Here is a 56,272-nt window from a genome sequence, read left to right on the forward strand (position 1 = left end):
ATTTGCGCGCCTTCTCGCCGGTGCCGGGCACCTCGACGCCGTTGCTCGCGCCGTACACCTTGTCGGCCGCGTTGATCTCGATGTTGTAGTCGCTCTGCGCGTCGGCCTTGTCGTTGAAAAACGACATCTCGACGGTGAGCTTGTTGGTCCCGGAGCTGCTCGACTTGGCCGAGTAGTTGGCCGTGCAGGTCGTCTTGGTCGAGCTGCCGTAGGAGTTTTTCTCCGGGTTGGGGTTGGGACTGGTGTCGCCCGCCAGCGAGCCGCCGATCGCGGCGGCGAAGGTGGTCAGGTCCAGCGCCGAGCAGCCGTCGGCCGGCGCGGTGTGGTTGCTGCCGGCCGGTCCGGCGCCGCCGCCACCGGTGTTGCCGCCGCCGCTGGCCGTCGGGCCGGTGGTCGGCGTGGTGGTCGGCCGGAGCAGGAAGTATCCGCCGATGGCGCCGGCGCACAGCAGCACCACCAGCACGCCGGCGACGATCGCGACGATCAGGCCGACGTTGCTCTTCTTCGGCGGCGGGGGAGGCGGGGCGCCAAAGCCCGGCTGGCCGTACGGCGGCGCCGATCCAGGCGGCGCGGACGCCGGGTATCCGGGTGGAGCCGAGGCCGGATAGCCGGGCTGGCCCGGCTGGCCGTAGCCCTGCTGGCCCTGCTGGCCATAGCCGGGCTGGCCGTAGTTGGTCGGCTGGCCGTACGGCTGGCCGGTGGTCGGATAGCCGGTCTGGTCGCCGGTCGCCTCCGGGCCACCGGGATGGCCGCCACCGGGCACGTCGAAGTCGTCGAGCCGGTATTCGGTGGGGCCTGGCTCGGCGCCGTAGTCGTCCTTACGGTACGGGTCCGCGCCACCCCCGCTAGGCGTCGACATCCGATCCCCTTCTCCACCGCCGGCCCGGCCGTCCGCCGAGACCGAGACAGTACATCGCCACTGCACTCCCTGCCTGTCGTGCCGGCCTCGTACTGGCATCGTTCACAGCCGGGGCCGGCGCGACCCCCTCACCCATGGTGACGACAGCTCTTGTCGCGGCGTCGCCGTAGAAACGTCGGTCCCTATCCTGGCAGAACGTGTCTCGTCCAGGCGTTGCGGGCAGGCCTGCGGACAGCCGGCGAGGCGACGTGACGGTCAGTGATCGCCGGCTGGCCGGACGTGCTGGTAAGGGGTGTACTGGAGCGGGTCGGCCGCAGGCCCGGCGGGTACGCTGGCACATCATGAGCGTCACGCGCGAATCCACCGTCCAGTCGGTGTTTCCGGCACTGGAGCCGCTGCTCAGCCGGGTGCAGAAGCCGATCCAGTATGTCGGCGGCGAGCAGGGTGCGACCAGCAAGCCGTGGGAAGCGGCGGCGGTGCGCTGGGCCCTGATGTATCCGGACGCGTACGAGGTCGGCCTGCCCAACCAGGGGATCCAGATCCTCTACGAGATCCTCAACGAGCAGCCGGACGTGCTGGCCGAGCGGACGTACTCGGTGTGGCCCGATCTGGAAGCGCTGATGCGCGAGCACGGCGTGCCGCAGTTCACCGTCGACACGCATCGGCCGGTCGGCGCCTTCGACGTGCTCGGTGTGTCCTTCGCCACCGAGCTCGGCTACACCAACCTGCTGACCGCGCTGGACCTGGCCGGCATCCCGCTGCACGCGGCCGACCGGGGGATCGACGACCCGGTCGTGCTGGCCGGTGGCCACGCCGCCTTCAACCCGGAGCCGATCGCCGACTTCGTCGACGCCGCCGTGCTCGGCGACGGCGAGGAGGCGGTGCTGGAGATCTCCGCGATCGTCCGTGTCTGGAAGGCCGAGGGCCGGCCCGGTGGCCGCGACGAGCTGCTGATGCGGATGGCGCGTACGGAGAACATCTACGTGCCGCGGTTCTATGACGTCGACTACGCCGACAACGGCGAGATCTATCGGGTCGCGCCCAACCGCGCCGGTGTGCCGCACCGGATCTACAAGCGCACCACGATGGACCTGGACAAGTGGCCGTATCCGAAGACGCCGCTCGTACCGCTGGCCGAAACGGTGCACGAGCGCGCCAGCGTGGAGATCTTCCGCGGCTGCACGCGCGGCTGCCGGTTCTGCCAGGCCGGCATGATCACCCGGCCGGTGCGCGAGCGGTCCATCACCGGCATTGGCGACATGGTGCAGCAGAGCCTCTCGGCCAGTGGTTTCGAGGAGGTCGGCCTGCTGTCGCTGTCGTCGGCCGACCACTCCGAGATCGGCGACATCGTCACCGGCCTGGCCGACCGCTACGAGGGCACCACGACCTCGCTGTCGCTGCCGTCGACGCGTGTGGACGCCTTCAACGTGACGCTGGCCAACGAACTTTCCCGTAACGGCAGGCGTTCCGGACTGACCTTCGCGCCGGAGGGCGGCAGCGAGAGGCTCCGCCAGGTGATCAACAAGATGGTCTCCAAGGACGACCTGATCCGCACGGTCACCACCGCGTACGAGAACGGCTGGCGGCAGGTGAAGCTCTATTTCATGTGCGGCCTGCCGACCGAAACACTCGACGACGTGCTGGAAATCGCCGAGATGGCGCACGACGTCATCCGCGCCGGCCGCAAGGCCACCGGCCGGACGGACATCCGCTGCACCGTGTCGATCGGCGGTTTCGTACCGAAGCCGCACACGCCGTTCCAGTGGGCCGGCCAGACCTCGCCCGAGGTGGTGGACGAGCGGCTTTTGGCTCTGCGTAAGGCGATCAACGCCGACCGGTCGCTCGGCAAGGCGATCGGCTATCGCTATCACGACGGACAGCCGAGCCTGATCGAAGGCCTGCTGTCCCGCGGCGACCGGCGGATCGGCCGGGTCATCGAGAAGGTCTGGCGCGACGGCGGCCGCTTCGACGGCTGGAACGAGCATTTTTCGTACGAGCGCTGGGTTTGCGCCGCCGACTCGGAGCTGCCGCCGCTCGGTGTCGACCTGGCCTGGTTCACCACCCGCGAGCGCGGCGAGCACGAGGTGTTGCCCTGGGACCACCTCGACTCCGGCCTGGACCGCAGCTGGCTGTGGGAGGACTGGCAGGACGCGCTGAAGGAGTACGAGGTCGAGGACTGCCGCTGGACGCCCTGCTATGACTGCGGCGTCTGCCCGGCCATGGGGACCGACATCCAGATCGGCCCCACCGGCCAGAAACTCCTGCCGCTGTCCGTCGTCAACCGCTAGGTGGCTGGCTTGAGCGCCGGCCAGGGCCGACGTGCAAGTCAACCCGCTTGAGTCACGACAGCATTGCTCGCCCCGCCAGTCGCACTCGTCACAGCGACTGGCGCTCATGTGGGGGTGAAAGCCGTTTTCTTGCGTCTAGCGCTAGTAGATCGGCTTTCGCCCCATCCACAAACATCGCAGGCCGGACATTCAGCGCTCCATGTGCTTGTGGTCTCACAGAGTGGTCCTTCTCGCCACCTACCAGGACGCCGTCGAACGCCGTGGGCTCCTTCGGCGGCCACCAGGCAAACCGGACCACGCGCGGCAGCCGACCCAGCTACAAACAGACCTGCGCCCTTCCAGTTGCCGCCGGCATCCCCTGGATAGATCGTCTCGGGCACGACCGGGACCCGATTGTTGCGGCGCGGTTTTTGTCGTACCGGGCGAGGACTCTGGTTTGGGGGCGGCGCATTTCGCCTCGTGACAATCGGATTCCGATTGTCACGGCATGGTTTGTCGAAGGCGGCTGAGATCCTGGTTCGGGGGCGGCAGAACGGGTTGTCCCAATCGGGTCCCGATTGTCCCCGGCCGGATTTTGGGCCCCCGAATATCAAGCCTTCCGTGCGCCACCGACATTTCGGCGATGGCGCAGGGCCAGCGTGATCAGTGCGGGCAGGCCGGCGATGGTCCACGGGATGACGGCGCCGAGGGTCGGTGCGACGACCAGCGCGCCGAGCGGACAGAAGCCGGCGGTCGAGCCCTTGCAGACCAGCCAGCCGTACGGCGCGACCGACGCGTACACAAACACCGGCACGACGATGACCAGCAACAACCCGGTCAGGGCCGCGCCGCCGACGGCCCACCGACCGTCGCTGGCCAGCGGGCGCCAGCTCCACGCCAGCAGCGCCAGGCAGCCGACGACACCGGTGAGGCCGACGAGCGCGCCGGCCACGCCGAGATTTGGCTGCGTACCGACCAGGAAGCCGAGAAACGCGACGCCACCGGCGACTACGCCGGTCACGAGCAACCCGGCGATCGCCAGCGGCAGTGGTCTGATATGGGTGCTCATGCGTCCATTGTCGGCCAGCTGGTCAGGGTTGTCCTGAGCTGAACTGCTCAGCCCGCCGGCTATCCTGACGCCGTTGACCACCGTTCGTGAGGAGGCGACCCTGCCCCGTACGCCTGACGGCCCGCCGCCGCCACCGGTCGTGCAGAAGCTGCGCATCCGGTATGCCAAGCGCGGCCGGCTCCGGTTCACCTCGCACCGCGACATCGCGCGCGCCTTCGAGCGCGCGCTGCGCCGTGCGTCCGTACCCATCGGCTACTCCGCCGGCTTCAGCCCGCACCCGAAGGTGTCCTGGCTGGGGGCCGCACCGACCGGCATGGCCAGCGAGGCCGAGTACGTCGAGATCGGCCTGACCACCGAGGTCGACCCCGCCGAGCTTGCCGACCGGCTCGACACCGCGCTGCCGGCCGGCATCGACGTGTGCGCCGCGGCCGTCGCCGGCGGCCGGCCACTGGCCGAGCAGATCGACGCGTCCCGCTGGCGGATCGAGCTGCTGGACCTGTCCGTCGATGCCGGCCGCGACCTGGTCGGACAGTTCATGGCCGCCGCCGAGGTGCCGGTGAGCAAACTCACCAAGTCCGGCCGCAAGACGGTGGACGTACGCGGCGCGGTCGCCCGTTGTGAGCTGTCCGCCGACGGCTCCGGCGCGCCTGGACCGGTCCGCGACACGGAGTATGCGATACTGGACGTCGTCGTACGGCATGTGACGCCGGCCGTACGGCCCGATGACATTCTCACCGGTATGTGCGCAGTAGCCGGCCTGTCGCCGCCGTCGTCCGTACGGATGACCCGGCTGGCGCAGGGTGTGCTGACCCCGGACGGGGACCTGATCGAGCCGCTCGCGCACGACCGGGCCGGGTGATGTCGTCGGGGTGTTGCGGACACGGGGTTCCCTGGTGGGGACGCGCAGCACCGCCCTACGAGACTTGCGCGGCCCATCCGTGGGCCGTCTAACTGAAAGTAGAAGTTGACACGCCTCTGAGCGGCCGCGTCACACGCGCCCGGAGGCGGGACGGAGATATGCCTGCATGCCAACGAGGAAACGCAGCGGCTCATCTGGCGATGAAGCCGCGGCCACGCCTGCCGAGACCGAGGAAGCGGTAGCCAAGCCGGTCAAGAAGACGGCACGACCGCGTAAGACCGCGAAACCGAAGGCCGCCGTCGAGGCGCCACCGGTCGAGCTCGAGCCGGTCGAGCCGGCGCCGCCGGCCAAGAAGGTGACCCGCAAGCGCGCCGCAAAGAAGGCGGCGGTCGCCGCCGTCGAGGCCGACGTGCTGATCGAGCCGGAGGTCGCTCCGGAGGTCAGTGAGGCGCCGGCGCCGCGCAAGCGGACGCGCCGGGCCGCGACCCGCGCCGCCGCGCCGCCGGCCGAGCCGGAGCTGACGCTCGTACCGGACGAGGAGACAGCGCCGGCGCCGCAGCCGGAGCCCGAGCCGGCGGAGAAGCCGGCCGCGAAGAACGGCCGGTCGAGCCGCCGTGCGCCGGCGCCGATGGCCCTGTTCATGGCGCCCGAGCTGCCGGAGCCGGTCCCGGCGGTGACCGTCGAGGTCGTCGTCGACGCCGCCAAGGGGGCCGCCAAGGGGGCCGCCAAGGCTCCGGAAGCGGCCGAGGAGCCGGCCGAGGACGATGACACCGGGGAGACCGACGAGTCCGCCGAGGCGGAGAGCGGCGCGGAGAGCCGGCGTCGCCGCCGTGGTCGTCGTGGCCGTGGCCGTGGCCGCGGCGCCAGCGACGACGCGAGCGAGTCCACCGAGACGGGGGACCAGCAGCCGGCCGCCGAGCAGTCGGGACAGTCCGAGCCATCTGAGCAGCCCGAACAGGCCGCCGAGGCCGAGTCCGAGGAGTCCGACGACTCGGATGACTCCGACGACGCGGCAGCCGGCACGACCCGTCGCCGGCGGCGTCGTCGCCGGCGCGGCAACGAGACCGGCGACGGCGACCAGGACGACGACGTCGCCACCGAGGTGCACGTACGTGAGCCGCGCCACGAGACCGCCGAGAGCGACGACGGCGTCCGCGGCGTCAAGGGCTCGACCCGGCTGGAGGCCAAGCGCCAGCGCCGCCGTGACGGCCGTGACCAGGGCCGTCGTCGGCCGCCGGTGCTCACCGAGGCGGAGTTCCTGGCGCGCCGGGAGGCCGTCGAGCGCACCATGGTCGTGCGGCAGCGCGGCGAGCGTACGCAGATCGCCGTGCTTGAGGACAACGTGCTCGTCGAGCATTACGTGACCAAGGCGTCGTCGACGTCGTACGCGGGCAACGTCTATCTCGGCCGCGTGCAGAACGTGCTGCCGAGCATGGAGGCCGCCTTCGTCGACATCGGCAAGGGCCGTAACGCGGTGCTCTACGCCGGCGAGGTCAACTGGGACCTGGCCGGCATGGACGGCAAGCCGCGCAAGATCGAGCAGGCGCTCAAGTCCGGCGACTCGGTGCTGGTGCAGGTCACCAAGGACCCGGTCGGCCACAAAGGCGCGCGGCTGACCTCGCAGGTGAGCCTGCCGGGCCGGTTCCTGGTGTACGTGCCGGAAAACGACATGACCGGGATCAGCCGCAAGCTGCCGGACAACGAGCGCAAGCGGCTCAAGTCGATCCTGAAGAAGGTGGTGCCGGAAAACGCCGGCGTCATCGTGCGTACGGCCGCCGAAGGTGCCAGCGAGGAGGAGCTGCGCCGCGACGTGGCCCGCCTGGAGGCGCAGTGGCAGGCCATCCAGAAGGCGCAGCAGAGCGCGTCCGCGCCGGCGCTGCTCTACGCCGAGCCCGACCTGGTCATCCGGGTCATCCGGGACATCTTCAACGAGGACTTCGCGTCGCTGGTCGTCTCCTCCGACGGTTCCAAGGACGACGCCTGGGAGACGGTACGCGAGTACGTCGGCCACGTGTCGCCCGACCTGGTCGAACGGCTGTCGCACCACGTCGCGGAGACCGACGTGTTCACCGCCCACCGGGTCGACGAGCAGCTGGCCAAGGCGCTGGACCGCAAGGTCTGGCTGCCCTCCGGCGGCTCGCTGGTCATCGACCGCACCGAGGCGATGACGGTGATCGACGTGAACACCGGCCGGTTCACCGGCCAGGGCGGCAACCTGGAGGAGACCGTCACCAGGAACAACCTGGAGGCGGCCGAGGAGATCGTCCGGCAGCTGCGGCTGCGCGACATCGGCGGCATCATCGTCATCGACTTCATCGACATGGTGCTGGAGAGCAACCGTGAGCTGGTGCTGCGCCGGCTGACCGAGTGCCTCGGCCGCGACCGTACGAAGCACCAGGTCGCCGAGGTCACCTCGCTCGGACTCGTACAGATGACCCGCAAGCGGGTCGGTCAGGGCCTGCTGGAGGCCTTCAGCGAGACCTGTGAGGTGTGTCATGGCCGCGGCCTGATCATCCACACCGAGCCGGTCGACAAGGACAACAAGCAGCAGGTGTCCAGCGCGGAAGGCAGTGGCCGGCGCAAGCGCAACCGCGGCAAGGACTCCGCCGAGAGCGCGCCCAAGCCGCGTCCGCCGGTCGAGGACGCCGACGACGTGGTCACCGCCGAGGACGCCTCGCCGATCGACGACGTGAGCGACAACAGCCTGGTCGTGGAGCCGGTCGAGCCTGTGTCCGCCTCGCCGGCCGCCGAGCCCGCTGTCGCTGAGGCCGAGCCCGAGCCTCCGGCCGCCGAGGTCGAGGAGCCGACGGTGTCGGTGGCGCAGCCGACACGCGCGCGGCGCACTCGCCGCGCCGCCTCCCGCCCAGCCGGTCCGCCGCCCCAGGTCGCCGTCGGCAGCTGACCCCCCTCTCCACCGCAGCCGCCTGGTCAGAGGACGCAATCGGATTCCGATTGCGTCCTCTGTTGGCTCTTGACCTGCGGGTTTCCCGGCTGGGGTGACATTCGGACCCGCGATCCGGCGCCCGAATGTCACCCTGTCGCCCAGGGTCGCCGGAAAACCGGTCAAGAAAGTTGCGATCGGACCTAAGGCCTTCATCCCCGGTCCGGCATATCCGCAGGTCAGTGCGCCACAGACGATGCAATCGGATTCCGATTGCGTCGTCGGTCGAGCGGCCGTTTGCCGTACGCGGAAAACAGGTTACGGTGTGAGTTAGTGACGGCGGGGTGCCTCGTCTGGCGAGGCTGAGATCAGACCCGTCGAACCTGATCTAGCTAACACTAGCGAAGGGACCGTCGCGGCCATGATTCCGCATGTGTTGACCATCGCCGGCACCGATCCGACCGGCGGCGCCGGCATCCAGGCAGATCTCAAGACGTTCTCGGCGCTCGGCGGCTATGGCATGACCGTCGTGACGGCGGTCGTCGCGCAGAACACGCGAGGCGTGCGGTCGATCCACCCGGTCCCGGCGGATTTCGTCGGCGAGCAGCTCGACGCGGTGTTCCAGGACGTACGCGTCGACGCGGTGAAGACCGGAATGCTCGGCGACGCCGGCCTGATTCGGACGGTCGCCGCGAAAATCGCCGTCTACAAGCCGAAATACCTGATCGTCGACCCGGTCATGGTCGCCAAGAGCGGCCACCGGCTGCTGCCGGAGGACGCCGTACGCGCACTCCGCGACGACCTGCTGCCGCTGGCCGACCTGATCACGCCCAATCTGCCGGAGGCGGCGGATCTGTTGGAGGACAAGGAAACCGACGATCTCGCCGGCATGCACGAACAGGCCGGCCGGCTGCGCGCGTACGGTCCGGTGGTGCTGCTCAAAGGCGGTCATCTGGCCGGCAGCGACAGCGTCGACATCCTGCTCGACCGCGAACCGGTGGAGTTTTCCGCGCCACGCGTGGAAACGCGCAACACGCACGGCACCGGCTGCACGCTGTCCTCGGCGATAACGACGTTGCGGCCGATGCGGGACGACTGGTTTTCGGCCGTACGAGAGGCAAAAGACTATCTGACCGCCGCGCTGACCGCCGCCGACGATCTGGACATCGGCACCGGACACGGTCCGCCACACCATTTTCACGCGATCTGGAAGGAAAGCTGATGTTCTGCGAGCAGGTGTGGAGCCGGATCCAGCCGCTGCTCAAGGAAACGCTCAACCATCCGTTCAACCGGGAGTTGTCCGCCGGCACGCTCGACCAGGACGTTTTTCGTTTCTATCTCGTCCAGGACGCGCGTTATCTGGCCGATTTCGCCAAGGCCCTGGCGCATGCCGCGGCGATCGCGCCGGCGCCGGACGACGCCGCTTTTCTGGCCGGCAGCTCGGCAAATGTCATCGTCGTCGAGCGCGGCCTGCACGAGCGTTATTTCGCGCGATACGGACTGACCGGCCTCGATGACATCCCGACCTCGCCGAGCGCCACCGCCTACAACAACCACCTGCTGGCGGCCGTCGCGCGCGGCGGCTTCGGTCCGCTGATGGCGACCGTGTTGCCGTGCTTCTGGATCTACGAGTACGTCGGCAACGCGATCCACACCGAGCAGACCGGCGCGGCCAACCCGTATGCGGACTGGATCGAGACGTACGCCGACCCCGGCTTCGCCGAGTCGGTGGCCAGGGCCAAGGACATCACCGACCGCGCGGCCGCCACCGCGAGCCCGGCCGAGCGACGGCGGATGGTCGACGCGTTCGTACGATCCTCGGAGTACGAGTGGCTGTTCTGGGACTCCGCCTACCGGCGAGAACGCTGGCCGACGGTGAGTTTGACCGCATAACCGGCGACGACGTACCCTCGATGGTCGGCGCGCCTCGGGCGCGCCGTATCATGTAACGAGTCAATCAGCACGCCACCCCAACGCCGTGAGCAGCTAGGAGCACGATCTCGAGATGTACGCCATCGTCAAGACCGGCGGCAAGCAGTACAAGGTCGCCGAAGGGGACGTGATCGAGGTCGAGAAGCTCGAGGCAGCTCCTGGCGACGCGGTCACGCTGCCGGCGGTGCTGGTGGTCGACGGCGAGGGTGACTCGGTCACCGTGACGCACGACTCCGCCGCGCTCGCCGGTTACACGGTCAGCGGCGAGGTGGTCAGCCACGGCCGCGGCCCGAAGATCAAGATCCACAAGTTCAAGAACAAGACCGGCTACCACAAGCGCCAGGGTCACCGTCAGAACCTGACCCAGGTCAAGGTCACCGGCATCGCGAGCGGGAAGTAGGAGCTAGCAGATATGGCGCACAAGAAAGGCGCATCGTCCTCGCGGAACGGTCGCGACTCCAACGCACAGCGGCTCGGCGTGAAGCGGTTCGGCGGCCAGGTGGTGAAGGCCGGCGAGATCCTGGTCCGCCAGCGCGGCACCCACTTCCACCCCGGTGAGCTGGTCGGCCGGGGCGGCGACGACACCCTGTTCGCGCTGGCCGCCGGCCACGTGCAGTTCGGCAGCAAGCGCGGTCGCAAGACCGTCAACATCGTGCCGTCGGCCTGAGGCCAGGCCACCCCAGCAACTTTCCGCGAGGCGGGCCGGAGCTTTGTCCGGCCCGCCTCGCGTGCGTGTAGAAGGAGGACGACGTGGCCGGCGGTCATTTCGTGGACCGTGTCGTGCTGCACGTCGCGGCGGGCAACGGGGGGCACGGGTGCGCTTCGGTGCACCGCGAGAAGTTCAAGCCGCTCGGCGGCCCGGACGGCGGCAACGGTGGCCGCGGCGGTGACGTCGTGCTCGTGGTGGACTCCGGCGTCCACACGCTGCTCGACTTCCGGTTCCGTCCGCACGCGTCGGCCGGCAACGGGAAACCAGGTCAGGGCAGCAACAAGGACGGCGCCGACGGCACCGACCTGCTGCTCAAGGTGCCCAGCGGCACGGTCGTACTCGACGCCGACGGCCAGCTGTTGGCGGATCTGGTCGGCGAGGGTACGCGGTTCGTCGCGGCCGCCGGCGGCCGCGGCGGCCTCGGCAACGCGGCGCTGGCCTCGACCCGCCGCAAGGCACCCGGCTTCGCGCTGCTCGGCGAGCCGGGGGAGATGCACGACCTCACGCTGGAGCTCAAGAGCGTGGCCGACGTCGGCCTGGTCGGGTTTCCGTCGGCCGGCAAGTCGTCGCTGATCGCGGCGCTTTCCGCGGCCCGGCCGAAGATCGCCGACTATCCGTTCACCACGCTGGTGCCCAACCTCGGCGTCGTGACCGCCGGCGAAGAGGTCTTCACCATCGCCGACGTGCCCGGCCTGATCCCCGGCGCGGCCGAAGGCAAGGGCCTCGGCATGCAGTTTCTCCGCCACATCGAGCGCTGCTCGGTGCTCGTACACGTCGTCGACCTCGCCACCGAGGAGCCCGGCCGCGATCCGCTGACCGACATCGACGCGCTGGAGGACGAGCTGTCCGCGTACGGCGGCCTGGCCGACCGGCCGCGGATGGTGGTGCTCAACAAGATCGACATCCCGCACGGCCGCGAGCTCGCCGACATCGTCGAGGACGATCTGGCCGAGCGCGGCTGGCCGGTGCACCGGGTCAGCGCGGTGAGCCGTGAGGGCCTGCGCGAGCTGTCGTTCGCGCTGGCCAGGGTGGTGGCCGACGACCGTGCCTCGCGGCCGGCGCCGGAGCCGGCGCGGCTGGTGATCAGGCCCATGGCGGTCGACGAGAGCGGCTTCACGGTGACCGCCGACAAGGAGGTCGAGGGCGGTTTCGTCGTACGCGGCGCGCGGCCCGAGCGGTGGATCCGGCAGACCGACTTTTCCAACGACGAGGCGGTCGGTTATCTGGCCGACCGGCTGGCCCGGCTCGGTGTCGAGGAGGCCTTGGCCAAGGCCGGAGCGGTGCCTGGTGCCGCGGTGACCATCGGCGAGGTGACCTTCGACTGGGAGCCGGTCGGCACCGAGCTGGTGCTCGGCCGGCGGGGCCAGGACAACCGGCTCGACCGGCCGGCGCGGGTCAGCGCGGCCGAGCGGCTGGCGGCCCGCAAGATCCGGCGCATGCACACCGACGATGACTTTTTCGAGGATGACGAGTGATCCACGGCATCCGGCCCGCCGTCGCGCACGCCGAGCGGATGGTGGTGAAGGTCGGTTCGTCGTCGCTGACCGACAAACCGACAGGACTCTCGCAGCAACGACTCGATGCTCTCGTGGAGGCGGTCGCCGCGCGGCGGCTGGCCGGCCGCCAGGTCGTACTCGTTTCCTCCGGTGCGATCGCAGCCGGCCTCGCGCCGCTGCGGCTGCGCCGGCGGCCGCGTGACCTGGCCACTCAGCAGGCGGCGGCGAGCGTCGGCCAGTCGCTGCTGGTGCACGCGTACGCGCTGTCCTTCGGCCGCTATGGACTGACCGTCGGCCAGGTGCTGCTGACCGCCGAAGACCTGATCCGGCGCTCGCACTACCGAAACGCTCAGCGAAACCTGGACAGGCTGCTCGACCTCGGCGTGGTGCCGGTGGTCAACGAGAACGACGCGGTCGCCACCGCCGAGATTCGCTTCGGTGACAACGATCGGCTGGCCGCGCTGGTCGCGCACGTGCTGCACGCCGACGCGCTCGTCCTCCTGTCCGATGTGGACGGTCTGTACGACGGCGACCCGCGCCGGCCCGGCGCGCAGCTCGTGCCGCAGGTCTCCGGCGCCGACGACTTGGACGGCGTCAAGGCCGGAAAGACCGGCAGCGGCGTCGGAACCGGTGGCATGGCAAGCAAAGTCGACGCCGCGACGGTGGCGACCTCGGCCGGCGTACACGTCGTGCTGGCGTCCGCCGCGCAGGCTCCGGCGGCGATGGCCGGTGCGCCGGTGGGTACGTGGTTCACGCCGACCGGCCGGCGGCTGCCGACGCGGTTGCTGTGGCTGAAACACGCGTCCACGCCGCACGGTCGGCTGACGATCGACGCCGGTGCCGTACGAGCCGTGGTGGAGCGGCGGATGTCACTGCTGTCGGTCGGCGTGACCGGTGTGGACGGTGAGTTCGAGGCCGGCGATCCGGTGGACGTGTGCGACCCGGCCGGCCAGCCGGTCGCGCGCGGCCTGGTCGGCTATGCCGCCGACGAGCTGCCGCCGCTGCTCGGCCGGCCCAGCCACGAGCTGGCCGACCGCTATCGCCGCGAGGTCGTCCATCGCGACGACCTCGTCCTGCTCTGACCGGTTTATCCCCGCCGTCGCGGTGCATAACCGTGGCGTGAGCGGGTAAAGCCACAGGATGGCGTATCGCGATTACGAACCCACCCGGCCCTATCCTCCGGCGGAGAGCGAGGAGGTCGTCGAGGAGGGTTACACCAGAATCCGCGTCGTACGGGTCATCTGCACGATTATCAGTGCTGTCTGTGCGATTTTCGCGATCGTACTGCTGATTCACATCTTCCTGGTGATCGGCTCGGCCAACCCGGACAACGGTTTCGCGCAGCTCATCGGCGCATGGGCTTCGGGCATCACCCTGGGCCTGAGCAATCTTTTCACCGCTGGCGGCGAAAAAGTCCAGACCTTCCTGAACGAGGGCCTGGCGGCGCTGCTGTGGCTGGCGATCGGTGGCGGCCTGACCGCGATCATCGGCCGGATCTTCCTGCCGGGTCCGGCGCGGCGGATCCGTTATCGGCGTACGGTCCGGTGACGGCTGGATCGGTACGGCGCGGCCTGGACGCGTGCGACCGGTCCGGTTGAGGCACTGTTGAACCATGAGGACGAACTCGCCACGTACGCAGTGTCCGGTCTGCGCCGGCATCGGCCGGCCAGGCGTGGTCGGGACCGAGCGGATCAGCTTCGGTCCGCGCAAGCTGCTCGGCCTGCCGGCGCCGACGGTGTCGCCGCTGGTCGACTCGGTCGGCAACATGCCCTACGCCGGCACCGGCCTGCGGATCCGCCGCGCCGAGCCGACCGTCGCCAGCTTCTGTCCTGAGCACGCCGAGCGCGCGCGTACGCTCGCCGCCGACGGCCTCACCCTCGCCGAGACCGTCCGCCGCCTCACCCACCACCCATGATTTCGCGGCAAAAACGCGGTCAGGAGGCGTTGGCGTCGAGTTTGGCGAGCTTGAGCCGGGTCTCCTCGGTGGCCGGTGCGTAGGTGACCATCCGCGTGCCGAGCCGCTGGTCGAGCCACAGCTGCGTGTAGTTGAGCTCCAGCAACCCGTGCTCGGCGTGCAGCAGCTGCTTGGACCGGCTGCTCGACCAGGCCACGTCGTGCCGTTCCCACAGCTCGACGAACTCCGGTGAGGCCTGCCGCAGCCGGGTGACCAGGCATTTCCAGGTCGGCTCTGCGATGTGGTCGGTCATCGCGGCGCGATACTGGCCGACCATCTGCTGGACGCTCTCCTCCCAGTTGACCATCGTCGCGCGCCACGCCGGGTGGGTGAACGCCAACCACAGCGTGTTGCGCTCCTCGAACGGCATCGCGTCCAGGTCGCAGACCCAGGTCGCGTAGACGCGGTTGTACGCGAGCAGGTCATAGCGCGCGTTCACGATCGACGCGGGGAAGGGCCGCAGCTGCTCCAGCACCAGCTCCATCTCCGGCGGGATGGCGCCGCACGACTTGGCGAAGTCCGGTGGCGTGGCGCCGGCCAGCCGGAACAGGTGCGCGCGCTCGTGCCGGTCGAAGCGCAGCGTACGGCTGACCGCTTCCAGCACCTGCTCGGAAGCGTGGATGTCGCGTCCCTGTTCCAGCCAGGTGTACCAGGTCACCCCGACACCGGCGAGCTGCGCGACCTCCTCGCGGCGCAGTCCCGGCGTACGACGGCGGCCGGACGGCGGCAGGCCGACCTGCTCCGGCGAGATGCGCTCGCGCCGGCTGCGCAGAAACTCGGCCAGCTCGCGGCGGCGGAGCTGTTCGGCGGGATCGGTCACGAATACCAGGATGGCGCGTCGCCGATGCTGTTGCCAGGTAGCGCTTATACCTGGATAAGCAGGCTCTCGGTACCTGGCTCGGAATCGATGCACAGTCGCCTCATGACCGTACGACCAATCGATGTCCGCGCTGTGCAGGTGACGCGGAAGGCGGCCGCGCCGGAGCTCACCGGCGTGGGTCTGCTGACTCTCTACATGGGTGCGTTTCTGTCCATCGGCGACTTCTTCATCGTCAACGTCGCGCTGCCGACGATCGGTGCCGACCTGCATGCTTCCGCGGCGCTGCTGGAGCTTGTGGTGGCCGGCTATGGCATCGCGTACGCGCTGCTGCTGGTGCTCGGTGGCCGGCTCGGCGACGCCTTTGGCCGCCGCCGGCTGTTCATCGCCGGCATCGTCGCCTTCACCGTCACCTCACTGGCCTGCGGCTTGGCCCCGGACGCCGCGACACTGGTGGTGGCGCGGGTGCTGCAGGGCGCGTCGGCGGCGATGATGGTGCCGCAGGTGCTGTCCACGATCCAGGCGGCGACGAGCGTACGCACGCGTGGCCGCGCCATCGCGATGTATGGCGCTGTCGGCGGTGTCGGCAGCCTGGCCGGTCAGCTGGCCGGTGGCCTGCTGGTCGCGGCCAACCTGGCCGGCACCGGCTGGCGGCCGATCTTCCTGGTCAACGTGCCGATCGGTGTCATCGCGCTGGTGCTGGCGCTGCGTACGGTCCCGCCGACGCGGTCGCACGATCCGGCGCGGGTCGACGTGCCGGGGACGGTGTTGCTCGGTCTGGCGGTGCTGCTGCTGATGGTGCCGCTGACGACCGGTCGTACGTTTGGTTGGCCGGTGTGGAGCATCGCGATGCTGGTCGCGTTTCCGGTTGCCGCCGTCGCTTTCGTGCTGTTGGAACGACGGCAGGAGCGCTCCGGCCGGCTGCCGCTGGTGCCGCCGTCGCTGATGCGGGTCGCCAGCATGCGCCGCGGCCTGCTCGTGTCCGTGCCATTCTTCGTCGGCTTCGGCGGTTTCATGTTCTGCTTCGCGGTGACGCTGCAGACGGACCTGCACATGACCGCGTTGCAGGCCGGCCTGACGCTGGCGCCGCTCGGCATCGCGTACCTGTTCACGTCGCTGTCCTCGGCCTGGCTGGTCGACCGCTTCGGCCGCGTGGTGCTGTCGATCGGCGGTGCCGGCATGGCCGTCGGTTTCACCGTGCTGGCGGTGTCCGCGTACGCCGACTGGTCGCACCTGACACCGCTGGCGCTCGCGCCGGGGATGGTGATCATCGGCGCGAGCCAGGGCGTGGTGATGAGTCCGATCTTCCGCGTCGTGTTGTCCGACGTACCGGCCGACCGCGCCGGCGCCGGCAGCGGCGTACTCATCACGACGCAGCAGACCGCGCTGGCCGTCGGCGTGGGGATCATCGGCGGCGTTTTCCTCGCGCTGTCGGCGATCGACGCCGGGCGAACGGCGTTTGCCGTGGTCCTCGGCGTGGACGTCGCTGTCGGCCTGGTGGTCGCGGTCGGCAGCCACTGGCTCCCCAACCCCTCCAGCCGACCCGCCCGAGTCCTCGCCGAGTCCTAGGGTCTGATGTCCGCATGGCCACCATGCGTGCGTCAGACGCACGCATGGTGGCCATGCGGACAGTCGTGCGGAAGGCTGCTGACCGAGCTGGACGATAAAGTTGACGGATGAGCGGGATCGCTGAGCAGGTCAGGGACGTTGCGGCACGCGCGAAGGTGGCGGCCGCCGATCTGGCGCCGATGACGCGCGCGAGCAAGGACGCGGTCCTGCACGCGATGGCCGACGCGTTGGTCGAGCGCGCCGAGGAGATCCTGGCCGCCAACGCCGTCGACCTCGAAAACGGCGAGGCCAACGGACTGTCCACCTCGCTGCTGGATCGGCTGCGGCTCGACCAGCAGCGGATCGAGCAGATGGCGACCGGCCTGCGCGATGTCGCCGCTCTGCCCGACCCGGTCGGCGAGGTGATCCGCGGCTACACGCTGCCCAACGGTCTGGAGGTCCGGCAGGTACGCGTGCCGATGGGAGTCATCGGCATCGTGTACGAGGCACGGCCGAACGTGACGGTCGACGCCGCCGGTCTCTGCCTGAAAAGCGGCAACGCGGTGTTGCTGCGCGGGTCGGCGTCCGCGTACCGGTCCAACACCGTGCTGGTCGAGGTTTTGGCCGCGGCGGCCGAAAAAGCCGGCGCGCCTGCCGGCAGCATCCAGCTGGTGCCGGGCGTCGACCGCGAGTCGGTGACGCACCTGCTGCACGCCCGCGGTCTGGTCGACCTGGTGATCCCGCGCGGCGGCGCCAGCCTGATCGCGCACGTGGTCGAGACCGCGACCGTGCCGGTGATCGAGACCGGGGTCGGCAATTGTCACGTGTACGTGGACGCGGCCGCCGATCTCGACATGGCCGAGCGGATCGTCATGAACGCCAAGGTGCAGCGGCCGAGCGTCTGCAACGCGGCGGAGACGCTGCTGGTCCACCGCGACGTGGCCGAGGTTTTCCTGCCGCGCGTGGTGAAAGCACTGGCGGAGGCGGGCGTACGCATTCACGGGGACGCGCGCGTCGCGTCCATTGTGGACAGTGAGGTCATCCCGGCGACCGACGACGACTGGGCCAGGGAATACATCGACCTCGACCTGGCCGTCGGCGTGGTGGACACGGTCGACGACGCCATCGCGCACATCCGGAAATGGACCTCCGGCCACACCGAGGCGATCGTGTCCGGCAGCGCGACCGCGATCCGCCGGTTCGTGTCGCGGATGGACAGCGCGGCGGTGATGGTCAACGCCTCGACCCGGTTCACCGACGGCGGCGAGCTCGGCTTCGGCGCGGAAATCGGCATTTCCACCCAGAAACTGCACGCGCGCGGTCCGATGGGGCTGCCGGAGATGACCAGCACCACGTTCGTGATCACCGGGGACGGTCAGACGCGCTGACCGGTGTGCTGCATCATCGTGGGGTGCGAACTTTCCTGCGTACGTACTGGACGCGCGGCGAGCCCGGTCGTGAGCTGCCGGCGCGTACGACCGTGCGGATCTACCAGCTGTGGCTGCTGGCCTTCCTGCTGAAGTCGCTCGGCGCCGCCTGGGACATTTCCTGGCATTTCCAGTCGTTGCGGGACAGTGCCTTCATCCCGCCGCACGACCTGAACCTGCTCGGTGACGCGCTGGCCATCGCGCTGATCGTTTTCCACACCTACACCGGCTATGGCATCGACAAGGCGTCGCTGCGGCTGACCCAGACCGGCATGATCACGTTTCTGGTGGCGGCGCCGCTGGACGAGATCAACCACCGGATCAACGGCCTGGACATCACCACCTGGAGCCCGTCGCATTTCCTGCTGTTTCTCGGCACCGGCATCTGCATGGCCGGCGTCACCCGTGGTGCGATGGTCAACCTGGCGGCTGGCCGGTTTCGCGTTTTCGCCTTGCTGGCGATGTTTTTCTTCATCTTCGAAGACGCGATGTTTCCCAACGGCCAGCAGGAGTATGGCATTTTCGAGATCATGGCCTGGGACGCCGGCCGGATCGAGGCCAAGTCCGACCTGCTTGCCTTTCTCGCCAACGAAATCCACCGCGCGCCGGATCGCGCCGCGATCCTCCAGTTCGCGCTGCCGATCCCGGACTGGTTCTATCCGCTGTGGGGGATGGTCTCGGCAGCGCTGATCCTGATCGTGGCGCGGCGGGTGATCGGCCTGCGCTGGGCCGCCACCTCGATCGTCGGGATTTATCTGGCGTACAAAAGCATTCTCTGGGTCGTGCTGGTCGCGACCGGCTTCACCAAGTCGGCGGTGCCGTTCTGGCTGATCGTGATCGGCCTGGCGATCGACGCCGCATACCGATGGCCGCTGCCGTGGCTGGTGCGCGTCGTCGGCGGGTCGGCCCTTGCGATCGGCCTCGGTCATGCCGCGATGCTCGTACAGGACTCGGTCGGCGTGCTGCCGCCGGTCGGACACTTCATCGCACCGGTGAGTTTCGTTGTGCTCGCGGTGTTGTGGGGACTCGGTGAGCGCTGGTGGCCGCCGTACCAACGGCGGCTGATGGACCGACTCGGCCGCAGGTCGACATCCGGCGCGACGGGGGTCGCCGATGTCGAAAGCAGGCATCCGCTGGCCGATAGTGGAGGAGCCGCCGGTTGACGACTCACCGTGGATGCGAAGCCGCGGCAACGCGCGGCGCATACCGAAAAGGTGAGACATGTTCGACGTGATCGTGGTCGGCGCCGGTCCGACCGGACTCTTCCTGGCCAGCGAGCTGCGGTTGTACGGCCTGTCCGTCGTCGTGCTGGAGGCACTGGCGCAACGCAGCCCGTTCGCGCGTGCCGGCGGCATCCAGCCGCGTACGGCCGAAATCCTCGACCAGCGGGGTGTTCTGGAACCGTTGCTGGCGACCGGTGACTATCCAGCGTACGGCGGTGGCCATTTCGCTGGCCTGTCGGTGGACTTCCGGTCGTGGGGCAGCCGGCAGCCGGCGCGGATCATCGTGCAGGACCGCATCGAGGAGTTTTTGGAGCGGCGGCTCGCAAACGTCGTACGACGCGAGCACCGGCTGGTCTCCGTGGTGCCGGCTGACGACCACGTGACCGCGGTCGTCGACAGTCCACAAGGGACAGTCGAGCTGCGAGGTCGCTATCTGGTCGCTGCCGACGGCGCGCACAGCGCCGTACGCAAGACGCTCGGCATCGAGTTTCCCGGCCGTGACAGCAGCGCGACCGCGGTGGCCGCGGACGTACGGATGACCGGTCCGGCGCTCAGCGCGCGGCGCCATGCCGAGGTCAGCCGGGCGAGCGACGGCCGCTGGGGGATGATTTTCGAGCTGCGAGAGGGAGAAGTCCGGCTGGCGCTCGGCGGCGGAGGCCACGACCGGCAGGAGCCGGTGACCGCGGCGGAGGTGCGGGATGCGGTCGCGGCGATTTTCGGCGACGGCAACGACGTGCACGAGGTGATCCGTGCGGTGCGGATCGGCGACGCGGCTCGCCAGGTCGAGAACTATCGGCACGGCCGCGTTTTCCTGGCCGGCGACGCCGCGCACGTCCATCTGCCGATGGGCGGACAGGGCCTCAACCTCGGCGTCCAGGACGCGGCCAACCTCGGCTGGAAGCTGGCGCGTGGCGACGATGAGCTGCTGGACACCTACTCGACCGAGCGGCATCCGGTCGCCGCGCGCGTGCTGCAGAACACGCAGGCGCAGAGCCTGCTGGTGGACTTCGCCGGCACCGGCACGCCGGACCTCACCGCGATGCGCGCGATCTTCCAGTCGATGCTGGACATTCCGGAGACCATGCACTTCTTCGCCGGCATGCTGTCGGGGCTGGACCTGCGCTACGAGATGCCGGACCAGCCGGAGCATCCGCTGCTGGGCCGCCGGATCCCGGACGTGGACCTGAGAAACGGCATGCGCGCGCACGAACTTCTGCGCTCCGGCAACGGATTGCTCCTTGGCCTGGCGGCCACGGATCATACCGACATCAGCTGCGTCGAGGACGTCGGCGGCCTCGACGCCGAGCTGCTCCTCGTACGTCCGGATGGCTATGTCTGCGCCACGTCCTTCGCCGGCCTCGACAAAGCCCTGGCGCGCTGGTTTCCGACGACGCAATCGGATTCCGATTGCGTCGTCTGAGGTGGCCTGACCTGCGGGTCTGCTCGGCACCGTGACATTCGGACACGCGAATCCGCGTCCGAATGTCGCCTTCTTGACCGGCTGGATCGCTCCAGCCGGTCAAGAAGGTGCCAATCGGATCAGGCCGGCAGCAGGCCGATGGCCGTACGCGCGCGGTTGAGCGTACGGTCGGCACGCTCGGCGACCCGGTGGGCGCCGTCGGCGAGGATGCCGCGTACGGTCGTCGGGTCGGCGGACAGCTCGGCATAGCGGACCTGCAGCGGCCGCAGCGCCTCGACCACGATGTCGGTGACACCGGATTTCAGTGCGCCATAGCCGGCGAAATCGCCGGCGATCAGCTCCGGGTCGGTGCCGGTCAGCGCCGCCGCGATGGACAGCAGGTTGGACACGCCCGGCTGGTTGTCCGGGTCGTACGCGACCGAGTTGCGCGAGTCGGTGACCGCCCGGCTGATCTTCTTGCGGATCTCGTCCGGCCGGTCCAGCAGGAAGATCACGCCGGCGCCACCGGCATTGGTCTTGCCCATCTTGCGGGTCGGGTCGGTGAGGTCCATGATCCGCGCGGCCACCTCGGGCAGCACCACTTTCGGCACGGTGAAGACATCGCCGTAGGTGCGGTTGAAGCGGATGGCTATGTCGCGCGCCAGCTCCACGTGCTGGCGCTGGTCCTCACCGACCGGCACCTCGTCGGTGTCGTACAACAGAATGTCGCTGGCCATCAACACCGGATAGGTCAGCAGCGCCAGCCGTACGGTCTCCTGCTTGGCCGATTTTTCCTTGAACTGGATCATTCTGTGCGCCTCGCCGTAATGAGTCGCGGCCTCCAGCAAATAATGCAGGCCGGTGTGCGCGCTCACGTGGCTTTGCGCGTAAAGCGGCGCCTGCCTGGTGTCGAGGCCGGCGGCGAGGATCACGGTGGCGAAACGAAGCGTACGCTCGGCGAGCTGGCGGGCGTCGTGTTCGACGGTCAACGCGTGCAGGTCGACGATCGCGACCACGGTCTCGGTGCTGTCGGCGTCGGCGATCGCCGGCCGGATGGCGCCGATCAGGTTGCCCAGCTGCGGGTTGCCGCTCGGGGTCAGGCCGGTGTAGCGGCGGGTACAGGTCAGCAGCTGGGTGGCAAGCGTGTCGGGGGTCATGGCGTCCTCCTGGGTGGGGCTCGCGGAGGCCGGCCGGAGACACGAAAGCGGCCGCCTCATCGAGCGGCCGAAATGTGATTTACGCAATAATGCGGGGCCGCGTCAGCGCGGCCACCAGCAGACGACGCTGCGCGTGACCCGCGCGGCGCCGGAGGAGGCGGTCCTCATCTGCATGGACAGGAGACTACCGCAAAACCGAGACGTAGTGTGACCGCATGAGTCGTACGCCGCAGTTCTCGTCCGTCCAGGAGGTCCGCGACCGGCTGTCGTCGACCGGCTACCTGCCGGACGACGCGACCGCCACCAGCGTGTTCCTGGCCGGTCAGCTCGGCAAGCCGCTGCTGGTCGAGGGGCCGGCCGGTGTCGGCAAGACCGAGCTGGCCAAGGCCGTCGCCGCCGCGACCGGGTCGCAGCTCGTACGCCTGCAGTGCTACGAGGGCATCGACGAGGCGCGCGCTCTTTACGAGTGGAACTATCGAAAACAGCTCCTGCGCATCCAGGCCGCCGGCGACGAGCGCAGTTGGGACTCGACGCACGACGAGATCTTCAGCGCGGAGTTTCTGCTGGAGCGGCCGTTGCTGGCGGCGATCCGGCGTACGGAGCCGACCGTGCTGCTGGTCGACGAGACGGACAAGGCCGACGTCGAGGTCGAGGCACTGCTGTTGGAGGTGCTGTCGGAGTTTCAGGTGACGGTGCCCGAGCTCGGCACGATCGCCGCGTCGACGCGGCCTTTCGTCGTACTCACCTCGAACGCGACCCGCGAGCTGTCCGAGGCACTGCGCCGCCGCTGCCTCTATGTCCACATTGGATATCCGAGCGCCGAGCGCGAGCTGGAGATCGTGCTGGCACGGGTGCCGCAGGCGCCGGCCGACCTGGCCGAGCAGATCGTCCGCACGGTGCACGCCTTGCGTGAGATGGAGCTGAAAAAGTCGCCGTCGATCGCCGAGACGCTGGACTGGGTGCACACGTTGTTGGCGCTCGGCCTGGACACGCTCGACTCGGCGACCGTACGCGCGACCCTCGGCACCGTCACCAAACACGCGAGCGACGCGGAAAAAGCCGCTCGGATGCTGAAACTTGGCTGACGTCGGCGCGCACCAGGTGGGCGAGGGACTTTTCGGTCTGCTCGTCCAGTTCGCACGCGCTCTGCGAAACTCCGGCATTCCGGTGTCGGCGTCGGAGGAGATCGACGCCACCGCCGTGACCGCCGCGGTCGACCTGACGCAGCGCTGGCAGCTGCGCGAAGGCCTCGCCGCGGCCATGGTCAAGAATCCCCAGCATCGCAGGACTTTCGACGTCATCTTCGACATCTGGTTTCCGTCCGCGTCCGGCGCTCCATCCACTGTGGACAGACAGTTGCGCGGCGACGAGTCCGATGTGGACGAGCTGCGCCGGCGGCTCACCGAGGCATTGTTGCGCGGCGACGAGGACGATCTGCGGCGGGTCGCCGAGCAGGCGGTGGCGAGCCTCGGCCGGCAGTCCGCCGGGCCGGGACGGCAGTCGTGGTTTTCCTACCGCGTGATGCGGCAGATGTCGCCGGAGACGCTGATTTCCACGCTGCTGGCCGACATGCTGCGCCGGCCGGACACCGACGAGCCGCCGTCTGCGATGGACGAGATGGTCGCGCGCGCGACGATTTCCGACCGTACGGCGCGTTTTCGCAGGCAGGTCGAGGCGGAGACGCGGCGGCGGCTGGTCGAGGAGCGTGGCGCCGACACGGTGGCGCGGCACGCGGTGCCGGCGCTGGCCGACCAGGTCGATTTTCTCCGCGCCACCAGGGACGATCTGGCCGAGCTGCGGCGTACGGTGCAGCCGCTGGCGCGCCGGCTGGCGGCGCGGTTGGCGATCCGCCGCCGGCATCCGCGCCGCGGCCGCCTCGACATCCGCCGCACCGTACGCGCGTCGCTCGCGACCGGTGGCGCGCCGGTCGTCACGCATTTCCGTCCACGCCGTCCGCACAAGCCCGAACTCGTCGTCCTGTGCGATGTTTCCGGCTCGACCGCGTCCTTCGCGCATTTCACGCTGTTGCTGACCCGTGCTTTGCGCGAGCAGTTCGCGAAACTCCGCGCCTTCGCCTTTGTCGACGGCTGCGACGAGATCACCCGCTTTCTGGGACCTGACATCGAGCTGCCGGACGCGGTGAGCCGGTTGATGTCCGAAGCGCGGGTCGTCCAGTTTGACGGCCACAGCGACTATGGCCGCGCGTTCGAGACGTTCGAGGACAACTGGCCGGACGCCGTCGGACCGAACACCTCGTTGCTGATTCTCGGTGACGCGCGTACGAACTTCCGCGATCCTGGCCTGGCATCGCTGAAAAACCTGGTCTCCTCGGCTCGCCAGGCATTCTGGCTGAATCCGGAGCCGCGCCGGCACTGGGACAGTGGTGACTCGGTGGCCGGCCAGTACGCCGAAGTCCTACCAATGGTGGAATGCCGTAACGCGTCGCAGCTGGCGCATTTCGTCCAACAGCTCCTGCCACACTAGCCGGCGCATGCTCGTGCATCTGCAGGTGCAATGCAGTGTATGGCAATCGCGGTGAGTGGCCGCGAGTCGTGCGACGATGCTGGTTCGGCACCAGCGACGGGGGCAGGTGATCGGCGATGTCGGACGACGCGGCACGTGGTCAGAGACTTTTCGCGCGTGCGCAGCTGGCCGCGGACAAGGCGCGAGCCAGGATGGCCGTACGCCAGGTGCAGCGGCTGGTCCCGGACGACTCCTCGGAGTGTTACTCGATAAGTGTCGTCGCCGACAAGGCGGAAAATCGACACCTGCTGCTGTCGACAAGCCGCCGTGGCGGCAACATCCTGCCGAGCGTCCAGGCATGGATCAACGCGCAGGAGGAGAAAATCGAGGTCGCGTCGCATCCGGGCCTGGCGGACGCGGAAGTACGCAGTATCCGCCACCTGGAGCGGCGCCGCCAAACCGATCCGAAAGCGCGAGACGCCGAATTGCGTATCACCGCTATCGCGGCTGGCAGGCTCATCTGTCCGCCATGCGAAGATGAGATGCTGGCGGAGGGGATCGCGCCAGCCTCGCGGACGTGGCGAGAGTGGCAGAGAACGCAGGGCGGACACGCACCTCCGCCTGCCGGTCCCGATCCGCGCGCGTCGCGCGCGGCGCGGGAAACCCAAAACTGGCATGACCGGAGAAAGCAGGGCCCGAAGAAATGAGCCGATCCCGACTGGCGATGACCAACGAGGCGCTCGCGACCGCGCTCGCGGCCGCCGACGACGGCACGAAGCGTGCCGTCGGAGTGTCGATGGTGGAGTGGATAAACCAGCTCGCTCAGGTCGGCGAGGTCGAGGCGGCGCTTGTGCAGCTTCGTGCCGGCAAAGTGGCCAACCAGGCCGTACGCGCCGAGTTGCGGCGGCTGGCGTACGCGGCGGACAAGCTCGGCACCGATGCCGACGATGCCGGCGACGAGCAGGCCGGTGAGGTGTATTTCCATCGGGCGCGAGCGCTGTTCGCAGCGTTTTTCGCGGCGTCGGAGGACGTCGAGGAAGCCAGCCAGGAGCCGGCGTACGAAGCGTTCACCATCGATCCCGAGCACACCGAGCGCGCGGTGAGGTCACGGCTCAAACCGTGAGCTCCTCTGGAAAGCCGGTCCAGCGCAGGTCGACGGTCAGGTGGTTCATGTCGTTGAAGACGATCAGCGACGGCGGCCGGTCCGGCCGGTAGAGGATCACGGTGAGGCCGCAGTTGGCCTGGTTGAGGCCCATCCAGCGGGCCGGCGGCGCGTCCAGCGCCTGGCTGACGAACCAGGCCACCAGGAAGTTGTGCGTGACGACCAGCTCGTACGTGTCGTCCTTGGTCGGCTGCGTAAACCGTTCCAGCGCCGCGCGCGCCAGCGGCGGACCGTCGGCGAGGTCGTCGGCGCCGAAAGCGTCGATGAAGTCCGCGTACGGCTTTGGCAGCGTGCCGGGCTCCGGCACGTACGGCACGTAGTCGCCGACGATCTCGTCCGCGGTCACCGCAACACCAGGCAGTGCCTCGGAAACCAGCGCCGCGGTGGCCGCCGCGCGTGGCAGCGGACTGTGGTGGATCGCCGAGAACGGGACGTGTTTCAGCCGCTGCGCCAGCAGCGCGGCCTGTCGCCGGCCGGCGTCGGTGAGCTCACCGTCCGCGCCGGCGTCGCCGTGCCTTGCCAGGTACAGAAACCGGTAAGCCATCGGCAAAGCTTGGCATGCGGCGGTCAGCGACCGTGCGGCGGGACGCTCTCCTCACGCCGAGTGAGCGACCGCGCGGCGTTGCCAAACTGCCGCAGCCGCTGCGTGATGGTCTGGCCAACCTCCCACTCGAAGCGACCGCCACCGAATGATGGCGCTCGTCGACGCGCAGGAAGCGGATCTTGAGCCTTACGCCGGCGATTGTCTCCTCGACCTGGTCGGTCGGCCGCGCGTCGAATACGGAGTTGACATAACCGCGAATTCGGGACGGCCTGGTCGAGGTCAGCGTGATGTGTCCCATGCCGGACTGGGTCGTGACGAATCGCCGGACAGCATCCGCAGCGGTGCGGCGCCATCAGCACCATCCGGTCGACCCGGTCCGGTGTGTCCAGCGCGAGCCGCAGTGCGCAGGAGCCGCCGTCGTTGCTGGCTTTCGTGCGTCGTTTCCGCGATACGCCTACAACGGGCCGCCGGCCGGCTGGTTTTCAAGCTCTTCCAACCATACTGACCGGCGGCGCCGCCTTTCTCAGGACTGGACGAGCTTGCCGATCGAGAAGGCCTCGTCGACGTACGTGGTCAGGAAGGCCCACGAGACGTTGATGTAGCCGCGGTTACCCCAGCTGGTGCCCCACGAGTTCTCCAACGTCACGCCCTGGCTGTTGTACGCGATGACCGCCATCTCGTGGCCGCCGGCAACCGGGTCCGACCAGTCGTCGCCAGGCATGTAGCTGTAGTCGCTGGCGGTCTGCGCGTCCACGTCCATGAAACTGTTGTGCACCGGCAGGCCGACCGAGACCGGCAGGCCCTGGGCGATCGACTGCTTGACCGCCGCGGTCAGCCGGGAGCCGGTCGGAAGCGTTGTGTAGCCGGAAAGTTGGTAATGTGCGGCGTTCGCGCGCTCGGACGCGTCCGGCTGGGTCGTGTAGTCGTACGGTCCCTGCCAGTAGTCCGCCGCGGTGTCGACGCCCTGCGCTTTCGCCATGTCCAGCGCCACGTCACCGTTGGTGCCCTGGTCGTTGCCGCGCGCGATCTGCGCGTAGATGTACATCGGCGCCATCGGCGCGCCGGAGATGCGCTGCTCGTGCATGAGAATCCCGTAGCCGCTGTGCATGGTGGCCCAGGCGACGCACGACCCGACCTGGCCCTGGTCGCCGGGCGACAGCGCGTACGAGCTGAGGTCATAGCTGTCCGGCACCGCGGCACCGGCTTTCAGTGGCCGCACCGGAAGAGCCGCGGAGCTGACCTTCGGCGTGTGGTCCAGTCGCATGCCCAGACCGTGCTCGTGCGGCTGGGGAGCGGGTGCGGCCAGTGCCATCGCCGGTGTGGTCAGGCTCAGGCAGGCGATCGCGCCGACGGCTGCGGCGCGCAGTGCGACAGTGCGCATGTGCGTCCTTCCGGTGAGTGCGCCGGTCACAGTTTTGGGTGACTTCATGGCGCGGAGAGTGGGATATGTGCCGTTTTGCTGTGGCCTGGAGCAAAAATCACCGCTCTATAGATCGATTTAGTAACCGCTCGTGAGCGCGATGCGCCGGAGCGGTGTGTGAGACTTCGGTGGTGCCGGAGATTTTTCGGCCTCGGCGGCCGAATATTCTTAAGACAGGCTTATGCCGTGTCTCGGAACTACCGGGACCATACGCGGTTTCGGCGCGCTGGTGGAACAATCAGTTGTTATGTGAATTCAACTGAATATAAAGTGTCGACCGGTTTAGAGGTCGCGGGAGCCGGGACATGGACGAGAGTGTGCAGGCCGATGCGTTGCGAGCCGCGCTCGAGCGCGGTCCGTTCCATCGAGCGTTGACGTTGGCGGTGGAGGCCAGTGGCCTCAGCCTTCAGCGACTGCAGCAACGGCTGGCCGACAACGGCGTACGGGTGAGCACGACGACGCTGAGCTACTGGAAGCACGGCCGGAGTCAGCCGGAGCGCGCCGGATCGCTGCAAGGCGTGCAGGTGCTGGAAAAGCTGCTGCGGCTGCCGCCGAACAGCCTCACCAGGCTGCTCGGCGAGCCGCGGCCGCGTGGCCGCTGGCTGGCCGCCGACCGGCAGCCGGAGAAATTCGGTGAGTTCTTCGACGACTCCGAGGTCGCGGAGCGGCTGATGGCCGAGCTCGGCGTGCCGGAGGCGCAGCAGCTCCGGTTGCTCAGCAGCCACGACTGCGTACGCGTCAACCCCGACCGCACGCTGTCCGGTCACACCTCGCGACTGGTCGTACAGGCGACCGCCGACCGGGTCGGCCGCAACTATTTCCTGCACGCCACCGGACATCCGCCGCGGATCGTGACCATGTCGCGTACGCGCCACTGCCGCGTCGGCCGGGTCCGGACGGCACCGGAGGCCGGTTTCGTGGCCATCGAGATCGTCTTCGACCGCGTGCTGAGTCGAGGCGACACCACGATTTACGAATATTTCCTTGAAACCGGCACGAGGGACGACTTCTTCGACCGGATCTTCCGGCATCCGACCGGCCAGTATCTGCTGGAGGTCGAGTTCTCGCCGGAGGCGGTGCCGGCGCGTTGCCTGTCCTATCGCCGGCCGAAACCGGACGAGGACCGTACGGACCTGCGCGAGGTGTGGATCAGCCCGGAGCTGGTCGCGCACGTCGCGTTCACCGGCCTGAGCGCCGGAATCTATGGCATGTGCTGGGAATGGGAATGATCCGCTGCCGGTGACCGCCACCGGTCATCGGCCTGTTCTGCATTGACACATCCACCGTCGCGTGACAGTAATATGTCACGCATCACCAGATCGACTTGGAGCGGCGGTGGCGATTTCCGGCCTTCCTGACCTGGCACCACCGGCAAACCTGCGCGAACAGGTCGTTTCCGCGTTGTCCGCCGCGATCATCTCCGGCGAGCTGGCGCCAGGCGCATTGGTGAGCGTGCCGACACTGGCGGCGCGGTTTGGCGTGTCCGCGACGCCAGTGCGCGAGGCGATGCTCGACCTGGAGCAGCGCGGCTTCGTGGAACCGGTACGCAACAAGGGTTTCCGTGTCACCGAGGTGGTCGAGGCCGACCTGCACGAGATCGTCCAGATCCGCCAACTGGTGGAGGTGCCGGCCACCGCGAGCCTGCGGCTTCCGGCCGACCGGATCGCCGAGTTTCGCGAGAAAGCCGACGCGATCGTGGCCGGCGAGCAGCGGTCCGACCTGACCGCGTATCTGGCCGCGGACGTCGACTTCCACCTGAGTTTGCTGGCGTTGACCGGAAACCGGCGGTTGGTGGCGTTGGTCGCCGACCTGCGTTCGCAGACCAGGATGACCGGCCTCGCGCACATGCTGGGCACCACCGAGCTCGCCGCGTCGGCGGCAGAGCATCACGAGCTGCTCGATTTGTTGGTGGCGGGGAAAACCAGGGACGTGCGTACGCTGATGAGCCGCCATGTCGGCCACGTGCTGGGGTGGTGGGCTGGACGGCCGGAATGAACGTCGTCGTCGTGGGCGCCGGCATCGTCGGCGCGGCCTGTGCGCGCAGCCTCGCCGCCGCCGGATGCATGGTGACCGTGGTCGAGCGCGGCGCACCGGCCGGCGGCACGTCGTCCAGCGGCGAAGGCAACATCCTGCTCTCCGACAAGCTGCCGGGGCCTGAGCTTCTGCTTGCGCGGTACGCCCTTCGGCTCTGGCCGGCGGTCATCGACGAGTTGTCGGCCGAGCTCGAGTTTCCCTCCTTGGAGTTCGAGCGGAAAGGCGGCTTGGTCGTGTCCACGACCGAGGCGCAGCCGCTGCTGGATTTCGCTGCGACACAACGTGAGGCCGGCATCGACGCACGGCCGGTCTCGGTCACCGAGGCGCTGGAGCTTGAGCCCGAGCTGAATCCGGCGATCGTCGCCGCTGTCCACTATCCGGAGGACGCGCAGGTGCAGCCCGCGATCGCGACCGAGGCGTTGCTCGCGTCCGCGCGCCGCCGTGGTGCTCGGATCCTGGCCGGCACCGAGGTTGTCGGTCCGGTGCTCGCCGGTGAGGATTTGGCCGGCGTACGAACGGATTCCGGCGAGCTGCGAGCGGATCGCGTCGTCGTCGCCGCAGGTCCGTGGTCCGGTGAGGTCGCCGAGCGGCTCGGCGTACGGCTGCCGGTTTCGCCGCGCCGCGGCAACATCCTGGTGACCGCGCCGATGCGGCAACGGATTTTCCACAAGGTCTACGACGCGGACTATGTCGGCGTGGTCGAGTCCTCCGACGCCGATCTGCGGACGTCCAGTGTCGTCGAGTCGACCAGAGGGGGCACGGTGCTCATCGGGTCGTCACGCGAACGCGTCGGTTTCGACGATCGCTTGCGCGTACCGGTCTTACGGGAGCTGGCCGCCAAGGCGTTGCGGCTTTTTCCTTTCCTGGCAGGCGTTCCGGTGATCCGCGCATACGGTGGCTTCCGGCCGTACGTGCCCGACCACCTGCCGGTGATCGGCGCGGATCCGCGACTTTCCGGTCTGTGGCACGCGACCGGTCACGAAGGCGCAGGTGTTGGACTGTCGGTGGCCACCGGTGACCTGCTGCGCGATCTGATGCTCGGCAAGCCGCCGGCGATCGATCCGGTGCCGTTTGGTCCTGGACGGTTCGCGTGATCGTTCAGGTGGACGGAAAACCAGTGGCTGGCCGCGATGGGCAGTCCCTCGCAGGTGTGCTGCACGCGGCCGGAATCGTCGCGTGGCGGCAGACGCGCGGCGGCGCTCCTCGCGGGCTTTTCTGTGGCATCGGCGTGTGTTTCGACTGTCTGGTGACGGTCAACGGCGAGCCGGGCGTACGCGCATGCCAGCGCGCCGCGGCCGACGGTGACATTGTCGTGACCGGAGAATCCTGATGCGCGTGCTGGTGATCGGAGCCGGACCGGCCGGGCTGGCGGCCGCCGCGGCGGCGCGCGCGGCCGGAGCTTCGGTGACGTTGCTCGACGCGTACGACCGCGTCGGCGGCCAGTATTGGCGCGGATCTGCCGTGCCGTACGACGAAAACCACGTCAAGGCGGAGGTGTGGACGATCGAGCCGCCGCGGACCGTGCACGCGCTGGTCGGCGGCGAGATGCGGACGTACGAGCCGGACGCGCTCGTCCTGGCGACCGGAGCGCACGACCGCACTTTGCCTTTCCCCGGTTGGGATCTGCCCGGTGTGGTCACCGGCGGCGCGGCCCAGGCATTGGCGAAAAGCGAGGGGACCGCGATCGGGCGCCGGGTCGTCGTCGCCGGCGCCGGCCCGTTTTTGTTGCCGGTCGCCACATCGCTGGCTCGCGTCGGCGCGCGAGTCGTCGGTGTTTACGAGGCGGCGCGGTCGTTTTCCGGCTATGTCGGACTCGACGCGATCGGCAAGTCCGGCGAGTTTCTGTCTTATCTGGCGACGATGGCTCGGCGCCGCATCCCATATCGCGTCGGCAAGGCGGTCGTCGCCGCGAACGGCGTCGACCGGGTCGAGTCGGTGACGGTCGCGTCGGTTGACCGGTTGTGGCGGCCGTTGCCCGGCACGGAACAGCGGATCAGAGTCGATGCCGTTTGTGTCAGCCATGGTTTCACGCCGCGGCTGGAGTTGGCACTGGCGGCCGGATGTGACCTGTCGCCGGACCGCTTTGTGGCTGTCGACAACGCACAACGTACGTCCGTGCCAGGTGTTTTCGCGGCTGGCGAGATAACCGGCATCGGTGGCGCGCAACTCGCACGTGTGGAAGGCGAGATCGCCGGACTCTGCGCGGCAGGCAGCCCGCCACCGGGCAAACTTGTCAGACGACGACAGGCCTTGCGGCGGTTCGCGATGCGGATGGGGAAGGTCCACGCGATCGGCGCCGGCTGGAGGGCCTGGCTGACCGGTGACACCTTGGTGTGCCGATGCGAAGAGGTTTCCTTCGATTTCCTACGGAAAACGCGCGTCGCGTACGGCGATGCCGGCCTGCGGTCGCTGAAACTCGGCACTCGCGCCGGCCTCGGCATCTGCCAGGGACGGATCTGCGGACGTACGGTCGAGGACCTGCTGTCCGCGGCCCCGGACGGTGCCACCACCGACCGCCGTCCGATCGCGATCCCCGTACGCCTTGGAGATCTGGCTTCGGAGAGAGGAAAAGACGATGAGTGATCTGACCGGTGTCGTCGTGGCGACCACGCTGGCGTTCCGGCCGGACAAGTCCGCGCCGGCCGGCCTGGCGGTGGACTACGACCGCTACGCGGCACACTGCGACTGGCTGATCCGCAACGGTTGCCGCGGCATCGGAGCCAACGGATCGCTGGGGGAGTATTCGTCGCTGACCGACGAGGAGCGGCGGAAGGTGGTGCAGACCGCGGTTTCCGCGGTCGACGGCCGGGGAATCGTGATCGCCGGCGCGCACGCGGTCGGCTGGCACCAGGCACAGAAGTGGGCCGAGCTGGCCAAAGAAGACGGTGCCGACGCGGTTTTGCTGCTGCCGCCGATCGTCTACCGCGCGTCGGCGTCGGAAGTCGTTGAACACTATACGAAAGTCGCCGAGGTCGGTCTGCCGATCATGGCGTACAACAATCCGTTCGACACCAAGGTCGACCTGACACCGCACCTGCTCGCCGAGTTGGCGAAGATCCCGGAAGTCGTTGCGGTGAAGGAGTTTTCCGGCGACGCGCGGCGGGTGCTGGAGATCCGTGAGCTGTGCGACCTCGACGTCGTCTCCGGCGCCGACGACCTGTTGTTCGAGACGCTGGTCGACGGCACGGTCGGCTGGTTTGCCGGCTATCCAAACGCGTTTCCGGCCGCGTCGGTGGAGCTCTACGACCTGGTGAGGGCCGGCCGGATCGCCGAGGCGCGAGAGCTCTATCGTCATCTGCTGCCGGCCTTCCGCTGGGACTCGCGCACCGAGTTCGTCCAGGCGATCAAGCTCAGCATGGACATCGTCGGCGAGAGCTACGGTGGACCGACCCGGCCGCCGCGTGGTCCGCTGAGCCAGGAAAACGAGGAGCGCGTACGCGCGGACGTGGCGCGAGCGCTGGAACATCTGAGGACGAGGGACTGAAAATGCGTGCCAGCCGGATGTTCAGCGCCGTCGACTCGCACACCGAAGGCATGCCGACGCGGGTCGTCACCGGCGGCGTCGGCGCCATCCCGGGCGAGACCATGAACGACCGGCGCCGGCATTTCATGTCCACGATGGACGATCTGCGGTTGTTACTGATGAACGAACCGCGCGGCCACTCGGCGATGAGTGGTGCGATCCTGCAGCCGCCGGCGCGCGCGGACGCCGACTGGGGTGTGGTCTTCATCGAGGTGTCCGGCTGTCTACCGATGTGCGGACACGGAACCATCGGCGTGGCAACGGTTCTGGTCGAGACCGGCATGGTGCCGGTGACCGAGCCGGAGACGGTCGTACGGCTGGACACGCCGGCCGGCCTGGTGATCGCGCGTGTCGCCGTACGAGACGGTCGCGCCGAGTCGGTGACGATCGAGAACGTGCCCGCGTACGTCCTGCGGCTCGACGCCGAAGTTTCGGTGCCTGGCATCGGCGCGGTGTCCTACGACCTGGCTTTCGGCGGCAATTTCTACGCGATCGTACGGCTTGAGGACCTCGGCCTGTCGTACGACCGCGCCCACCAGCAGGAGATTTTGCGTGCCGGCCTGGCAATCATGGCGGCCATCAACGAAGCAGACCCGCCGCGGCATCCGGAGATCGCCGGCATCGACGTGTGTCATCACGTGTATTTCGCCGCACCCGGCTCGAATGCGCGGCACTCGCGCCACGCGATGGCGATCCATCCGGGCTGGTTCGACCGGTCGCCGTGCGGCACTGGCACCTCCGCGCGGATGGCGCAGCTGTGGACGCGCGGTGAGCTGCCGCTGGACACCGACTTCGTGAACGAGTCGTTCATCGGCTCGCGGTTCGTCGGCCGGCTGGTCGGGGAGACCTCGGTGGCCGGGCTGCCGGCGGTGCTGCCGACCATCACCGGCCGCGCCTGGGTCACCGGCACCGCGCGATACCTGCTGGACCCGACCGACCCGTTCCCCACCGGCTTCCAGTTCTAACGTGCTGCGCGTCACCAGCGTACGGCCGGTTGAGCTGCGACAATGCACGGATGGCTATCGACGAGCCGGTGGACCGTATCGGGATCATGGGTGGCACGTTCGACCCGATCCACCACGGACACCTGGTGGCGGCCAGCGAGGTCGCCGACCGGTTCGGCCTGGACGAGGTCGTCTTCGTGCCGACCGGCCAGCCGTACTGGAAAGAGGGGATCAGCCCCGCCGAGGACCGCTATCTGATGACCGTCATCGCCACCGCGTCCAACCCGCGGTTTTCGGTGAGCCGGGTCGACATCAACCGGCCGGGGCCGACGTACACCATCGACACGCTGCAGGATTTGCGGGAGATCTACGGCAAAGACGTGCAGATGTTCTTCATCACCGGCGCCGACGCGCTGCCGGCGATCCTGTCCTGGAAAAACCACGAGGAACTGTTCGGCATGGCGCATTTCGTCGGCGTCACCCGGCCCGGTTTCGAGCTGTCCGACCCGAAGCTGCCGGACGACGTGCCGGCCGACTCGGTTTCGCTGATCGAGGTGCCGGCGATGGCGATCTCGTCGACCTCCTGCCGTGAGCGCGTCGCGGCGAAGCGGCCGGTCTGGTATCTCGTGCCGGACGGGGTGGTGCAGTACATCGAGAAGCGCCGGCTCTATCGCGGCGACGGCCCGGGCAACGGCGCCGGCTATCGGTGACCGCCTGTAGTCGGCGTGTTTCTGCTGGTGAGGCTGGAGTGTGGTGCCAGTGACTCCGTCGTGAGCCGCGCATGAGACCCTCGAGCTGCGCAATGTCGTCGTATGAGGAGGCCTGACCGGTGCCGGTGTCCGATCGCGCGCGTCAGCTCGCGCTCTCCGCCGCGCAGGCCGCGGCCGACAAGAAGGCCACCGACGTGGTCATCCTGGACGTGAGCGACCAGCTGGTCATCACCGACGCGTTCCTGATCGCGTCCGCGCCGAACGAGCGCCAGGTCTCGGCCATCGTCGACGCGGTCGAGGAGCGGCTGCGTACGCAACACGACGTCAAGCCGGTCCGGCGCGAAGGCGCACGGGAAGGCCGCTGGGTCCTGCTCGACTTCGTCGATGTCATCGTGCACGTCCAGCACTCCGACGAGCGCGCCTTCTACGCGCTGGAGCGGCTGTGGAAGGACTGCCCCACCATCCCGTTCGTGGACTCGGCGTTGGAGTCGACCGAATGACCTCCGTACGGCTGATCCTCTGGCGGCACGGCCTGACCGGCTGGAACGCGGAGAGCCGGTTCCAGGGGCAGCTCGACCCGCCGCTGTCCGAGACCGGCGTCGCCGAGGCGGAGAAGGCGGCCGAGCTGCTGGCCGCGATGTCGCCGTCGTTGCTGGTCTCCAGCGACCTGCAGCGGGCGCAGCAGACCGCCGCGGCGCTCGCCGAGCGCACCGGCCTGGCCGTACACACCGACGAGCGGCTGCGCGAGCGGCACTGGGGTGACTGGCAGGGCAAGACGCACGCCGAGCTGGCCGAGCACGACTCCGAGGCGTTCGCGATGTGGCAGGCCGGCCGGCAACCGACGGTCAACGGCCGCGAGGACCCTGACGCCGTACGCACGCGGGTCGCCGCCGCGATCCGCAGCGCGGTGACGCGCGTTTCCGACGTGACCGAGGCGACGGTGATCCTGGTGTCGCACGGTGGCGCGATCCGTTACGGCCTGGCCGAGCTGCTGCGCTGGCCGGAGGAGCTGGCGCGTACGGTCAGCGGCCTGCACAACTGCCACTGGGCCCAGCTGCGCACCCGGCCGGTGGTGTCCAGCGACGCGCCGGACGAGTGGGTCCTGTCCGCGTACAACGTCGGTGCCGCCACTCCCTGATGAAGCACGTCCTGGTCTTCGCCGACTCGTTGGCGTTCTACGGGCCGGAGCGTGGCGAGATCAGCACCGACCCTCGGCTGTTCCCGAACGTGATGGCGGCTGAGCTGTCCGCTGGCGGTGTCGCGGTGACCGCCGATCTGGTCGCGCGCGTCGGCTGGACGTCGCGTGACGTGTGGTGGTCGATGACGCGCGACCCGTACGTCTATTCGGTGCTGCTGGCGCGTGCCTCGGCGGTGGTGCTGGCGGTCGGTGGCATGGACTATCTGCCGACGACGGTGCCGACCTGGCTGCGGGAGGGGATCCGCTATCTGCGGCCACCGGCGTTGCGGCGCGCGGTCCGGCAGGCATACCAGCGGACGCAGCCGGTCGCCGCGCTGCGTACGCCGTGGCGCGCGTTGCCGCAGGCGTTGACGGACACCTACCTGACCAACTGCCTCGGTGGCGTGCGCTTCTTCCACCCTGGCGTGCCGGTGGTGGGGATCCTGCCGCCGCCGCACCAGGCCGCCGTCTATGGCTGCGCCTCTGGTGAGCCGCGTGGCCACGGTCCGGCGGTCGCGGCCGCGCGCGCGTGGGGACGGCGGCAGGACGTACCAATGGTCGACCTGCCGCGGATCGTCTGGCCGCACCTGCTGGCCGGTCGCGCCAACCCGGACGGCATGCACTATGGCTGGCAGACGCACGCCGAGATCGGTTCGGCCCTCGCGGCCACCGTACGGTCCTGCTGGGACTAGGGTCGAGGCCATGACTCGGCGGGTTGCGGTGGTCACGGACTCCACGGCCGGCCTGTCCGCCTCGGTCGCCGCCGAGGCCGGCGTACGTGTGGTGCCGCTGACGGTCACCGTCGGCGGCCGGTCCGGCGTCGAAGGCGTCGACGTGACGCCGGCGGACGTGGCGGCGGCTCTCGGCGAGCGGCGGATCTCTGTCGCCACCTCACGGCCGTCCCCGGCCGAGCTCGCGCGCGCATATGCGGATGCGCTGGCCGACGCCTCGGACGTCGTGGCCGTACACCTGTCGAGCAAGCTGTCCGGCACGTACGCGTCGGCGGTCGCCGCGTCGCGCGAGTTCTCCGGCACGGTGTCGGTCGTCGACTCCGGGTCGACCGCGATGGGCCTCGGTTTCCCGGTGCTGGCCGCCGCGGCCGTGGCACGTGACGGCGGCGACGCGGCGGACGTACGCGCTGCCGCCGAGGAGGCCGTGCGGCGTACGACCACGTTGTTTTACGTTGACACGCTGGAATATCTGCGCCGCGGCGGACGTATCGGCGCGGCCGCCGCGTTGGTCGGCACCGCGCTGGCCGTCAAGCCGATTCTCCGCGTCGACACGGCCGGCGTCGCACTTGCCGAACGGGTGCGTACCAGCGCGCGCGGGTTGGCCCGCCTGGAGGAGTTGGCAGTCGAGCTGGCCATAGGACCGGTGAACGTCGCCGTACACCACCTCGCCGCGCCACAACGCGCCGAAACCCTCGCGACCCGGCTGTCCGACCGGCTGCCTCAGGTGAAGGACCTGCTCACCAGCGAGGTCGGCGCCGTCATCGGCGCACACGTCGGCCCCGGCGTCGTAGGCGTCGTCGTCAGCCCCGGCTGACCTGACAGCACGCGATTTTCTCCATGATCGACAGCATCACATTTGGCGATGCGGCGCGAAACTGTCGTACCCCCCTGCCAATCTGGGCCCCCACCCAGATCGGGTGGGGGGTGGGTTCGCGTGGAAACTTAGCTAAGTAAACGCGATTTCCCGCGTGTGACGCGGCATCGCGCATGGCCACCGCATGTGCGATGGATGCCAGTGCCAGGCCCTTGGTGGCTGGCTGGCGCCGTGCTCGCCTGGCTGGTTGGTCGGAGCGCCGGCCAGGAGAGCCCGCGCCTCTTCTGCATCGCCAGTCACATCGGTCACCCGGTGGTGTGGGGGAGGTGGTCGCATGGCCCCCATGCGTGCGTCAGACGCACGCATGGCGTCCATGCGACCACAACATGAACGGCATCTGTCGTGGGTGTGCACCGACGCCGACCCGAAACGAGCCGGACGGCTCATAGCACAGATTTCTCGGCGAGCCGGGTTATCCACACAGCGATCTGTCATCCACAGATTTGCCTTCAGTCGCACCGAAACCCCGCGGCACTCCGTAGCGTTCGAGGCGTGCCACTCCTGCCGCTCCGCCGCACCGCGTCCGAGTCGCTGACCGCGTACGCCCGGTCCCGGCTGTCCGATCTTTTCCCGGACAGCGGGGAAAACGCCGAGCGTCCGGCCGGGATCGACTGGACAGAGCCGAAAAGCCGGTGGCTGCCGCAGGCGTTGCGGGGCGCGCTGGTCAATCCGGGCCGGCGCGGCCTCGCCGCGCTGGTCGCCGTCATGCTGCTCGCCGCCGCGTTGGCCGGCTGGGCCGCCTGGCGGTCCCGGCCGGTCGCCGAGCCGGCCGAGCAGCTCAAGGTCGTCCCGAGCCGCGCGGCCGCCACCGCGCAGCTGGTGGTGGTCGCGGTCGCCGGGAAGGTACGCCGGCCGGGGTTGGTCCGGCTGCCGGCCGGCTCGCGGGTCGCCGACGCCGTCGCGGCGGCCGGCGGAGCGCTGCCAGGCACCGACCTGACCTCGGTCAACCTGGCGCGCAAGCTGGTCGACGGCGAGCAGATCATCGTCGGCACGCCGACGGCTGCCGCCGGTGCCGCGCCGAAGGTCGGCCCGGTCAATCTCAACACCGCCACCGCCGAGCAGCTCGACGCGCTGCCCGGCGTCGGTCCGGTGCTGGCGAAACGTATCGTCGACTACCGCGCGCAGCACGGGCCGTTCGGTTCGGTCGAGCAGCTGCGCGAGGTGTCCGGCATCGGCGCGGCGAAGTTCGCCAGCCTGCGGGGCCAGGTGACGGTGTGACCGAGCACGACGGCCTCGACCTGCGGCTGGCGGCGGTCGGCGCGGGCATCTGGGCCGCGGCGCTCGCCGGCCTGCTGACGAGTCCACCGGTCGCGTTGGCGATCGCGGTCGTCGGCGCCGTCGTGTTTGTGGCAGCAATGTGTGGAAAAGCGCACTGGCTCGGTGTGTTGGCGGCGGCTGCGTTGGGGGTCGCCGGCGGCGGCCTCACCACCTCGGTCCAGCTGTTGCCGCGCGACACCGGCCCGATCCCGGTGTTGGCCGCCGACCGCGCCGAGGTGAGCGTGGTCGGTACGGTCCAGGACGATCCTCGGCCGATCCGCTCCGCCGCCGCACCGAGCTATCTGGTGCCGATCGGCGTCAGCGAGCTGCGTACGTCCGGCCGCCGGCTCGCGCTCGGCGCGTCGGTGCTGGTCTTCGGCGCGGATCGGCGGTGGCTCGGTCTGCTGCCCGGGCAGCGGCTTCGGGTGTCCGGCCGGCTCGGACCGCCAGGCAGTGTGGCGGTCACCGCCGCCACGCTGACCGCCGCCGGCCCGCCGACCTTGATCGGTGCGCCGCCGTACGTCCAAACCGCCGCTGGCGGGCTGCGCGCCGGCCTCCGCCAGGCCTGCGACCCGCTGCCGGACCCACAGGGTGGCTTGCTGCCGGGACTGGTCGTCGGCGACACGAGCACCCTCGACCCGCAGGTCGCTGAGGACTTCCGGCTGACCGGCATGACGCACCTGACCGCGGTGTCCGGCTCCAACTGCGCCATCGTGTCCGGCGTCGTGCTGCTGCTCTGTCGCCGGCTGCGAGCGCGACCAACGGTCGCGGCCGTCTGCGCGGCCGTCGCGTTGGCCGGCTTCGTCGTGCTGGCGCGGCCCTCCCCGAGCGTGCTGAGAGCGGCGGTGATGGGTGGCCTCGCGCTGGTCGCGCTGGCGTCCGGCCGGCCGCGTTCCGCGTTGCCGGCGCTGTGCGCGACCATCGGCCTGCTGATCCTGCTCGACGCGGGACAGGCGGCCTCGGCGGGTTTCGTCCTGTCCGTGTTGGCGACCGCCGGTCTGCTGGTCGTTGCTCCAGGCTGGCGAGACGCGTTGCGCAGCCGGCGCGTTCCGGCCGGCATCGCCGAAGGCATCGCGGTGCCGGCCGCGGCACAGCTCGCCTGCGCGCCGGTGATCGCCGGCATGTCCGGGACGGTCGGCCTGGTCGCGGTCCCGGCCAACCTGCTGGCCGTGCCGGCGGTGGCGCCGGCGACCGTGCTCGGCGTGCTGGCCGCACTCGTCTCGCCGGTCGCGCCGCCGGTCGCCGCGGTCCTGGCGTGGTGCGCCTCCTGGCCGGCGCTGTGGCTGGTCACCATCGCCGACATCGGGGCCAACATCCCCGGTGGTGTGCTGCCGTGGCCGTCCGGCCTATCGGGCGCGCTGCTCCTGCTGGTCGTCCTGCTCGTTGTCCTCGCGGCCGGCCGGATCGCCTGGATACGCCGGGCGGCGGCCGCGGTGATCGTGGTCGTCATCCTGGTGGTGGTGCCGATCCGGGTGGTCGCGCCGGGCTGGCCACCGGTCGGCTGGCAATTGGTCGGCTGTGCGGTCGGTCAGGGTGACGCGATCGTGCTGCGGGTGGCCGCGCTCACCGCGGTCGTCATCGACACCGGACCGGAGCCGGTGGCGGTGGACGGCTGCCTGCGCCGGCTGGACATCCAGGTGATCCCGGTGCTGCTGCTCAGCCATCTGCATGCCGACCACGTCGGAGGCATCGAAGGGGCCGTACGCGGCCGGCAGGTCGGCGTGGTGCTGGTGGGGCGATACCGGCTGCCAGGCACCGGTGAGCAGACCCTGGAGACAGCCGTGAGTCGCCACCACCTGCGGGTGGTCACCGTGCAGCCAGGCGACCAGTATCAGGTCGGCCCGGTCGGCCTGCGCGTGCTCGGCCCGTCGGCCACCATCCGCGGCACTCGGTCCGACCCCAACAACAACTCGCTGATGGTGCTGGCCGACCTCGCCGGCACCACCGTGCTGCTGCCTGGCGACGCCGAGCGCGAGGAGGAAGACGCCATCCTGTCGGCCGGCGCCGCCGTACGGGCCGACGTGCTCAAGGTGCCGCACCACGGCTCGATGTACAGCGACCCGAGGTTCATCGACACGGTCGCACCGGCCGTCGCGATCGTGGAGGTGGGGCTGGGCAACGACTACGGCCATCCGAGTCCAGGCGTGCTGCTGCACCTGCGCCGGATCGGCGCACAGGTCTGGCGCACCGACCTCGATGGCGACGTGGCGGTGGTACGGCAGGACGGCCGGCTCGCCGGCGTCGCTCGCGGCACCGACCCAGTGGCACGCTCGCCATGACCACCGCGAGAGTGGTGTTTGGGCGGTCGCTGCTGACCGTCAAACATCACCCCTACGTGGGGCCGGTCAGGCAGGATGGCGGCGTGGCGAAGAAGATGCGCGAGTCGCGCCTGTCGATCAAGTCGCACAGCTCGTTGCTGAGCATCGGGTCGTCGCGGTCCATCCTGTCGATCGGATCGAGCGGGTCGATCCTCTCGATCGGGTCGACCGGCTCGGTCCTGTCGATCGGCTCGGTCGGATCGGCCGGTTCGGTGCTGTCGATCGGCTCGTTCGCCTGCGTCGCCGGCTTCGCGTCGGCGCTGTCGATCGCGTCGATCCTGTCCTGGCGATCCCGCCGCGGTGTGCTGGCCAAGCCTCGATCCGCGAACGACGCAGGTCCACGGATCGAGGCTAAGCGGTAGCCGCGAGATAGCCCTCGGCCAGCCAGTCCAGCAGCTCCTCGTCGACGTCGTCGAGGCTGGTGAGCTTGATGACGTGCCAGGTCTGCTCAGGCATCCGGAAACACCGCGAAACGCGCGGATGGTCGATCGTACGGGGCAGCGCCAGCGCCAGCTGGAGTGACCGCGCCTTCGGCCGGACCTCGGCGATCTTCCGGTCGCTCTTGAGGAAGACGCCAACCTTGACGGCGTCGGCGTGCAGCGGTCCGAGCGAGTCGAGATGCTCCTCGATCGCGCGATAGATCCGCAGATAGTGCGGCGGCCACGGCGCGAACGTCTCCTCGACCGTGCAGCCTGGCACGCACACATGCGACTGGTTCGTACGGCCGAACTCGCGGTCGCACTGTGGACACACCCATCGAGCCATGAATGCGATGATCGTTCACCCAGACACCCGACACCCGACGAACGGCCCGACTATCCGCCTGTGTCGCGCATGGCGGGTGCCGGCATGCGACGATGCAGCCGTGCCTCCGAACACCGCACCAGCACACGACCTGGCCGACTCCGGCGACCTGCTCGCGCCGGTACGGCTGGTGGTCGGCGACGAGGAGCTGCTGGTTTCCCGCGCCGTGCAGGACGTCGTCGCGGCCGTGCAGCGGCGCGAGGCGTCCGCGGAAATCCAGCACCTGCAGGCAAACGAGCTCGCGCCGGTGCAGCTGGACGAGCTGCTCGGGCCGTCGCTGTTCGGTGGCGAGCGAGTGGTGGTCGTGCACGCCGGCCAGGACGGCACCAAGGAGCTGACGGCCGCGCTGGTGAGCTACGCGGCCGACCCGGTCGAAGGGACCGTGCTGGTCGTCGAGCACTCCGGCGGCGCGAAGCAGAAGGCGCTCGTCGAGGGTCTCAAGAAAGCCGGCGCGGTGGTCGTGCCGTGCGCGAAGGTGACCAAGCAGGGCGACCGGACGGCGTTCGTACGCGCCGAGATCGCGCGCAACGGCGGCAAGGCCGGCAAAGACGTGCTCGGCCTGATCCTGGAGAGCGTCGGCAACGACCTGCGCGAGCTGGCCACCGCGTGCGCGCAGCTGGTGGTCGACTCCGGCGGCGCGGTCGACGCCGCCGCTGTACGCCGCTATCACCGCGGCCGAGCCGAGGTCACCGGCTTCACCGTCGCCGACGCGGCGGTCGCCGGCAACACCGTCGAGGCGTTGCAGGCACTGCGCTGGGCCGAGTCGTTGGGCGTGGCGCCGGTGCTGATCGCCGACGCGCTGGCCGACGGCATCCGTACGATCGCGCGCGTCAACGGCGCTCGCCGCGGCAGCGCATACCAGCTGGCCAGCCAGCTCGGCATGCCACCCTGGAAGGTGGAGCGCGCGCAGCGCCAGGGCCGCGGCTGGACCGACGATGGCCTGGCCACCGCGATGCGGGTGGCGGCGGCGCTGAACGCGGACGTGAAAGGTGTCGCGCAGGACGAGCAGTACGCGCTGGAGCGCGCCGTACTGGCCATCGCGGCGGCGAAAGGAAGTCGGTGATGGCGAAGAAATCCCGCCGGCCGCCGGAGCGGCGGACCATCTACGCGAAGGTGCTCCGGCTCAAGACGATCAACCCGGGACCGGTCTGGTCGTTCCTGTTCTTCGAGGTGGCCATCGCGGTCGGCATCGTGCTCGCGCTGCTCGGCTTCGTGTCCTGGTGGGGTGTGCTGGTGTTGCCGCTGGCGATCGCGGCGATGGTCAAGCTCAACGACGTCGTCGCCACCGCGACCGAGCGCTCGATCAAGACGCCCCCGGAGCCGGAACCGGAGCCAGAGCCACAGCCAGCGCAGCCACCGCCGTCCGGCATGTCAGCGGCGCGCGAGCACCGCAAGGCCCAGCGTGAGCGCGTACGCGAGGAGAAACGGCTCGCCCGCGAGGAGCAGAAGGCGCAGGGCCGTGGTCCGGTCAGCGACGACACCGCGGTGATCCCGGCCGACCCGTCCCTGTACGCGCGCCCGCGAAGCGAGCACACCCAGGTCATCCCGGTCGTCACCGATCCGCCGAGCCAGCGCAAGGACGACGGCGAGACCGAGGCGACCCAGCAGCTGCCGGTGGTGCCGGACGAGCTCGACGACTTCATGAGCGACATCCGCGGCAACCGGCCGCCGCCATGGGATCCGGCCGCCGAGCAGGGCGCGCCGGAGGAGGCGCTCAGCGGCAACCGCCGGCGCGGCCGCAAACAGCGATAGAGACACGAAAAGGAGCCACCCCGACGATCGGGTGGCTCCTGGTGACGCGCGGTGCTTAGAGCTTGTCGGCTGCCTGCGCCATCGCGGACTTCTTGTTGGCCGCCTGGTTCTGGTGGATGACACCCTTGCTGGCGGCCTTGTCCAGCGCGCGCGAGGCGATCCGCAGCTGCGCGGTCGCGGCTTCCTTGTCGCCGGTCGCGGCGGCTTCCCGGAAGCGCCGGATCGCGGTCTTCAGCGAGGACTTCACCGCTTTGTTGCGCTGGTGCGCCTTCTCGTTGGTCTTGATCCGCTTGATCTGGGACTTGATGTTCGCCACGCGTTAGCCTCGGGTCGTCTGTCGGGGTTTCGGGTCTTGGCGTGTGCCGGCAACGGCACAACGCACGCGATTAGCCAGGATAGACCACGCGGTTCGTACGCTCCAATCCGCCTCCGGGTCAGGCGGGGGCGGCATGGGAGAATGGAGCCTTACGCCTGACCACCCTGAGGAAGCCCGTTGACCCATCTGCCCGGATCGACCGACCCCGAGCTGATTCGCAACTTCTGCATCATCGCTCACATCGACCACGGCAAGTCCACGCTTGCCGACCGCATGCTGCAGAAAACCGGTGTGGTGCCGGAGCGGGCCATGCGCGCGCAGTACCTCGACCGGATGGACATCGAGCGCGAGCGCGGCATCACGATCAAGAGCCAGGCCGTGCGCATGCCGTGGCAGAGCGCCGGCTCCGAGTACGTGCTGAACATGATCGACACACCTGGCCACGTCGACTTCACTTACGAGGTGTCCCGCAGCCTGGCCGCCTGCGAAGGTGCGGTGCTGCTGGTCGACGCGGCGCAGGGGATCGAGGCGCAGACGCTGGCCAACCTCTACCTCGCGCTGGAAGCCGACCTACACGTCATCCCGGTGCTCAACAAGATCGACCTGCCGGCCGCGCAGCCGGAGCGCTATGCCGAGGAGCTGGCACACCTGATCGGCTGTGAGCCGAGCGACTGCCTGCGGGTCTCCGGCAAGACCGGCGAAGGCGTGGAGGCGCTGCTCGACCAGATCGTCAAGCAGGTGCCGCCGCCGGTCGGCGACTCCGGCGGCCCGGCGCGCGCGATGATCTTCGACTCGGTGTACGACATCTACCGCGGCGTCGTCACCTACGTCCGTGTCGTCGACGGCAAGCTGTCCGCGCGAGAGCGGATCCGGATGATGTCCACCGGCGCGACCCACGAGCTGCTGGAGCTCGGCGTGATCTCGCCGGAGCCGGTGGCCTCCGACGCGATCGGCGCCGGCGAGGTGGGCTACCTGATCACCGGTGTGAAGGACGTGCGCCAGTCGCGGGTCGGTGACACCGTGACGACGCAGGTGAAGCCGGCGACCGAGCCGCTGTCCGGCTATTCCGACCCCAAGCCGATGGTGTTCTCCGGCCTCTATCCGATCGACGGCTCCGACTATCCGGACCTGCGCGAGGCACTGGAGAAGCTGCGGCTCAACGACGCGGCGCTGGTGTACGAGCCGGAGACCTCGGTGGCGCTCGGCTTCGGTTTCCGCTGCGGCTTCCTCGGCCTGCTGCACCTGGAGATCATCCGCGAACGGCTGGAGCGCGAGTTCGACCTCGACCTGATCGCCACCGCGCCCAACGTGGTCTACCGGGTCGAGATGGAGGACGGCGCGGAGCACACCGTCACCAACCCGAGCGAGTTTCCGGCCGGCAAGATCGCGGCCGTGTACGAGCCGGTCGTACGCGCGACGATCCTCGCCCCGAGTGACTACATCGGCGCGATCATGGAGCTCTGCCAGTCGCGCCGCGGGGTGCTCGGCGGCATGGACTACCTGTCCGAGGAGCGCGTCGAGCTGCGTTACACGCTGCCGCTGGCGGAGATCATCTTCGACTTCTTCGACCAGCTCAAGTCGCGGACGAAGGGTTACGCGAGCCTGGACTACGAGCCGACCGGCGAGCAGGAGGCGGCGCTGGTCAAGGTCGACATCCTGCTGCAGGGGGAGACGGTCGACGCGTTCAGCGCGATCGTGCACAAGGACAAGGCTTACGCGTACGGCGTGTCCATGACGCAGCGGCTGCGCGAGCTGATCCCGCGGCAGCAGTTCGAGGTGCCGATCCAGGCGGCGGTCGGCAGCCGGGTGATCGCGCGCGAGAACATCCGGGCGATCCGCAAGGACGTGCTGTCCAAGTGCTACGGCGGTGACATCACCCGTAAGCGCAAGCTGCTGGAGAAGCAGAAGGAAGGCAAGAAGCGGATGAAGATGGTCGGCCGGGTGGAGGTCCCGCAGGAGGCCTTCATCGCCGCCCTCTCCACCTCCGACACCCCCAAGAAGTAAGTGGCCGCAGGGTCGCCCTGCGTGCGCTGGTCTTGAGTTTTAGCCCCCTGGGTTGGCTGCCCATCCGGGTCATCGTCGGGCAGTGCAGCGACCAGGGTGATGTCCTTTCAGCTAGATGCACGAAACACGGCTTTCACGTCTGCGTGACCGCCGGCCCCTGTGGTGGGTGTGACTGCTGAGGCGAGTAATGCTGTTGTGACTACTCGCCGGGCGGGTCCGACGCGCGTTCGGCTGCCTCCGGCCGAAAATCACTCTCCCAGCCAGCGCACCAATACCACCCGACCCCCGACCAGGATCCCCCAACACTCGACGCGCCCACTCAACAACCGCAAAACAGACACAGCCCAAAGACCGCCAGAGCCAAACAGGTTGAAACTCAAGCCAGCCGCACGTAGGGCGACCATGCGGCGTCATTTGAACTGGACGGCGATGCGGCCGGTGTTGTCGGGGGTGACGGTCGTCCAGGAGCCGTCGGAGGCCGACCACCGCACGTCCTTGTACGCGACCGTCTCGATCCGGTACGTCTGCGCGTGCGCGACCAGCCAGTACGCGAGCCGCCGGTAGGCCGGCAGGTCCTTCGACCCGATCGGCGCCACCAGCAGCGGAGCGACCGACGATCCGGTGGCCGTGCCGACCCTGATGCTGACCGCCTTCGTGCTCACATCGCCGCGCAGGTCACCGCGCAGCTGCGTGGACAGGTCGTCGGTGCCGCCGGACTTGTGCCGCACCAGGCAGCTGACCGTGCCGGCGGCCTGGCCGGAGTAGGCGGTGGCCAGCGTCGTCGCCTCGAACTCCCATGGCGCGTACGCGCTGCCGTCGGCGGACCGCTGCACCTTCTGCGCGGCCTCGTGCAGCGGCAGCTTCTCCCAGCCGTCGACCTTCTCCAGCCGCTTGTAGAAGGCGGTCGCCGCATAGCGCGGGTCGGCCAGCTGCTCCGGCGTGCCCCAGCCCTGCGACGGCCGCTGCTGGAACAGGCCGATGGAGTCGCGGTCGCCGCCGGGCACGTTCTCCAGCTTCGACTCCTGCAGCGCGGTGGCCAGCGCGACCGTGACACCGCGCAGGCCGTCGCCCCGCTGGAAGCCGACGGCGGCGATGGTCGACGCGTTCTGCGCGCGGTCGAGCGCGAGCGAGATGGTGTCGCCGCCGACCTTGATGGTGCAGCCTTCCGGCTTGAGCGCGGCCGGCACCGGCACGTTGCCGCCGCGGGTTACCGCGAAGGTGACCACCGCGATCACCGCCAGCACTGCCACACAGGCGAGGACGGCAACGGCGATCAGCAGTCGGCGCACGGATCTCCTCGGACGGCCTTGGACGGCTTGGTACGGAACGGCTCGAGGGTATGCGGTCACCGGCGGTGGCCGGCATCGGCCATCAGCCGTATCCGCGGTCACCTGGAGTCGTACGGGGCGCGGAAAATCGCTCGAAACAGTACGTGCGTACTGTTAATCTGAGGTGGTGATCGTCGCCGCCGAGACCGCCAGCAAACAGTCGTCGCGTGCGGTCCGCGCACTGATCGCCGGCAACCTGGTCAACTCCTTCGGCAACGGCCTGTTCATGACGGTCAGCGCGATCTACTTCACCCGATCGGTCGGCCTCACGGCGGCGCAGCTTGCGCTCGCGCTGGCTGTCGCCGGCGGCTCGCGGCTGGTGGCCAGCGCGCCGACGGGGCATCTGGCCGACCGGTACGGACCGCGTGAGGTGCTGGTCGTCGCCGCCTGCCTGAACGGCATCATCACCGGCACGCTGGTGCTGGTCAGCGGTCCGGCCTGGCTGGTCGTCGCGATGGGGTTGCAGGGGATCGCGGACTCCGCCGGAAACAGCGCGCGCGGTGCGCTGGTCGCCGGCTCGGTGCCGGCCGACCAGCGCGTACGCACGCAGTCGATCCTGCGGTCGGTGACCAACCTCGGCATCACCCTCGGCGCGGCGGTGGCCGGCATCGCCCTGCACCTCGACACGGCGACGGCGTACCGATCGGCGATCCTCGGCGACGCGCTGACCTTCGTGGTGGCCGGCGTGGTGATCCTCGCCGTGCCGCGCCTGGTGCCGGTGCCGGCTCCGCCCGGCACGCGACGGCTGGAGGCGCTGCGCGACCGGCCCTATCTCGCCGTGATGTTCCTGGCCGGCGTGCTCGGCATCCAGTACGGCCTGATCGAGGTCACGCTGCCGCTGTGGCTCGTGCAGCGGACCGAGGCGCCGCGCTGGATGGTGTCGGTGCTGCTGGTGGTGAACACGCTCGCGGTCGTGCTGTTTCAGGTCAGGGCGAGCCGCAACGTGCGTACGGTCCACGACTCCGGTCGCGCGCTGCGCCGGGCGGGGTTCATCATCGCCGTCGCGTGCGCGGTCTTCGCGCTCGCCAGCGGCCAGCCCGCGATCGTCGCGGCTGTGGTGCTGGTCGCCGGCGCGCTCGTGCAGGTGACCAGCGAGCTGCTCTTCGCCGCCGGCACCTGGGGCCTGGCCTTCGGCCTGGCCCCGGCCCACGCGCAGGGCCAGTACCAGGGGATTTACGGCATGAGCCTGTCGCTCGGCGCGATGGTCGGCCCGGCGTTGACGACCTCGCTGGTGCTCGGCGCCGGACGCTTCACCGGTGGCTGGCCAGGCTGGCTGGGACTGGCGCTGATCTTCCTCGCGGCCGGCCTGGCCGTGCCGCCGGTGACCCGCTGGGCCCTGGCCACGCGATAATCGCGGACGTGCCATCGACATTGCCTGACGGCGATCCGGCGCCGGCAGACGGCGTGTTGCCGGCCAGCGCGCTCGCCGAGCTCACCGGCCGGCCGTTCGGTGCGTACGTCCACGTGCCGTACTGCACGACCAGATGCGGTTATTGCGACTTCAACACATACACGGCCGGCGAACTCGGCGGCGACCGTGGCGAGCGATACGTCGACACCGTCCGCGCGGAGATCGAGCTGGCGGCGCGGGTGCTCGGGAAGGTCACCGTCGACACGGTCTTCTTCGGTGGTGGTACGCCCACGCTGCTGCCGCCGGCCGAGCTCGGCCGCGTGCTGGCCGAGCTGCGGTCGACCTTCGGCCTGGCCGCCGGCGCCGAGGTCACCACGGAGTGCAACCCGGAAACGGTCGACGAACGCGCTCTGGCGGCGCTCGTCGAGGCCGGCTTCACCAGGCTGTCGCTCGGCATGCAGTCGGCGCGCGAGCACGTGCTCGCCGCTCTCGACCGCCACCACACGCCTGGTCGCGCCGAGGCCGTCGCGCGATGGGCTCGGCGGGCCGGGTTCGAGCACGTCAGCCTCGACCTGATCTACGGCGCACCGGGGGAGACCGCCGACGACTGGCAGGCATCGCTGGACGCGGTGCTCGCGACCGGTGTCGACCACGTCTCCGCGTACTCGCTGATCGTCGAGCCGGGCACGCGGCTCCATCGGCAGGTCAGCCGCGGCGAGGTCGAGGTGGCCGACGACGACACGCTGGCCGAGCGCTACGAGCAGGCCGAGAAGGCGCTGACCGCGGCCGGCCTGAGCTGGTACGAGGTGAGCAACTGGTCGGCGAGCGCGGCGGATCGCTGCCGGCACAACGACGGCTACTGGCGAGGCGCCAACTGGTGGGGCTTCGGACCCGGTGCGCACAGTCACGTCGGCGGCGTGCGGTGGTGGAACGTCAAGCATCCGGCCGCGTACGCCGGACGGCTGGCCGGCAAGGAGTCGCCGGCGTACGCGCGCGAGACGCTGGCCCCGCGGGACCGGCGCACCGAGGACATCATGCTGCGCGTACGCACCGTCGACGGTCTGCCGGTGGACGTGCTGAGCGAGCGTGCGCGCGCGGCGGCCGCCGACTGCCTGGCACGTGGCCTGTTCGAGGCCGGGCCGTACGCGGACGGTCGCCTCGTCCTCACGCTCTCCGGCCGGCTGCTTGCGGACGCCGTTGTCCGTGATCTGGTGGATTGACACGCAAAAGCCCCGCCGCTGACGAACCTGCGACGGGGCGGTGACGCGGGTGAGGTCGGGTCAGTTGACCAGTTTGACGAACGTCATCGGATATTCGTACGGCTCGCCGTTGTTGGCCTTGATGCCGGCGATCAGCGAGAAGATCCAGGCGACCAGCCAGGTGGCGAACACCAGGATGTAGAGCAGGAAGCCGAAGCCGGTGACGATGCCGAGGCAGATCGACAGGACGTAGATGATCACCGTCAGCGCCGACCAGTTGATCTGGAAGTTGAGCGCGCCGAGCGACTGCTGCCGCACGTTGGGGCTCTTGTTTCCCTGGACCAGGAACGCGATCAGCGGCGGGACCCAGCCGAGCCAACCGCCGGAGATGAAGGCGACACCGGCGGCGCCGAAGTGGGCGACCAGGATCCACGTCTTGTCCTCGGTGCTGCCACCGGCCGGCGGCTGACCGCCGTATCCCGGCTGGCCGCCGTATCCGGGCTGGCCGCCGGCTGGCGGCGGATATCCGCCGGACGGCGGCGGCGTCGCGCCGGAGCCGTAGTCGTTGGGTTTGTTGAAGTCAGGCTGCTGGGAACCACCCGGGTCAGTCATGCGGCCAAGATAGAGACTCCGGCGGCGCATCGCGAGCGATCTCGACCGAACACGCCGGGAGACTTGACGTCAGCTGGTACGACCCGGCGCCGTGACCGGCCGCGAAAACTGGCCGGATGCGGTAAAACTGACCGGCGGCCGGCCGGCGCGATCGGCCGTTCGGCCGCCAACTGTGGCTGACAGTCAGCCCGCCCGCGAGGCCGATGGTGCAGCGTGGCTGCCTCCTCGCCTGCCTCAACGCGCAGCCGGAGGGGAAAGCCCCAGATCGAGCGGCGGACGTGATCTTCCGGGTGGCCGGCGAGCGGCCCGACAGACGGCCGTTCCGGCACGTATGATTGGCACTCAGGGTGAGGGAGTGCCAGGGGATCTGGAGAGGTGGTGACCCATGCCGTACGAAGACCGGAAGTTGGAAGTGCTTCGGGCCATCGTGGAGGACTACGTCAGCACCCACGAGCCGGTCGGCAGCAAGTCGCTGGCCGAGCGCCACCATCTCGGCGTGTCGCCGGCGACCATCCGTAACGACATGGCCGTGCTGGAGGAAGAGGGTTACATCACCCAGCCGCACACCAGCGCCGGCCGGATCCCCACCGACAAGGGTTACCGGCTGTTCGTCGACCGGCTGGCCACCATCAAGCCGATGTCGCAGGCCGAGCGGCGGGCCATCCAGACCTTCCTGGACGGCGCGGTCGACCTCGACGACGTGGTCGGCCGCACGGTCCGGCTGCTCGCGCAGCTCACCCACCAGGTCGCCGTGGTGCAGTATCCGAGCCTGTCGCGCAGTGCCGTACGACACCTGGAGCTGGTCTCGCTGACCGCGAGCCGGCTGCTGCTGGTGCTGATCACCGACACCGGCCGGGTCGAGCAGCGGACGGTGGAGTTTCCGGCGCCGCTGACCATGGATACCGTCTCGCAGCTGCGGCAGGCCATCAACAACGCGTTGGCCGGCCACTATCTGTCCGACGCGGCCGGCGAGATCGAGTCGCTGCTGGAGCGGATCGACCCGCAGCTGCGGCCGGCCATGACGACGTTGTCGGCGACACTGCTGGAGACCCTGGTCGAGCGTACGGAGGAGCGGGTCGCGCTGGCCGGACGCGCCAACCTGACCCGCAACACACTGGACTTCCCCGGCTCGCTGCGGCCGGTGCTGGAGGCGCTGGAGGAGCACATGGTGCTGCTCAAGCTGATCGGCGAGGTCGAGTCGCCGAGCACGCTGCGGATCCGGATCGGTGACGAGAATCCGGTGGAGGACCTGCGCGGGACTTCGGTGGTTAGTGTGGGTTACGGACGCGGCAGCACAGCGCTGGCCGGCCTCGGTGTGCTGGGGCCGACCAGGATGGACTATCCAGGCACGATCGGCGCGGTGCGGGCCGTCGCGCGGTATGTCGGCGAATTCCTCGCCGGCGCTTAGCAGGACAACGTGCCAGCCGCCTCCGGCTGGATGAGCGAGGACAAACGGTGAGAGGTTCAGTGGCGACCGATTATTACTCGGTGCTGGGGGTGTCGAAAGACGCCACCAGCGAGGAGATCAAGCGGGCCTATCGCAAGCTGGCCCGCCAGCTGCACCCCGACGTCAACCCGGACCCGGCCGCCAAGGAGCGCTTCGCCGAGGTCAAGACGGCGTACGAGGTGCTCTCCGACCCGCAGCAGCGGGAGATCGTCGACCTCGGCGGCGACCCGCTGGCGCAGCCGGGGATGGCCGGCGACGCCGGCATGCCGTTCACGATGGGGTTCGAGGACCTTTTCGGCGCGGTGTTCGGCCAACGTACGGCCCGTGGCCCTCGGCCGAGGATGCGGCCGGGCTCGGACGCGCTGATCCGGCTCGACCTGAGCCTGGAGGAGACGGCCTTCGGTGTCGAGCAGGAGCTCACCATCGACACCGCGGTGACCTGCTCGACCTGCCGGGGCGCCGGCACCGCACCGGGCACGCTGCCGTCCACCTGTGACATCTGCGGCGGCCGCGGCGAGGTGCAGACCGTTCAGCGGTCCTTCCTCGGCCAGATGATGATGACCAGGCCGTGCGCCAACTGCCAGGGTTACGGCACGGTCATCCTGCATCCGTGTGGCGAGTGCGGCGGCGACGGCCGGGTACGCAGCCGCCGTACGCTCTCGGCCAAGGTGCCGGCCGGTGTCGCGGACGGCATGAAGATCCGGCTGTCCGGCGAGGGCGAGGTCGGTCCCGGCGGCGGTCCGGCCGGCGACCTCTACATCGAGATCCACGAGCGTGAGCACGACATCTTCACCCGGCACGGCGACGACCTGCACTGCCGGGTCGCGGTGCCGATGACCGCGGCCGCGCTCGGCACCGACCTGACCATCCAGACGCTGGACGGCGAGGAGACCGTCGAGGTCAAGCCGGGCACGCAGTCCGGCACGGTGATCCGGCTGCGCGCCCGCGGCGTACCGCACCTGCGCGAGACCGGCCGCGGCGACCTGCACATCCAGCTGCAGGTGCGCACGCCGACCCGGCTCGACGCCGAGCAGGAGCGGCTGCTGCGCGAGCTGGCCAAGCTGCGCGACGAGGAGCATCCGGAGCCGATCCGGCCCTCCAGCGGCGGCGGCTTCTTCTCGAAGCTGTTCAACGGACGCTGAGTGGCCGCCGAGTGACGATTCCGGTCTTCCTGGTCGAGGACCTGCCGGCCGGTGAACGCTTCGAGCTCGGCGGCGCGGAAGGCCGGCACGCGGCGGCCGCGCGGCGGATCGGTGCCGGTGAGCGGCTCGTCGTCACCGATGGTGCCGGTGGCTGGCTGACCTGTGTCGTGACCGGCGCGGGGCGCGACAGCCTGTCGCTTTTGGTCGAGGAGCGCGCGGCGGTGCCGGCGGCGTCACCGCGTACGGTCGTGGTCCAGGCGCTGGCCAAAGGCGACCGCGGCGAGCTGGCCGTGGCCATGTTGACCGAAGCCGGCGTCGACGAGATCGTGCCGTGGTCGGCGTCCCGGAGCGTGACCGTGTGGCGTGCCGAGCGCGGCGAGAAGTCGCTGGCCAAGTGGCGCGCGACGGCTCGCGAGTCGGCCAAGCAGTCGCGCCGCGCCTGGCTGCCGGTCGTACGTCCGCTGGCCACCACCGCCGCGGTCGCCTCGCTGCTGTCGGAGGCGGTCGCCGCGTACGTCCTGCACGAGGAGGCGACCGAGCCGCTGGCCGCCGCCAAGCCGCCCGCTGACGGCCTGGTCGCGCTCGTCGTCGGTCCGGAAGGCGGCATCGCTCCAGACGAGCTGACGGCCTTCACCGCCGCCGGAGCGACCCCCGTACGCCTCGGCTCCAGCGTCTTGCGCACCTCCACCGCCGGCGTGGCCGCTCTCTCCGTCGTCAACGCGCTCACCTCGCGCTGGTCCTGAAAAGTCGCAACGCCTCGTTACTGGCAGGATCTGCCGGTAACGAGGCGTTGCGACTTTCTACGCCGGGGCGTAGACCAGGTGCAGGACGCCCTTGTCGAGCGCCTTCGACTCCTTGAGCGTCAGCTCGTACGAGTCGTCGCCGAACAGCTTCTTGCCGCTGCCGACCACGATCGGGTAGACGATCAGGTGCAGCTCGTCCAGCAGGCCGAGGGCCAGCAGCGAGCGTACGAGCGTCGGCGAGCCGCTCATGCCGATGTCGCCGCCGTCCTCTGCCTTCAGCGCCGCGATGCTGTCGGCGAGGTCGCCTTCCAGCAGCACCGAGTTGTTCCAGTCGGCGCTCTTCAGCGTGGTCGACGCGACGTATTTGCGGCTGTTGTTCATGAAATCGGCAGCCTCGTCGTCCTCGGTGGTCTTGCCCGGCCAGTAGCCGGCGAAGCCCTCGTAGGTGACCCGGCCGAGCAGCATCGCGGTGGCCGATCCCATCGAGGCGCCGACGACCTCGCCGAGCGAGTCGCTCCAGTAAGACATCGACCACTTGTCCGGCGACTCCACCACGCCGTCGAGGGACATGAACAGGCTGGCGTTGATCTTGCGGGTCATCTCAGTGGCTCCTTCGTTCGTTGCTGACAAGGAGCACCATGCCGGATCCGACTTACCGAATTGTTACGGCACCATCCAGCCCAGCACCGGCGTCGACTGGAGCACCACGATCAGGCACATCACCGCGAGCAACAGCAGGCTCCAGCCGAACACCTTGCGGAACAGGTTGCCCTCCTGGCCGGCCAACCCCACCGCGGCGGCCGCGATGGCGAGGTTCTGCGGCGAGATCATCTTGCCCAGCACGCCGCCGGAGGAGTTGGCGGCGGCCATCAGCGCCGGCTGCAGGCCGGCCTTGTTGGCGGCGGCCACCTGCAGCGCGCCGAACAGCGAGTTGGAGCTGGTGTCCGAGCCGGTCACCGCGACGCCGAGCCAGCCGAGGATCGGTGACAGCACGGCGAAAGCCGCGCCGGCGCTGGCCATCTGGGTGCCGAGCGTGGTCGTCTGGCCGGACGCGTTCATCACGTACGCGAGGCCGAGCACCGCCATCACGGTCACGATCGCGGTGGCCAGCTGCCGGAGCGTGCGGCCGTACGACCGCACCGCCTCGCCGGCCTTGATGGCCAGCACCGGGATGGAGATCAGCCCGGAGATCAGCATCAGCGTGCCGGCGGCGCTCAGCCAGTTGAGCTTGAACACCGTCAGCGTCAGCACCTTGCCGGCGCTGTTCTGGATTTCCAGGCCGGGCCACGGAAAACTCGCGGTGACCGCGTTGAGCAGCTTGAGCACCGGCGGCAGCTGTGCCACGCAGAAGACCACGACGATGATCAGATATGGCGCGTACGCCCGGAAAACGTCGGCCCGGCTGTCCGCTTCGTCCACTGTGGACTCGGCCGGCTCGGCGGTCACCGGCTCGAGGGGCACCAGCCGCAGGATCACCACCATCGCCAGCGCGGACAGCAGCGAGGCGGCGATGTCGGCGAGCGGTACGGACACGAAGTTGGACGTGAGCCATTGCGCCACACCGAAAACCAGGCCGCAGGCCAGCGCCGGCAGCCAGGTCTGCCGCAGGCCGCGCCGGCCGTCGACCATGAACACCAGCACCAGCGGGACGATGACCGACAGCAGCGGTGTCTGCCGGCCGACCATCGCGCCAAGCGTGTCGACGCTGAGATTGGTGACCTGGCCGAGTGTCACGATCGGGGTGGCGAGCGCGCCGAAGGCAACCGGAGCGGTGTTCGCGACGAGCGCGACCGCGGCGGCTTTCATCGGTTTGAAGCCAAGAGCGATCAGCATGACCGCGGTGATGGCCACCGGCGTGCCGAATCCGGCCAGTGCCTCCATCAGCGCGCCGAAACAGAAGGCCACGATGACCGCCTGCATCCGCTGGTCGTCGCTGATCCGGCTGAACGAGCGCCGCAGCACGTCGAAATGGCCGGTGCTGACGGTCATGTTGTAGAGCCAGATCGCGTTGATGACGATCCACAGGATCGGAAAGAAGCCGAACGCCGCGCCGAGCGCGGCCGCGTCGGCGGTGAGCCGGACCGGCATCCCCCAGGCGACCACCGCGATCAGGCCGGCGAGCACCAGCGAGACCAGCGCGGCGATCCACGCTCGCATCCGCAGCACGCCGAGCATCACGAACAGCGCGGCGAGCGGGATGGCCGCCAGCAGCGCGGAAAGCAGCAGAGAGCCCGCGACCGGTGCGAGATCCTGACGATACATGTCAACACCACCGTGGTTGCCGGGATGAGTGAGTGTAGTGCGTCAGGGGAGGATTTCGCGGGCCGGCAGTGGCCATATTGGACAGTTGGCGCCGTACGGCACACTTCACTTCCGTTGAGAGAAAGGAGTCGCCATGCGTGTGTCCACCGAAGTGGCCAGAGCCGTGGTGTCGACAGTGCTGCGGCCGGTGCTGAGCCCGCGCGTGCCGCCGTCCTGGCAGCGCCGGCTGGTGGACGCGTCCTGCGCGACGATGCCGATGCCCAAGGGCGTACGGATCGCACACGGCTGGCTCGACGGCGTACCCGGCCGCGTCTGCGTGCCGGACGATCGCGCCGCCGGCGTCGCGATCGTCTATCTGCATGGCGGTGGATACGTCACCGGCTCGTCCTTCAACCTCCGCGCTTTGGCCGCCAGCTTGGCAAAAGCCGCGCGCGCGACGACGTTCGTACCGGATTATCGACGTGCGCCGGAGCATCCTTATCCGTCCGCGTTGCGCGACACGATGACGGTGATCCGGGCCGTACGCCGGTCGGGTTATCCGCGCGTCGCGTTGGCCGG

General features: G+C 69.4%; 55 protein-coding genes and 1 riboswitch (2 of these 56 running past the window's edge). Of the genes, 43 read left to right on the forward strand and 12 right to left on the reverse strand.

Going from position 1 to position 56,272, the window contains the following annotated elements; all coding sequences use genetic code 11:
* Positions 1–859, reverse strand: partial view of a hypothetical protein gene (locus GNX95_RS26000; RefSeq protein WP_163508084.1) — the 5' portion only. It extends 164 nt beyond the left edge of the window; 859 of the gene's 1,023 nt are visible here — the first part of the coding sequence; it begins with the start codon at positions 857–859; its stop codon lies beyond the left edge, outside the window.
* Between the two features lie 341 nt (positions 860–1,200).
* Between GNX95_RS26000 and GNX95_RS26005 the strand changes: the two genes are divergently transcribed.
* On the forward strand, positions 1,201–3,147 hold the full coding sequence (locus GNX95_RS26005) for a TIGR03960 family B12-binding radical SAM protein (RefSeq protein ID WP_163509982.1): 1,947 nt from the start codon (positions 1,201–1,203) through the stop codon (positions 3,145–3,147).
* 589 nt (positions 3,148–3,736) lie between these two features.
* On the opposite strand, the gene GNX95_RS26010 is transcribed toward GNX95_RS26005, so the two are convergent.
* A complete protein-coding gene (locus GNX95_RS26010) occupies positions 3,737–4,195 on the reverse strand; it encodes a hypothetical protein (protein WP_163509983.1) in 459 nt (152 codons plus the stop codon).
* Positions 4,196–4,268: 73 nt separating this feature from the next.
* On the opposite strand from GNX95_RS26010, the gene GNX95_RS26015 reads away from it, so the two are divergent.
* From GNX95_RS26015 to GNX95_RS26060, 10 genes are all read left to right on the forward strand, one after another.
* The gene (locus GNX95_RS26015; protein ID WP_222853884.1) at positions 4,269–5,054 is read left to right on the forward strand and encodes a TIGR03936 family radical SAM-associated protein; all 786 of its coding nucleotides are present in this window, start codon (positions 4,269–4,271) and stop codon (positions 5,052–5,054) included.
* Positions 5,055–5,220: 166 nt separating this feature from the next.
* Positions 5,221–7,956, forward strand: a complete 2,736-nt coding sequence (locus tag GNX95_RS26020) for an Rne/Rng family ribonuclease (protein ID WP_163509984.1) — start codon at positions 5,221–5,223, stop codon at positions 7,954–7,956.
* 309 nt (positions 7,957–8,265) lie between these two features.
* Positions 8,266–8,362: riboswitch (TPP riboswitch) on the forward strand.
* The gene (gene thiD / locus GNX95_RS26025; RefSeq protein WP_163509985.1) at positions 8,357–9,157 is read left to right on the forward strand and encodes a bifunctional hydroxymethylpyrimidine kinase/phosphomethylpyrimidine kinase; all 801 of its coding nucleotides are present in this window, start codon (positions 8,357–8,359) and stop codon (positions 9,155–9,157) included. (Overlaps the previous riboswitch by 6 nt.)
* Positions 9,157–9,828: a thiaminase II gene (gene tenA, locus GNX95_RS26030; protein ID WP_163509986.1), complete on the forward strand. Its 672-nt coding sequence runs from the start codon at positions 9,157–9,159 to the stop codon at positions 9,826–9,828. Before thiD ends, tenA begins: the two co-directional genes overlap by 1 nt.
* A gap of 112 nt (positions 9,829–9,940) precedes the next feature.
* Positions 9,941–10,267: a 50S ribosomal protein L21 gene (gene rplU / locus GNX95_RS26035; RefSeq protein WP_163509987.1), complete on the forward strand. Its 327-nt coding sequence runs from the start codon at positions 9,941–9,943 to the stop codon at positions 10,265–10,267.
* A 12-nt stretch (positions 10,268–10,279) separates the two neighbouring features.
* The gene (rpmA, locus tag GNX95_RS26040) at positions 10,280–10,534 is read left to right on the forward strand and encodes a 50S ribosomal protein L27 (protein ID WP_163509988.1); all 255 of its coding nucleotides are present in this window, start codon (positions 10,280–10,282) and stop codon (positions 10,532–10,534) included.
* An 83-nt stretch (positions 10,535–10,617) separates the two neighbouring features.
* On the forward strand, positions 10,618–12,051 hold the full coding sequence (obgE, locus tag GNX95_RS26045; protein WP_163509989.1) for a GTPase ObgE: 1,434 nt from the start codon (positions 10,618–10,620) through the stop codon (positions 12,049–12,051).
* A complete protein-coding gene (proB, locus tag GNX95_RS26050; protein WP_425483918.1) occupies positions 12,051–13,154 on the forward strand; it encodes a glutamate 5-kinase in 1,104 nt (367 codons plus the stop codon). Before obgE ends, proB begins: the two co-directional genes overlap by 1 nt.
* Positions 13,155–13,212: 58 nt before the next feature.
* Positions 13,213–13,620 (forward strand): DUF2417 domain-containing protein, encoded by a 408-nt coding sequence (locus GNX95_RS26055; RefSeq protein ID WP_163509990.1) that lies wholly within the window; start codon positions 13,213–13,215, stop codon positions 13,618–13,620.
* 64 nt (positions 13,621–13,684) lie between these two features.
* Positions 13,685–13,987 carry a hypothetical protein gene (locus tag GNX95_RS26060; RefSeq protein WP_163509991.1) on the forward strand — a complete coding sequence of 101 codons (303 nt, stop codon included), beginning with the start codon at positions 13,685–13,687 and terminating at the stop codon, positions 13,985–13,987.
* Between the two features lie 19 nt (positions 13,988–14,006).
* Here the strand turns inward: GNX95_RS26060 and GNX95_RS26065 are convergent, their stop codons facing one another.
* Positions 14,007–14,846, reverse strand: a complete 840-nt coding sequence (locus tag GNX95_RS26065; RefSeq protein WP_187369706.1) for a helix-turn-helix transcriptional regulator — start codon at positions 14,844–14,846, stop codon at positions 14,007–14,009.
* A gap of 102 nt (positions 14,847–14,948) precedes the next feature.
* Between GNX95_RS26065 and GNX95_RS26070 the strand changes: the two genes are divergently transcribed.
* From GNX95_RS26070 to GNX95_RS26085, 4 genes are all read left to right on the forward strand, one after another.
* Positions 14,949–16,412, forward strand: a complete 1,464-nt coding sequence (locus tag GNX95_RS26070; protein WP_163509993.1) for an MFS transporter — start codon at positions 14,949–14,951, stop codon at positions 16,410–16,412.
* Positions 16,413–16,519: 107 nt separating this feature from the next.
* Positions 16,520–17,779 carry a glutamate-5-semialdehyde dehydrogenase gene (locus tag GNX95_RS26075; protein WP_163509994.1) on the forward strand — a complete coding sequence of 420 codons (1,260 nt, stop codon included), beginning with the start codon at positions 16,520–16,522 and terminating at the stop codon, positions 17,777–17,779.
* Between the two features lie 23 nt (positions 17,780–17,802).
* Positions 17,803–18,981, forward strand: a complete 1,179-nt coding sequence (locus GNX95_RS26080; RefSeq protein WP_163509995.1) for a hypothetical protein — start codon at positions 17,803–17,805, stop codon at positions 18,979–18,981.
* A 58-nt stretch (positions 18,982–19,039) separates the two neighbouring features.
* A complete protein-coding gene (locus GNX95_RS26085; protein WP_163509996.1) occupies positions 19,040–20,461 on the forward strand; it encodes an FAD-dependent monooxygenase in 1,422 nt (473 codons plus the stop codon).
* A 119-nt stretch (positions 20,462–20,580) separates the two neighbouring features.
* Here the strand turns inward: GNX95_RS26085 and trpS are convergent, their stop codons facing one another.
* Positions 20,581–21,597 (reverse strand): tryptophan--tRNA ligase, encoded by a 1,017-nt coding sequence (trpS, locus tag GNX95_RS26090; protein WP_187369683.1) that lies wholly within the window; start codon positions 21,595–21,597, stop codon positions 20,581–20,583.
* A gap of 215 nt (positions 21,598–21,812) precedes the next feature.
* Here trpS and GNX95_RS26095 point away from each other — a divergent pair, with 215 nt between their 5' ends.
* The 4 genes from GNX95_RS26095 (at position 21,813) to GNX95_RS26110 (ending at position 25,183) form a co-directional block, all read left to right on the forward strand.
* A complete protein-coding gene (locus tag GNX95_RS26095; protein ID WP_163509997.1) occupies positions 21,813–22,682 on the forward strand; it encodes an AAA family ATPase in 870 nt (289 codons plus the stop codon).
* The gene (locus tag GNX95_RS26100; RefSeq protein WP_222853885.1) at positions 22,675–24,081 is read left to right on the forward strand and encodes a VWA domain-containing protein; all 1,407 of its coding nucleotides are present in this window, start codon (positions 22,675–22,677) and stop codon (positions 24,079–24,081) included. Before GNX95_RS26095 ends, GNX95_RS26100 begins: the two co-directional genes overlap by 8 nt.
* 116 nt (positions 24,082–24,197) lie before the next feature.
* Positions 24,198–24,767, forward strand: coding sequence for a hypothetical protein (locus GNX95_RS26105; RefSeq protein WP_163509998.1), 570 nt, complete (start codon positions 24,198–24,200; stop codon positions 24,765–24,767).
* Entirely contained in the window at positions 24,764–25,183 is a 420-nt protein-coding gene (locus tag GNX95_RS26110) for a hypothetical protein (RefSeq protein ID WP_163509999.1), read from the forward strand. The genes GNX95_RS26105 and GNX95_RS26110 overlap by 4 nt, the downstream gene beginning before the upstream one ends.
* On the opposite strand, the gene GNX95_RS26115 is transcribed toward GNX95_RS26110, so the two are convergent.
* Positions 25,173–25,766: a histidine phosphatase family protein gene (locus tag GNX95_RS26115; protein ID WP_163510000.1), complete on the reverse strand. Its 594-nt coding sequence runs from the start codon at positions 25,764–25,766 to the stop codon at positions 25,173–25,175. The genes GNX95_RS26110 and GNX95_RS26115 overlap by 11 nt on opposite strands.
* Before the next feature lie 523 nt (positions 25,767–26,289).
* A complete protein-coding gene (locus GNX95_RS26120; RefSeq protein ID WP_222853886.1) occupies positions 26,290–27,147 on the reverse strand; it encodes a C1 family peptidase in 858 nt (285 codons plus the stop codon).
* Positions 27,148–27,491: 344 nt separating this feature from the next.
* On the opposite strand from GNX95_RS26120, the gene GNX95_RS26125 reads away from it, so the two are divergent.
* The 15 genes from GNX95_RS26125 to GNX95_RS26195 all read left to right on the forward strand — a co-directional run bounded on the left by GNX95_RS26125 (position 27,492) and on the right by GNX95_RS26195 (position 41,116).
* Entirely contained in the window at positions 27,492–28,415 is a 924-nt protein-coding gene (locus GNX95_RS26125; protein WP_163510002.1) for a hypothetical protein, read from the forward strand.
* Between the two features lie 106 nt (positions 28,416–28,521).
* Positions 28,522–29,181, forward strand: coding sequence for a GntR family transcriptional regulator (locus GNX95_RS26130; RefSeq protein ID WP_163510003.1), 660 nt, complete (start codon positions 28,522–28,524; stop codon positions 29,179–29,181).
* On the forward strand, positions 29,178–30,314 hold the full coding sequence (locus GNX95_RS26135) for an NAD(P)/FAD-dependent oxidoreductase (protein ID WP_163510004.1): 1,137 nt from the start codon (positions 29,178–29,180) through the stop codon (positions 30,312–30,314). The genes GNX95_RS26130 and GNX95_RS26135 overlap by 4 nt, the downstream gene beginning before the upstream one ends.
* The gene (locus GNX95_RS26140; protein ID WP_163510005.1) at positions 30,311–30,550 is read left to right on the forward strand and encodes a (2Fe-2S)-binding protein; all 240 of its coding nucleotides are present in this window, start codon (positions 30,311–30,313) and stop codon (positions 30,548–30,550) included. The genes GNX95_RS26135 and GNX95_RS26140 overlap by 4 nt, the downstream gene beginning before the upstream one ends.
* Entirely contained in the window at positions 30,550–31,803 is a 1,254-nt protein-coding gene (locus GNX95_RS26145) for an FAD-dependent oxidoreductase (RefSeq protein WP_163510006.1), read from the forward strand. Before GNX95_RS26140 ends, GNX95_RS26145 begins: the two co-directional genes overlap by 1 nt.
* Positions 31,796–32,704 (forward strand): dihydrodipicolinate synthase family protein, encoded by a 909-nt coding sequence (locus GNX95_RS26150; protein ID WP_163510007.1) that lies wholly within the window; start codon positions 31,796–31,798, stop codon positions 32,702–32,704. Before GNX95_RS26145 ends, GNX95_RS26150 begins: the two co-directional genes overlap by 8 nt.
* 2 nt (positions 32,705–32,706) lie before the next feature.
* Complete coding sequence (locus GNX95_RS26155) at positions 32,707–33,708, forward strand: proline racemase family protein (RefSeq protein WP_163510008.1); 1,002 nt, start codon at positions 32,707–32,709, stop codon at positions 33,706–33,708.
* 50 nt (positions 33,709–33,758) lie between these two features.
* The gene (gene nadD, locus GNX95_RS26160; RefSeq protein ID WP_246281731.1) at positions 33,759–34,397 is read left to right on the forward strand and encodes a nicotinate-nucleotide adenylyltransferase; all 639 of its coding nucleotides are present in this window, start codon (positions 33,759–33,761) and stop codon (positions 34,395–34,397) included.
* 119 nt (positions 34,398–34,516) lie between these two features.
* Positions 34,517–34,897 carry a ribosome silencing factor gene (rsfS, locus tag GNX95_RS26165; RefSeq protein ID WP_163510009.1) on the forward strand — a complete coding sequence of 127 codons (381 nt, stop codon included), beginning with the start codon at positions 34,517–34,519 and terminating at the stop codon, positions 34,895–34,897.
* Positions 34,894–35,535 (forward strand): histidine phosphatase family protein, encoded by a 642-nt coding sequence (locus GNX95_RS26170; RefSeq protein WP_163510010.1) that lies wholly within the window; start codon positions 34,894–34,896, stop codon positions 35,533–35,535. Before rsfS ends, GNX95_RS26170 begins: the two co-directional genes overlap by 4 nt.
* On the forward strand, positions 35,535–36,266 hold the full coding sequence (gene octT / locus GNX95_RS26175; RefSeq protein ID WP_163510011.1) for a diglucosylglycerate octanoyltransferase: 732 nt from the start codon (positions 35,535–35,537) through the stop codon (positions 36,264–36,266). The genes GNX95_RS26170 and octT overlap by 1 nt, the downstream gene beginning before the upstream one ends.
* 10 nt (positions 36,267–36,276) lie before the next feature.
* On the forward strand, positions 36,277–37,119 hold the full coding sequence (locus GNX95_RS26180; protein WP_163510012.1) for a DegV family protein: 843 nt from the start codon (positions 36,277–36,279) through the stop codon (positions 37,117–37,119).
* Positions 37,120–37,671: 552 nt separating this feature from the next.
* Entirely contained in the window at positions 37,672–38,397 is a 726-nt protein-coding gene (locus GNX95_RS26185) for a ComEA family DNA-binding protein (protein WP_246281732.1), read from the forward strand.
* The gene (locus tag GNX95_RS26190; RefSeq protein WP_163510013.1) at positions 38,394–40,715 is read left to right on the forward strand and encodes a ComEC/Rec2 family competence protein; all 2,322 of its coding nucleotides are present in this window, start codon (positions 38,394–38,396) and stop codon (positions 40,713–40,715) included. The genes GNX95_RS26185 and GNX95_RS26190 overlap by 4 nt, the downstream gene beginning before the upstream one ends.
* Positions 40,716–40,810: 95 nt before the next feature.
* Positions 40,811–41,116, forward strand: coding sequence for a hypothetical protein (locus tag GNX95_RS26195; RefSeq protein ID WP_163510235.1), 306 nt, complete (start codon positions 40,811–40,813; stop codon positions 41,114–41,116).
* On the opposite strand, the gene GNX95_RS26200 is transcribed toward GNX95_RS26195, so the two are convergent.
* Complete coding sequence (locus tag GNX95_RS26200; protein WP_163510014.1) at positions 41,106–41,519, reverse strand: DUF5655 domain-containing protein; 414 nt, start codon at positions 41,517–41,519, stop codon at positions 41,106–41,108. The genes GNX95_RS26195 and GNX95_RS26200 overlap by 11 nt on opposite strands.
* 100 nt (positions 41,520–41,619) lie before the next feature.
* On the opposite strand from GNX95_RS26200, the gene holA reads away from it, so the two are divergent.
* On the forward strand, positions 41,620–42,621 hold the full coding sequence (gene holA, locus GNX95_RS26205; protein WP_246281733.1) for a DNA polymerase III subunit delta: 1,002 nt from the start codon (positions 41,620–41,622) through the stop codon (positions 42,619–42,621).
* Entirely contained in the window at positions 42,621–43,310 is a 690-nt protein-coding gene (locus GNX95_RS26210; RefSeq protein WP_163510016.1) for a hypothetical protein, read from the forward strand. The genes holA and GNX95_RS26210 overlap by 1 nt, the downstream gene beginning before the upstream one ends.
* 55 nt (positions 43,311–43,365) lie before the next feature.
* Here GNX95_RS26210 and rpsT read toward each other — a convergent pair whose 3' ends face one another.
* Complete coding sequence (gene rpsT, locus GNX95_RS26215; RefSeq protein ID WP_163510017.1) at positions 43,366–43,626, reverse strand: 30S ribosomal protein S20; 261 nt, start codon at positions 43,624–43,626, stop codon at positions 43,366–43,368.
* A 177-nt stretch (positions 43,627–43,803) separates the two neighbouring features.
* Between rpsT and lepA the strand changes: the two genes are divergently transcribed.
* Complete coding sequence (gene lepA, locus GNX95_RS26220; RefSeq protein ID WP_163510018.1) at positions 43,804–45,630, forward strand: translation elongation factor 4; 1,827 nt, start codon at positions 43,804–43,806, stop codon at positions 45,628–45,630.
* Positions 45,631–46,040: 410 nt separating this feature from the next.
* On the opposite strand, the gene GNX95_RS26225 is transcribed toward lepA, so the two are convergent.
* A complete protein-coding gene (locus tag GNX95_RS26225) occupies positions 46,041–46,919 on the reverse strand; it encodes a hypothetical protein (protein WP_163510019.1) in 879 nt (292 codons plus the stop codon).
* Between the two features lie 166 nt (positions 46,920–47,085).
* Between GNX95_RS26225 and GNX95_RS26230 the strand changes: the two genes are divergently transcribed.
* Both GNX95_RS26230 and hemW read left to right on the forward strand, forming a co-directional pair.
* Positions 47,086–48,309 (forward strand): MFS transporter, encoded by a 1,224-nt coding sequence (locus GNX95_RS26230; RefSeq protein ID WP_222853888.1) that lies wholly within the window; start codon positions 47,086–47,088, stop codon positions 48,307–48,309.
* Between the two features lie 8 nt (positions 48,310–48,317).
* Positions 48,318–49,529 carry a radical SAM family heme chaperone HemW gene (gene hemW, locus GNX95_RS26235; RefSeq protein ID WP_163510020.1) on the forward strand — a complete coding sequence of 404 codons (1,212 nt, stop codon included), beginning with the start codon at positions 48,318–48,320 and terminating at the stop codon, positions 49,527–49,529.
* Positions 49,530–49,589: 60 nt separating this feature from the next.
* Here hemW and GNX95_RS26240 read toward each other — a convergent pair whose 3' ends face one another.
* Positions 49,590–50,120: a DUF4870 domain-containing protein gene (locus tag GNX95_RS26240; protein WP_163510021.1), complete on the reverse strand. Its 531-nt coding sequence runs from the start codon at positions 50,118–50,120 to the stop codon at positions 49,590–49,592.
* Positions 50,121–50,505: 385 nt separating this feature from the next.
* On the opposite strand from GNX95_RS26240, the gene hrcA reads away from it, so the two are divergent.
* From hrcA to GNX95_RS26255, 3 genes are read left to right on the forward strand one after another with little or no spacing between them, the layout of a single operon-like run.
* Complete coding sequence (gene hrcA / locus GNX95_RS26245; protein ID WP_163510022.1) at positions 50,506–51,528, forward strand: heat-inducible transcriptional repressor HrcA; 1,023 nt, start codon at positions 50,506–50,508, stop codon at positions 51,526–51,528.
* A 59-nt stretch (positions 51,529–51,587) separates the two neighbouring features.
* Positions 51,588–52,709, forward strand: a complete 1,122-nt coding sequence (gene dnaJ, locus GNX95_RS26250) for a molecular chaperone DnaJ (RefSeq protein WP_163510237.1) — start codon at positions 51,588–51,590, stop codon at positions 52,707–52,709.
* 11 nt (positions 52,710–52,720) lie between these two features.
* Positions 52,721–53,452 carry a 16S rRNA (uracil(1498)-N(3))-methyltransferase gene (locus GNX95_RS26255; RefSeq protein ID WP_163510023.1) on the forward strand — a complete coding sequence of 244 codons (732 nt, stop codon included), beginning with the start codon at positions 52,721–52,723 and terminating at the stop codon, positions 53,450–53,452.
* Positions 53,453–53,509: 57 nt separating this feature from the next.
* Here the strand turns inward: GNX95_RS26255 and GNX95_RS26260 are convergent, their stop codons facing one another.
* Positions 53,510–54,052 (reverse strand): dihydrofolate reductase family protein, encoded by a 543-nt coding sequence (locus GNX95_RS26260; protein WP_163510024.1) that lies wholly within the window; start codon positions 54,050–54,052, stop codon positions 53,510–53,512.
* Between the two features lie 63 nt (positions 54,053–54,115).
* The gene (locus GNX95_RS26265) at positions 54,116–55,714 is read right to left on the reverse strand and encodes an L-lactate permease (RefSeq protein WP_163510025.1); all 1,599 of its coding nucleotides are present in this window, start codon (positions 55,712–55,714) and stop codon (positions 54,116–54,118) included.
* A 133-nt stretch (positions 55,715–55,847) separates the two neighbouring features.
* On the opposite strand from GNX95_RS26265, the gene GNX95_RS26270 reads away from it, so the two are divergent.
* Positions 55,848–56,272: the 5' portion of an alpha/beta hydrolase fold domain-containing protein gene (locus tag GNX95_RS26270; protein ID WP_163510026.1), read on the forward strand. Its footprint extends 460 nt past the window's final position; 425 of the gene's 885 nt are visible here — the first part of the coding sequence; the start codon lies at positions 55,848–55,850; its stop codon lies off the right edge, out of view.

It is taken from the genome of Fodinicola acaciae (assembly GCF_010993745.1).
Classification (GTDB): Bacteria; Actinomycetota; Actinomycetes; order Mycobacteriales; family HKI-0501; genus Fodinicola; species Fodinicola acaciae.

Excerpts from the sequence above, each read along its gene's own strand:
- GNX95_RS26005 (WP_163509982.1), top strand. The coding sequence starts at position 1,201 with ATGAGCGTCACGCGCGAATCCACCGTCCAGTCGGTGTTTCCGGCACTG.
- GNX95_RS26010 (WP_163509983.1), bottom strand. The coding sequence starts at position 4,195 with ATGAGCACCCATATCAGACCACTGCCGCTGGCGATCGCCGGGTTGCTC.
- GNX95_RS26020 (WP_163509984.1), top strand. The coding sequence starts at position 5,221 with ATGCCAACGAGGAAACGCAGCGGCTCATCTGGCGATGAAGCCGCGGCC.
- thiD (WP_163509985.1), top strand. The coding sequence starts at position 8,357 with ATGATTCCGCATGTGTTGACCATCGCCGGCACCGATCCGACCGGCGGC.
- tenA (WP_163509986.1), top strand. The coding sequence starts at position 9,157 with ATGTTCTGCGAGCAGGTGTGGAGCCGGATCCAGCCGCTGCTCAAGGAA.
- rplU (WP_163509987.1), top strand. The coding sequence starts at position 9,941 with ATGTACGCCATCGTCAAGACCGGCGGCAAGCAGTACAAGGTCGCCGAA.
- rpmA (WP_163509988.1), top strand. The coding sequence starts at position 10,280 with ATGGCGCACAAGAAAGGCGCATCGTCCTCGCGGAACGGTCGCGACTCC.
- GNX95_RS26055 (WP_163509990.1), top strand. The coding sequence starts at position 13,213 with ATGGCGTATCGCGATTACGAACCCACCCGGCCCTATCCTCCGGCGGAG.
- GNX95_RS26060 (WP_163509991.1), top strand. The coding sequence starts at position 13,685 with ATGAGGACGAACTCGCCACGTACGCAGTGTCCGGTCTGCGCCGGCATC.
- GNX95_RS26070 (WP_163509993.1), top strand. The coding sequence starts at position 14,949 with ATGACCGTACGACCAATCGATGTCCGCGCTGTGCAGGTGACGCGGAAG.
- GNX95_RS26075 (WP_163509994.1), top strand. The coding sequence starts at position 16,520 with ATGAGCGGGATCGCTGAGCAGGTCAGGGACGTTGCGGCACGCGCGAAG.
- GNX95_RS26085 (WP_163509996.1), top strand. The coding sequence starts at position 19,040 with ATGTTCGACGTGATCGTGGTCGGCGCCGGTCCGACCGGACTCTTCCTG.
- trpS (WP_187369683.1), bottom strand. The coding sequence starts at position 21,597 with ATGACCCCCGACACGCTTGCCACCCAGCTGCTGACCTGTACCCGCCGC.
- GNX95_RS26095 (WP_163509997.1), top strand. The coding sequence starts at position 21,813 with ATGAGTCGTACGCCGCAGTTCTCGTCCGTCCAGGAGGTCCGCGACCGG.
- GNX95_RS26105 (WP_163509998.1), top strand. The coding sequence starts at position 24,198 with ATGTCGGACGACGCGGCACGTGGTCAGAGACTTTTCGCGCGTGCGCAG.
- GNX95_RS26110 (WP_163509999.1), top strand. The coding sequence starts at position 24,764 with ATGAGCCGATCCCGACTGGCGATGACCAACGAGGCGCTCGCGACCGCG.
- GNX95_RS26115 (WP_163510000.1), bottom strand. The coding sequence starts at position 25,766 with ATGGCTTACCGGTTTCTGTACCTGGCAAGGCACGGCGACGCCGGCGCG.
- GNX95_RS26120 (WP_222853886.1), bottom strand. The coding sequence starts at position 27,147 with ATGCGCACTGTCGCACTGCGCGCCGCAGCCGTCGGCGCGATCGCCTGC.
- GNX95_RS26125 (WP_163510002.1), top strand. The coding sequence starts at position 27,492 with ATGGACGAGAGTGTGCAGGCCGATGCGTTGCGAGCCGCGCTCGAGCGC.
- GNX95_RS26135 (WP_163510004.1), top strand. The coding sequence starts at position 29,178 with ATGAACGTCGTCGTCGTGGGCGCCGGCATCGTCGGCGCGGCCTGTGCG.
- GNX95_RS26145 (WP_163510006.1), top strand. The coding sequence starts at position 30,550 with ATGCGCGTGCTGGTGATCGGAGCCGGACCGGCCGGGCTGGCGGCCGCC.
- GNX95_RS26150 (WP_163510007.1), top strand. The coding sequence starts at position 31,796 with ATGAGTGATCTGACCGGTGTCGTCGTGGCGACCACGCTGGCGTTCCGG.
- GNX95_RS26155 (WP_163510008.1), top strand. The coding sequence starts at position 32,707 with ATGCGTGCCAGCCGGATGTTCAGCGCCGTCGACTCGCACACCGAAGGC.
- nadD (WP_246281731.1), top strand. The coding sequence starts at position 33,759 with ATGGCTATCGACGAGCCGGTGGACCGTATCGGGATCATGGGTGGCACG.
- GNX95_RS26170 (WP_163510010.1), top strand. The coding sequence starts at position 34,894 with ATGACCTCCGTACGGCTGATCCTCTGGCGGCACGGCCTGACCGGCTGG.
- octT (WP_163510011.1), top strand. The coding sequence starts at position 35,535 with ATGAAGCACGTCCTGGTCTTCGCCGACTCGTTGGCGTTCTACGGGCCG.
- GNX95_RS26180 (WP_163510012.1), top strand. The coding sequence starts at position 36,277 with ATGACTCGGCGGGTTGCGGTGGTCACGGACTCCACGGCCGGCCTGTCC.
- GNX95_RS26195 (WP_163510235.1), top strand. The coding sequence starts at position 40,811 with ATGCGCGAGTCGCGCCTGTCGATCAAGTCGCACAGCTCGTTGCTGAGC.
- GNX95_RS26200 (WP_163510014.1), bottom strand. The coding sequence starts at position 41,519 with ATGGCTCGATGGGTGTGTCCACAGTGCGACCGCGAGTTCGGCCGTACG.
- GNX95_RS26210 (WP_163510016.1), top strand. The coding sequence starts at position 42,621 with ATGGCGAAGAAATCCCGCCGGCCGCCGGAGCGGCGGACCATCTACGCG.
- GNX95_RS26240 (WP_163510021.1), bottom strand. The coding sequence starts at position 50,120 with ATGACTGACCCGGGTGGTTCCCAGCAGCCTGACTTCAACAAACCCAAC.
- hrcA (WP_163510022.1), top strand. The coding sequence starts at position 50,506 with ATGCCGTACGAAGACCGGAAGTTGGAAGTGCTTCGGGCCATCGTGGAG.
- GNX95_RS26260 (WP_163510024.1), bottom strand. The coding sequence starts at position 54,052 with ATGACCCGCAAGATCAACGCCAGCCTGTTCATGTCCCTCGACGGCGTG.
- GNX95_RS26265 (WP_163510025.1), bottom strand. The coding sequence starts at position 55,714 with ATGTATCGTCAGGATCTCGCACCGGTCGCGGGCTCTCTGCTGCTTTCC.